The following is a 54,831-nucleotide window of genomic DNA, read 5'->3' as shown; positions in this document are numbered from 1 at the left end:
CAGGCCGGCGACGAGGTATCCGCGGGGCGGGTCGCGGTCGGTGACTTCACCGAGGAAAGCGGGCAGCGGGCGGCTGCCCGGCTGCTTGCCGACCACCCGGACATCGACGCCCTGTTCGCGGCCTCCGACCTGATGGCCATGGGCGCGCTGCGCACGCTGCGGGAGGCCGGCCGACGTGTCCCCGACGACGTCGCCGTGGTCGGCTTCGACGACGCGGCGTTCGCCGCCTATGCCGACCCGCCGCTCACCACCGTCCGCCAGCCGGTGGAGCTGATGGGCCAGGAGATGGTCCGGCTGTTGCTGGCGCGGATCACGGACCCGTTCACCGAGCCGACCGAGATCATCCTCCCCACCTCGCTGGTCACCCGCGACTCCGCCTGACCGGCGAACATCGAAGTGTGTCAACTCAGCCTGTCAATAGACAGGCTGAGTTGACACACTTCGCGGCACTGCCATCAATGTGTGTTGGATGAGCAAGCCTATAGGCAGGCTGATCTGCCACGGTCCGCCCTTCGGTGGTCCTGGCGACGAGGCAGCACCACCGCGGCGGCGTGGCGGACCCATGTCCGACTACCGGGGAGCCGTTTTTCGGGCCTCAGCGGCCCGTACAGCCGTGTGCGCTTGACCACGTATCGTATCCAATTCCTCCAGGGTCCTGCCGCCCGGCGAGAACGGGCGTGTGCGGCATGGGAGTATTACGCTCCGGATCGTGCAGCCAGTGACAATCGCGGCCGAACCGGGTGCGGGGTTGACCGTTGAACACTCCCCGTGTCCGTATCGGGCCAGGGCGTGGTGGGGGGACCGGCTGGTCGCCGAATCGGTGGCGGCGGTGCGGGTCCGCGAGCCGGGGCAGGGGCCGACGCTGTACTTCCCCCGCGCGGACGTGCGGCTCGACCTTTTCCAGAACGAGGGCCGCCGGGTGACCTGCCCGGTCAAGGGCTCCGGCGAGCTGTGGACCCTCGACGGCAAGGCCGCGGCCCCGGTCGCCGAGTGGCATGCCCCGGAGGAAGGCACGGACGACGGCCTGGTCGACGGTCGCGACGTGCTGTGGAGCTTCACCGAGCCTGCTTCGGGACTCGACTGGCTAGCGGATCTCGCGGCATTCGACCATGACCGGGTGCGTGTCGAGCTGGTCGACATGGTGGCCGGCGAGGACCCCCGGAACGCCACCATCAAGCGGTTCCCCACCTGGGGCGACGCCGCCGATCTGATCGACATCATGGACGTGCGGGCAGCCGGCGAAGGCCGCTATGTCAGTGTCATCCGGCCCAACCATGGGCGCGCCGTCGTCGAGGCCAGCCAGATCCTTGGCCAGGCGGTCGTCGCCGCGATGCGGCACACCGGCGGGCGGCGCGTCGTGTCGGCGCATCTGGTCGTCTACCGAGTAGCCGACGCCAACCTCCCGCTGGAGTTCGAGCTCGAGGAGCTCAGCTCAGGACGGACGTTCAGCACGCTGGGCGTCCAGGTGAGCCAGGACGGAAAGCGCCGGGCCAGCGGCACGCTGTTCCTCGACGTCACCGCGCCTGACATCGTTCGGCACGAGGCCCCGGCACCACCCTGCGCCGGCCCGTACGACAGCGAGCCCTACGACATGTCGGTCACCGGGCGGGACCTGCGCATGGTCGGCGCGGCGTACAACAACGACTCAGCCGCCCCGGTCGGACCGCCGGTCATCGACACCTGGGTCCGCTTCCGTGAGGTTCCGGCGGACCCGGCGCTGCACGCCGGCCTGCTGGCGCAGTTTGCCGGGCACATCTCCATCGCCGCCGCGCTACGTCCGCATGCCGGGATCGGCCAGGACCAGGCGCATCGCACCCTGTCCATGGGCATCAACGCGATCGGCCTCTCGCTGCACGCCGAGATCCGGGCGGACCGGTGGATGCGTTACCACCACCACTCGACGTTCGCCGGTGATGGCATGACCCATTCGGAGTGCCGGGTGTACGCCGAGGACGGTGCGCTGGTCGCGTCGTTCTCGGTCGATGCCACGGCCCGCGGCATTGCCGCCGGACGGCGACTGGACGACCGAACAGCGATCTGAGCCGTTCGCGGGGCTGAGAGCCTGGCTGGGTGACGGTCTCGGACCGGCGAAACGTTCTCGAAGAGGTGGCAGTGGCATACGCGCGGGTCAACGGGCTGCGGATCGCCTACGAGCTCGTCGGTGACGGTGACGGCGACGGCGACGGCGAGGGCGTCGGCGACCGCGAGGACGAGGGCCGGCTGTGGGTGATTACTACCGGCGGCCGCTTCACCAAGGAGACCCCGGGGGTGCGGGAGCTCGCCGAGGCGCTGGCGGTCCATAACGACCGGGTGCTGATCTGGGACCGGCCCAACTGCGGCGAGTCGGACGTCTGCTTCGAGGGGCCGAGCGAGCCCGAGATGCACGCCGATACCCTGGCCGCGCTGCTCACCCATCTCGACCTCGGCCCGGCGGTGCTCATCGGAGCGACGGTCGGCACCCGCGTCTCGCTGCTCACCGCGGCGCGTCATCCCGAGGTGGCCGCCGGCCTCGCGCTCTGGTGGATCAGCGGCGGCCCGATGGGCCTGATGATTCTCGGCAACGTCTACTACACCGCCAGCATCACCACCGCCTGGACGCGGGACATGGCCGCCGTCGCCGACCTGCCCGACTGGGCCGGCACCATCGCCGCCAACCCGGACAACCGCCAGCGGATCCTCGACGCGGACCGTGACCGGTTCGTCGCCACCCTGCAGCGCTGGATGTTGGCATACTGCCCCCGGCCCGACGAGCGGATCCCTGGCCTGTCCGACGACGCAGCTCGCGCGATCAAGGCCCCAGCGCTGGTCTTCCGTGGCGGCGCGAGCGACCCGTTCCATCCCCGCGCCACGTCCGAGGCGGTGGCCGGCCTGCTGCCGGGCGCGCGCCTCGTCGAGCCGCCGTGGGGTGACCGCGAGTACCTCGAGCGCCAGGCCGAGATGGCGACCGCCGGCAGCCTGTTCATCCGCTGGCCCCTCCTCGCCCCCACCCTCAGCGCCTGGGCCGCCGAAACCCTGACGTGACACACGCCCGCATCCGACCGGGACACTCAGGGGTTTCGGCGTCGAGCCGCGCGGCAGGTATGACTTCGTGCTGGCGAGCAATGCGCGAAACCCAACCACAGATGGTGACCGCGCCTCAGCGCTGGCGCCAACGCAACCACCTCGTCAGCCCGGAACCAGCCCAGCCGCCGTCATATACCTGGACCTGGAACCACGCGGGAAGGGCGCTCCGCGCCCGACCAGGCGGCGCCCGGTCGGGGTCCCTGCCGGATCGCGAAGCGATCAGGGAGGTCTGGGGCGCGGAGCGTCCGACACGGGACCGCACTAGTCGGTGCGTTCCTGGGGGGAGGAGTGCTCCCAGTCGGCGAGGATCGTTCGGATGCCGGTGACCAGCAGCAGCGGCTGGTCGAGCATGACGTGGTGGCCGGCGAGCGGGATCTCGATCACCGGCGCGACCCGGCCCAGCAGGTTGTACATCTCACCGCCGATGTCGTGCGTGACCAGGCCGTTCTCGGCCCGGAACAGGGCAACCCGGCAGTGCACCTTGTGCAGTACCTCGGGCGCCGGTGTCCGGTTGCCGAACACGTTCGGGTCGAACTTCCAGGTCCAGCCACCCTCGACCGAGCCGATCGAGTTCCGGGCGATGTGCTCGATCACATACGGCAGGGTGTGCGTCTGCTGCGGGACGGTCCGGAACCGGGCCAGCGCCTCCGACACGGTCGCGTAGACCCGCAGCGGGCCGAACGCGGTCCGGTCGCGGGCCGCCCGTTCCTCCGGGGTGTACTCGCTGACGGGGGAGTCGATCAGCACGATGCCGGCGACCCGGTCGGGATGCTCCGCGGCGGTCGTGATCGAGACCCAGCCGCCCATGCTGTGCCCGATGACGATCGGCGGCGAGGCGATGCCGGCGTCGTCGATCACGCCGACCACCTCGGCGGCCCACGTGGACAGCGTGTAGTCGTCGCGACGATCGCTGTCACCGTGCCCGGAGAGGTCCAGCGCGACCACCCGGTACTCGTCCGGGATCAGCGGAGCGATGTGGTCCCACCAGCCGGCGTGCGCGGCACCACCGTGCACGAGCACGATTGCCGGCAGGTCCGGCACGCCCCAGCACCGGTAACTGATCCGCGCGCCTTCGACCTCGACCTCGAAGTGCTCCGGCCGGTCGTCCAGCGCATGGTCGAACCAGAACGGTGCTTCCTCGTCCATCTCCCGCTGTCCGCCATTCGGCTCGTCGGCTGCCCGCTTGGTGTGGTCCAAGCGCGGTGGTCGGTGCTCCACAGTGCCCGCGGAATCGTCGCCGTCCCGCGACCACGCGATCATGGTGAAGCCTCGCGCGGCCGCGGGACGACCAGCCGATATCGCCCGCGGTTCCGTGGCCTGTGGCCCGTGGTCCTGGTGTAGTCGGACCGACCTATCCTGCCTGGCCAGCGTAACGCCGACAAGACATGGTCAACCCGACCGAGAAGCTGATCAGGACTGTCGTTCTTCTGCCCGCCGGCTGCCGGGCTGGTCAGCCCGGCAGCCGGCGGCCCCTACGCCCGGGCCGGTGCCGTTCGGCCGGGGCACGGCGGGGAACCCTCCGTCATCACATCAGCCCGAGGTAGAGATTCACGTGGGCGGCCGCAGCCTGATCCCAGCTGTGCCGCGCCGCGAGCATCGCGCCGGCGGCGCGGCCGGCCCGGTCTGGCGCCGCGAGGGCGGCGCCGAGCTCGGCGGCCAGGTCCGCCGGGGTCGCGGCGAAGCGGACGGCGCCGGCGAACACCTCGCGCAGCACCGGGAGGTCCCTGGTCACCACGGGAACCCCGGCGGCGAGCGCCTCCATCGCCGCGAGACCGAAGCCCTCCTTGACGGACGGGAAGGCGAAGGCGTCGGCCGCGGCGACCAGCGGGGGCAGATCGGCGTGCGGCACGGACCCGAGCAGCACCGGCTCCACGCCCAGCTCCGCCGCCCGCGCCAGCACCTCGGCCCGGTAGGCGCGGTAGTCGAACAGAGTCTCCCCACCCGCGATCACCAGGGCCGGTGTGGCGACCGGGCGCAGGAGCGCCATCGCCTCGACAAGGTCGCGGGTGCCCTTGCGAGGTTCTATGCCGCCGACCGCGAGCACGTACCGGCCGAGCCGGTCGCGCCACGCGGCGCGGGCCGCCCGCGCGGTCGGGTCTTCCCCCGCCGCGGCGGCGAACCGGCCGGCCTCGACACCGTTTGGGATCACCGTCGCGGTGATGCCCCAGCCCTCGGCGAGCTCCGCCGCGACCGCCGCCGACACGCAGACGTGCGCGTACGGCCGGCGCAGCGCCCGCTCGTGGCAGGCGACCAGTTCGGGCGTGGTGAAGCTGTCGAGGTGATGGACGGTGCGTACGCAGTCGGGGACGGCGTTGGCGCTGATGCAGTCCTGCGCGTGCACGACGTCGTACCCCTCGGCGCTCGCGTGGCCTTCCGAGCCCAAGCCCGGGCCGGGGGCCGTGCCGGCGTAGGCCGGGAAGGCCGCGCCGAGCACGTCGATCGAGCGCAGCACCCGCTCCCCGACGGTCTCGCCCGCCCGGTCGGGGAACGGCACCGCGCGCACCCGGACCGCGGGGTCGACGGGGCGGAAGAAGCCCGCGTCGCCGCCGCGAGCGAGCGTCCACACATCCACCCGGTGGCCGGCGCGGGCGAGCGCTTCCGCGAGGCACAGCGTCGCGACCACCCCGCCGCGCGCCTTGGTCGAGTACGTCAGCAGCGCGATCCGAAGCAGGCGAGACCGGCTGGCGCTGGTCACGGCGTCGGCTCTCCTCCCCGATCGGCGACTGGGTCCCTGGCAGGTCGGCGGAGCCCGGGTTCCTTCCCGGGTCGGCCAAGCCGATCCGGGAGGTCTGGTGGCGGGCCGGCGGCGCTGGAGGTCCCGGCCCCGCCGTCGTCACCGGACCGGGCCAGCGCCGCCTGGGCGGTCGCCACCAGCTCGTCGTGGCTCGGTCCCGCCACCTGCGGTGGGTGCCAGCCGGACGCCTGGACGGCGCGGACTCGCGCGACGAAGTCCGGGTGGGCGAGCAGGTCCGCCGGCATCGCGAGCAGGTTCTGCAGCCGGGCGAACGCGTGCCAGATGACCGGGTCGCGCCCGGCGGCGAGGAAAGCCTCGCTGTTCGTCACGGCCTCCGGCTCGTCCGGCCGCCTCTGCGCCGGTGGAGTCGGCCGAGCCGGTGAGGTCGGCTGAGCCGGCTGCGGGGGCTGCCGCCAGCGGGCCAGGCGGGCGGCGTCCTGCGCGCAGGAGTCGTGGTACCAGGGCAGACCCTCCGCGCGCAGCGCGGCATCCAGCCGCAGTGCGCGCTCGCCTGGGTCACGCGTCGCGGTGACGGCGTCCACCAGCCAGGAGGCGCTGAGCGCGGCGAGCGTCGTCCCGCGGGTGTGCGCCGGGTTCGTGATCAGCGCCGCGTCTCCGATGGCCAGCACGCCGAGCGCCGCCGGCCGCCCGTCGGCGACCAACGGCCGGAACCGGTTGTGCAGCCCAGCCATCGCGGCGACCGGCCCCAGTGGCACCACCGTGCCTACGGGGGTCCGGTCCGGGGCGCGACCGGCGGGGCCCGAGTGTCCCGTGCCGTCGGCGTCGGCGTCGGCGGCCCAGGGCCCCTGCCGGATCGGCGGCCGGGTTCCTGCCCGATCGGCGGCAGGGTTCCTGCCGGATCCGGGGTCCCTGCCCGATTCGGGGTTCCTGCCGGATTGGCGGAGCCTGCGGAGCCGATCTGGGAGGTCCGGAAGCCGATCTGGGAGGTCAGCGATCTGGGAGGTCGGCGATCCGGTAGGTCGACTGCCCTCCAGCCAGGGCGCGACCAGGCCGATCGCCCGGACCGCCGCGTCGAAGGCGGCGTCGTGGCGCAGCACCCGCATCTCGGTGTCCTCGGGCAGGACCCCGAAGGTCACCGAGAACGTGTCGTTGTCGGCCGGGAAGACCAGACAGGAGTAGCGGTCGAAGGAGGCGCCGACGGTATGGCCCCGGTTGAGCTCGGTGGCGAACGAGTGGTCGCCGCCGCGCGCGTAGAAGCGGGAGTAGTAGGTGATCCCGCAGGGGACGGCGAGCTCGGGCGGCGGCGGCGCGCCGGCCGCCGTGAGCAGCTCGTGCACCGGCGAGAGCCGCCCGCCGGCGTCGACCACCAGGTCGGCCTCGACTGTGGCGCCGTCGTCGAACCGCACCCCGCGTACCCACGGCACACCGCCGTGGCCGCCCGGCGCGGACGGGCCGGCGGGTGTGGTCACCAGTCCGGCGACGCGCCGGCCGCCCTGGATCGTCACACCCGGCTCGGTCAGCGCCGCTGCCCGCAGCGTCGCGTCGAGCAGCGCTCGCCTGCAGCCGAGAACGATCAGTTCGTCGGGGTTCCCGGCGAGCCAGGCAGGGACCTCGCCGCCGACCACGCCGGACCGGCCGGCCGGATCCGCCGGGCCGGAGGGGGCGGCGAGGTCCGCGAGGGCGGCGAGAGCCGTGGGGCCGGCGGCGAGAGCGGCGCGGATCTCCGGCGGGGCGGTCTCGGTGATCCGGATCTCGCGCGCGCCGACGGCGAGCAGCGCGTCCAGCAGATCGGGCGTCCGCGTCGCGAGCAGCGCGCGGAACCGGGCGAGAAAGGCGTGCGAGTGCCGCGCCTGCGGCACGCCCGCCCGCGGGAGGACGGCCCTCGGGTCCGCCCGGACCTCGGCGGCGCCTGGCGCGGCCGGGCCGGGCCAGCCGGCCGCCGCGGGGTCGCGGTCGACGACCAGCACCTGGCGGCCCGCGCGGGCGAGCAGCACGGCGGCCAGCAGGCCGGCCGCGCCGGCGCCGACGATGACGACGCGCTCGGTGGCCGCTGGGGACATGGCGGTCTCGCTCCTTGGTAGCTGCGGCGGCCGTGGGCCGTCTAGGGGTCCCGGACCGGCGCCCCGTCGCGTCGCGCGCGGGTCAGCCGGTGCGAGCCGGTGGGACGCGAGCGAAGGGCTGGCGCATCGTCGGCTCGCCGGCGAGCAGGCACTGGATGTCGTAGGCCTCCGGGCGCCGGTCGCGCAGGTGGTTCATGCTTCGGCGGGCGACGTGCAGAGCTTCCTCGACGTCCACGTGAGCCATGGCCATCCCTGGGTCGTCGCCGGTCGCCGCGAGCACGGTACCGTTCGCGTGCACGATCTTGGAGTTTCCGACGAAGGTCAACGACCCGAACTGCCCGACCTGGTTCGCCGACACCCAGACGACCTGGTTCTCCAGCGCGCGCACCTCGTCGTAGACGTCGAAGCGGTAGCGCCACCGGTCCAGGGCCAGGTCGTCGGATGGGTGTGTACGTGACATCGGCCAGGCCGACAGGCATACGATGATCTCCGCTCCGGCGAGCGCGAGGCTGCGCGCCGACTCGGGAAACGCCTTGTCGTAGCAGACGAGCATCCCGATCCGGCCGATCGGGGTGTCGAAGGCGCGGAACTGGTCGCCAGCTTCGTAGGACGCCACCTCGCCCAGCGGCAGATGCACCTTGCGATGCCGGCCGAGCACCGCGCCGCCGCCGACGCAGACCGCGCTGTTGTAACGGTGGTGGCCGGCTCGCTCGGAGTAGCCGATGCAGACGACCATGTCGCCAGCCAGATCGACGAGGCGAGCGATCTCCGGGCCGTCCGGGTCGAGCAGCGGCGCGCTGCCGACGGGCCCCGGGTCGGCGTCTGACGTGAGCTCCAGCAGGTACCCGCCGAGCGCCGCCTCGGGCAGCACCAGTAACTGGGCGCCGCGGGCCCTGGCCGTCTCGATGTGCTGGGCGACCGTACGCATGCACTCGTCCAGGTCTCGCCCGAACGAGTCTGACACGACGGCGATGGTGACGACGGCCATGACTATCCCTCGAGCTCTCCACTATTCAGTTTGCTCATGCCGGGCCCATTCCGGTCACGTGGCCGCTGAGGACGGGAGTGCACAGCCCGTCCGGCCACCGCAGCGAGACGCCGCTGCCGGACAGCAGCCGACCGCAACGGGCCGAGACCGCCGGCGAGCTCGTGGGCATCTGCCGGCCCTCGACATCCGCCGTGACCATCGCGAAGCCCGGGAAGCAGGTCAGCCAGTCTCCGGCCGCCACTCCGGCCGGCCGTGGCACCGCGGCCACATCCAGCTCGGCCGCGCAGCCGCTGGACTCGGCGAGCATGCCCAGCGTGCCGACGACGCCGGCCATGCTCACGTCCTTGGCGGCCACCGGCCGGTGACGCCCCGTCAGCGAGAGCATCGCGCGCAGCTCGGCGGTGCGCCGGCCCGACGTCGAGTCCCACTGGCGGCCGGTGTAGCCCGGCCGCCATCGCCCGGCGAGGTCGGCCGTCACGGTGACGGCATGGCCGGGCAGGCCGGCGCCCGAGCGGATCGGCGCGTCGGTGTGCCCGATCGCGGTGACCGCGAGCGCCGAGGGCATCCCGAGCTGGGTGTGGCCGCCGAGGATCGGCACGCCGAAGCCGTCGGCGGCGGCGCGCAGGCCGGCGAGTACCCGGCTCACCCGCGATACCGTCGGCCCGGCCACCGCGTCCAGCATGCCGAGCGGTTTGGCCCCCATCGCCGCGAGGTCGTTGAGGTTGACCAGCACCCCGCACCAGCCGGCCCAGAACGGGTCCCGGTCCACCATCGTCGGCAGGATCGCGTCGCAGGCCGCGACCAGGCCGGTACCGGGCACGGGTGCGCCGTCGTCGCCGACGAAGCCGGCTCCGCCGGGGCGCAGGGCACCGAGCAGCGCGCCCAGCGGCGCCTTGGTGGTCGCGGCGAGCATCGCGACCCGGTCGATCGGCCAGCGCATCAGCACGTGCGGCGCGCCGCGCACCGTGGTCGGGCCGACCGTCATCCACCCGAGCCGGCCGAAGAACCGCTCCCGGCTCGGCTGGACCGTCGCGTCGAAGCGCAGCGCGCCGGCCGCCTCGGCGTGGGCGCACGCCGCTCGGACCAGCGCGCCACCGACGCCGGCGTAGCGCTCGCGGGCATGGGCGGCCACAGCCAGCCGCCCACCGTGCCACCAGCCGATGTCGTCGCCGCTCCAGGCAGGTGCCGGGCCAAGCCGCACCCCGCCGATCACCTCGCCCACCTCGCCGTCGCCCGGTCTGTCCAGGCTGCGGGCCACCAGCACGACGGTGCGCGGGTCCTCGTCGGCCTCGTCGAGATCCCCCACCGGCCCGTCGTCGAACATGCCCTGCTCGTCGACGAAGACCGCCCGGCGCAGGCGCCGGTACGCGGCGATCGTGGCTGGATCCCGCGCCTGTTCGACCAGGTACCGAGGGCGGCGCAGCAGCGTGCCGGGATCGCCCCAGACCGCGAGCGTGTCCACCGGACGCGGCGGCCGGATCGGGTATGGGTTCGCCGTGAGCAGCGCCGGCCCGGCCCCACCGGTCCGCTCGGGCGGTTGACGGGCCGCCTCCAGTCGCGGGAGGGCCGCGTTGCCCTGGTCGGGGGCATCCCCGGGCGCCTTGCCGGCGGTCTCGGGCGGGTGCCGGGCGGGCTCGACATCGGTGTGGCTGAGGCTCGTCGACGCCACCGCGGCGGTGGAGCCGCGGCCGCGCGCGCCGTTCACCGGTCCGATCGTCAGCGTCCGGGGCTCCGGCCGGGCCGGAGCCGCCGAGCCGGGAGGCCTGGTCTGCGGTTCGCGGCGCCCGCCCATGGTCTTCGTGAACGCCTCGCACCCGCAGCCACAACCGGTCGCGGAGTCACCTGCCATGGGTCAGCCTCCTGCCTCGGGCAGTGCCGAACAGGCACCGCAGGCGGCGCAGCCAGCGCCCTGGTCGGCGCCGCGCATCCCGGCGGCGCGCAGCGCCGCCGCGACCCGGCGCGTCACGTCGGCCACGACGCCCGCATCCGGCGCGCGAGCGCCGTCGCGGGCGGCCAGCGTCCCGCCCAGCGGGCGGAACGGGACGACGAACGGGTAGACACCCATGCCGATCAGTCGCTCGGCGCCGACGACCAGCTCGTCCGGGTCCTCACCGAGGCCGACGAGCAGGTATGTCGACACCCGGTTGCGCCCGAAGACGCGGACCGCCTCGGCCCACGCCGCCTCATAGGCGGCCAGCGGGACGGTCGCCTTACCCGGCGTCCAGCGGGCGCGGACGGCGTCGTCCAGCGACTCGATGTGGATCCCGATCGCGCTCGCCCCCGCGGCCCGGAGCTCGGAAAGCACGGCGAGGTCGCCCGGCGGCTCGCACTGGACCTGAACGGGCAGGCCGGGCACGGCCGCGAGCACGGCCCTGGTCGCCTCGGCGAGCAGCCGGGCGCCGCGGTCGGGCGCGGCGGTGCTGCCCGTCGTCATCACCATCTGGCGCACCCCGTCGAGCTGGACAGCGGCCCTGGCGACCTCGGCAAGCTGCGCCGGCGTCTTCAGCCGGGTCGTAGCCCCGGACCGCAACGACTCCTCGATGGCGCAGAACCGGCATCGGTCCGGCTCCTGGTAGCGCACGCAGGTCTGCAGCACGGTGGTCGCGAGTACGTCGGCGCCGTGCAGCCGGGCGATCTGCTCGTACGGGACGCCGTCCGCGGTGACCAGGTCGTAGAACCGCGGCCGGCGCACCGGCTCGACGGGCACGCCGAGGTCCGTGCCGTCGTAGAGCAGCCGTCCGGCGTTCACCTCGTACCGGCTGGTCGCGACGATCGGCAGTGCCGCGCCCCGGCCCCCAAGCACCACGTGGCCGTCGTCGCTCGGCCCGGCGCCGGCGGTGCGGCGCACCGGCGCTGTGAGCCGGACGCCTTGCACGGCCAGGCCGATCCTCGTCTCCAGGCTCGCGCCGGGCCTCGCGGCCTGGCTCAGGTCGAGGCGCGGGCCCTGGCCCTGGACCTTGCCGCCGCCGGTCGCGGTGGTGCCGGACCCGGGGGCGCTCGTGCCGGTCGCCTCGGCGGGGGCGGGCGGCGGCGTCATCAGAACATGTAGGTCGAGTTGATGATCGCGCCCTTGCGTGCGTAATGGATCACGCAGTCCTGGATGTCGAGCGGGTGCGCCGGGATCGCGCCGTCGATCAGGTCCTCTTCGCGCAGGCCGTGCAGCGAGAGGCCGAACCGGCAGACGTAGACCTTCCCGCCCTCCTTGATGAAGGTCTCCAGCTGGTTGTTGATGTTGTGCTCGCCAGCGAAGGCCGAGTCGCCGGTGCGCGGGAAGCCGCGGGTGGCCATCGCGTTCATCGCGCCGGGGCCATAGAAGTAGATGACCGATTCGAAGCCCTTCCTCAGCGCGCGGGTCGCCTGCAGGATCGCCACGAAGCTGACCGACGACTCGTGCGCGATGCCGTGGATCAGAGTCAGGTAGCACTCGCCGTTCTCGGCCTGGTAATCCGGGAAGATCTTCGTCGAGCCGTAGAGGTTGCTGCCGGGCGGCAGCGACGGGTGGGGGACCTCGGTCAGACTCTGCTGCTCCAGCTCGGTCAGCTCCATCGGGGCGGCGACTCCTCTCTGCGCATCCGCGCGTTGCCTGGCTTCCGGGTCCTTCTGGTGCTGGTCATGACGTCTCTGGCGGCGGGCGGATCTCTGCCGCCGTGGCCGTCGCCTCGGTGTTGACGACCTCCCAGCTCGCTTACCTCCCAGCTCGCTTACCTCCCAGATCGGCTCCCAGACCTCCCCGATCGGCTTCGCCAATCGGGCAGGGACCCCGGATCCGGCAGGGACCCTGCCGCCGATCCGGCAGGAACCCCGGGCGAGAGGCCGTGGCATGGTCGGGTTCTCGGTGGTCTGAACGGGTCTGGTCCGGCTGGCACGGTTCCACTGTGGGCGGGCGGCGCCCGTCGGTCTGTGGCCCCGCTGTGGGCCTAATCTCCGGGTCGCCCGGCGTTTTTCGCTGTGGCGCCGGCGGGTTGGCCGCCTGGGGCATCCGTCGGGCGCGGCCGGGCCGGCCGCGCGATGGCGGCGGGCCGCCGGTCAGGTCACGCCCGATCCGTACAGGGACGCGAAGTTGTCCATGAAGACGTGGCGGGCCAGCTCGCCGTCGCCGACCGCCGCCGCGAGTCGGGCGAGCTCACCGGGGTGGTCGCCCCACGGCTCGTCGCTGGCGAACAGGAGCCGGTCGTGGCCGACGCCACGGCGTTCGATCTCGGCGGCAAGCCAGCGGGGCGCGAAACCCACCGCCCAGCTGGTGTCGGTGTAGACCCGCTTGCCGCTCGCGATCCAGTCGAAGAACCGGCCGCCGATCAGCTTGATGTGCCCGCTCACCCCACCACCGAGGTGGACAAGGTGGATGCGGACGTTGTCGGCGTACCGGTCGACCAGGAGCCCGACCAGGTCGATGTCGGACGCCGCGCCCGGCGACGTATGGACATGCACCACCAGGTCGTGGGCCGCGGCCGTCGCGAAGATGGCGTCGAGCTGGGGCGCGCACTCGGCGGCGTCGGCTCGTCCGCCGAGCAGAAAGCTCAGCTTCAGGGCGACGACGCCCGGCTCGCCAGCGAGCGACAGCGCCTTCTCGGTCAACTCCGCGTCCGCCGGCCGAGGTGAGACCCACAGGCCCGCGCGGATCCGGTCGTCGGCCTGAGCGGCCTCGAGGCACAGCTCGTTGAAGCCGAATGTGACGCCGACGTCGGGAACGCCGTAGTTCGGGATCACGAGGGTTCTGGCGGTGCCCTCCCGGTCCAGGTCGGCCCTGAGCTCGGCGATGGTCGCTCGCGCGCCGAGGTCCGGCGTTACCGGCGGTCCCCCATAGAAGCCAAAGGCGGGCAGGACGCCGAGATGACGGTGCGCGTCGTGTACTTCTCGCAGCGGCACGGCCACAGTGAAGCATCCGGTCGTTTCCGCCGTGCAACAGATCCGACACAGTCACACACGGTCTTGTCGGGCGTGGGTGGCTCCGGGCGGTTCCGTGCGGCCGGCTTCCAGGCAGTGAGCTCGGGTTTTGGAATGAGTGACGCCTGAGAGTCACGTTAAATGTTCGGAGCGTAGACGACGCGCGGCGAGCTAGAGGTCAAAGCCGGGACTTTGGTCCCCTCCCAACCGAACAAGCGGGGGACGTAGGCTCATGTCACACCCCGACGGTCGCACCTCCTGCGTTCCCCCCGTACGCCAGGAGTAACGGACGCCGGGGTGTCCACATTTGCATGGACTGCCTGCCCGGGACCGCGCTTTCGCCGATCCTTGAGGTCGACTTTCTCGCCGCGTCATGGTTCCGCGCCGTCCGCGTTGTTCATGGATCTGATCCGCATCGGCGGTGCCCGTCCGCGCCACGGGTAGACCGATCCGCTGGATACGTTGCCTGTAGGCACGCCGACTCCTGGACGTCCGTTTGCGGCGCGCCGCGTTCCCCGGCCCCGCGTTCCCCGCACCTCACGGATCGGCCCCACGGGACACGCCGGCCGTGCTCGCTTCTCTCGCCGTCTTCACAGCCCGCTACCGGCCCCAATGCGGACTACCCAGGTCAAGCCCGCCGGATGGGTGGTTCGCCGGACTTCTGGGGCCGCGGCGGGGGTGGGCGGAATCGGGGTGTGCTCGCCGGTGGTGGGGTGGGCTGGGCGGGGATGGGGGGCAGCCGATTGGGGAGAAGGCGGGAACACACGGTGCTGATGGGTGGCGGGACGGGAAGTATTCGGATCTCGTTCTCCGGATACGGCAGGCCGGATTGGCCGAGAGCGGTTAACGTTCTGCTGACGGTGGTGGTGTCGACGACATCAGGGCGCGGACGACGGCGGTCGCTGACCCGACTGTTCGAGTGCTTCCGGTCCCCGGTGCCCGCTGGCACGCCCGCCGAGTGGTTTCGGCCGACGACGCGCCGCCGACTGGCCTCGGCGGCCGTCCTTTCGCCGTGGCTTTTGTCGTGTCTTACGGAGCCCCTGATGGCGCCGCGCCGCGGGAGTGCCGCGCCTGCTCACCGCGGGTGTGGGCCTGGAAAGGCCTGGAAGGCCATGAGCATCCGAGCTTCGGGTGACGCCATCGGGAAGACAGGGGGAATGGGTGCGGGTTCCAGCGGCGAGAATCGTCTTCTCCGAGGCTGACCGGGCGCAGATCACGGCGGCGGCGACGGAGATCCTGGCCAGCGGGCAGCTCACGCTCGGGGCATATACCCGGGAGTTCGAGGACGCCTTCGCGCGCGCGCACGGTGCGCCCTTCGCCGTCGCGGTGAACAGCGGGACCGCCGCGCTGGAGATCATTCTCCGGGCCGTCGGCGTCGCCGGCGCGGACGTCGTGCTGCCGACCAACACCTTCGCGGCCACCGCCTTCGCCGTGCTGCGCGCGGGCGGGCGCCCGGTGTTCGCGGATGTCGGCCCCGACACGCTCGCGCTTTCGGCGACCACCGTCGAGGCCGCGCTGACGAAGGACACCAAGGCCGTCGTCATCGTGCACATCGGTGGCCTCATCCCGGAGGACATCGGCGACGTCGAGGCATTGTGCGCCGAGCGTGGACTGATACTCGTCGAGGACGCGGCCCACGCCCACGGGTCGACCCGGGCGGGCCGGCACGCCGGGTCGTTCGGCGCCGCCGCGGCGTTCTCGTTCTACCCGACGAAGGTCATCACCAGCGGTGAGGGTGGAATGATCCTCACCGCCGACGAACGGGTACGGGACGAGGCGCTCCTTTACCGTGACCAGGGGAAGGCCGGTTTTCTCGGCAACGTGCACATCCGGGAGGGGTATGCGTGGCGGATGAGCGAGCTGCACGCCGTCACCGGCCTCGTACACCTTCGCCGGTTGCCGGAGTTCCTGTCTAACCGTGCACGGATTGCTGCCAGGTATGACGCGGCCATCGATGATCTCGCTGGTGTGCGGCGCATCCAGGTCCCGCTGGGAGACGTCACGAACTATTACAAGTACGTCGTGATTCCCTGGCCCGGTGTCGACCGTTCCTCGCTGCGCAAGGAGCTCAAGGAGAGGCACGGCGTCGGACTGGCCGGCGAGGTCTATGAGGCGCCGCTGCACCAGCAGCCGGTCTTCGGGGAGCACGCCGGAGGAACGCTGCCCGTCGCCGAGGACATCTGTGCGCGACACATCTGCCTGCCCGTTCATTCGGACATGACCGACCAGGAGGCGGACCACGTTCTGGCGGCCCTCTCGGCGGCCTTGCGGACCCTGACCCTGGCCGGCTGACGAGCCCGGCCCGGCGGGCCGGGACCGCCGTGCGGCCGCCGGCATCGGCGTGCGGCGGCCCCGGGCGGTTAGTCCTCATCGTCCGTCTCGTCCGCCCCGCGGACCGTCCAGGCGGCGTGGGCCCGGCCGGTCTCCTCGTCGTGGCGGCCCTCCTCTTTGGAGCACAGACATGCGAGTTGCGGTTACTGGCGGTTCCGGATTCATCGGCGCACACGTCGTCGACCGACTGCTCGACGCGGGCCACGAGGTTCGCGCGCTCGACCTCGACGTGAGCAACGCCGACCCGCGCGCCGATGGCCAGGCGGTCGACGTCCTCGACCTGGACGCGGTGGTCGCCGCCCTCGACGGATGCGACGCGGTGTTCCACATCGCCGGCATGTCGAACGTCGACATCGCCTTTGCCGACCCCGTGGGCACCGTGCGGCTCAACGTCGAGGGCACCGGCAACGTCTGCGAGGCGGCCCGCCGGTGCGGCCTGCGCCGAGTGCTGTTCGCCAGCACGGTCTGGGTCTACGGCGCGGTTCCCGAGACGCCCGGCGACGCTCCGGACGGCCGCGCCGGAGCCGACACCGGCGCCGACCGCGGCCAGGGCCGCGGACTGACGGAGGATGCGTTCATCGAGCTGGACCGGGCCGGGCACGTCTACACGTCGACCAAGCTCGCGGCGGAGCTGCTGCTGCACAGCTACCGGGAGACCTACGGTCTACCGTTCACGATCCTGCGTTATGGCATTCCTTATGGGCCAGGGATGCGCGACGAGTTGGTTCTCGCCCGGTTCGTGGCCCGCGCGCTGGCCGGCGAGCCGCTGACAGTCGCGGGCGACGGGCAGCAGTTCCGCCGTTACGTGTACGTCCGCGACCTCGCTGACGCGCATGTCCGCGCGTTGACGACGCCAGCGGCCGAGAACGCGACGATCGCGCTGGAGGGCGCCGAGCGGGTAAGCGTGCTCGACATGGCCGAGGCTGTCCGAGCTCACTTCCCCGACATCAAGATTGAACACGTTCCCGCGAGGCCCGGCGACTATCGGGGCAGGGAGGTGTCGGCCGAACTGGCCGCGCGACTGCTCGACTGGCGGCCGACCACCGTGTTCCGGGACGGCGTCCGCCAGTACATCGAGTGGTACCGAGGCAACCGGGAGGACGGCGTCGCGCCGGCGTCCGCGGCCCGGCCTCCGGCCAGTCGGCCGCGGCCCTCGGCGACCGTCCCGGCCGCGGCGAGTGGCAAGCCCGCGGCCGAGCAGGGCGGTAAGGAGGCCGCGCCGTCCGCCCGGTCGACCGGCGTCCCCGCGGCGTCGGGGGAGCGGTGATGGCCACCGAGCCGGGCCGGCGGCCCGGTCTGGCTCGCGCCCCCGGCGACCCGGCCCAGATCCCGACCGTTCCGTTTCGTCCCCAGGACGTGCCCACGGCGCCCGATCCCCAGGTCCGTGCCGCGCGCGCCGCCGGCACCGGCACCGGCACTGGGCCCTGGGCTGGGGCTGGCGGACTCCCGGTCCCGACGACTCGGCCTCGGCCGAGCGGCGGCGCGCTGCTTCTCACCGGTTCGCTCGGGATGGGCCACCATGTCATGGCGCAGGCGTGCGCCGTGTCGTTGGAGGCCCGGCAGATGCGGGTGCGCACGTTGGACAGCCTGCGGATGCTCGGTGGCCCGGGTGGCCGGATCGGTGAGGCCGTGTTCCGTGGGATGGTCGGTGTTCCTGGCCTGTACGACGCGTTCCACTTCAACCAGCTGCGTACCGGCGGACGGATCGCCACCGGTATCGATGCCGTCTCCAGCCGTTTCCTGGTGCCGCGGATGCGGGACGAGCTGACTACAGAGCCAGTAAGCCTCGTGATCTCCATTTTCGCCACCGGCGCCGCGGCAACGAGCCGGATCAAGCCCGACTTCCCCGGCCTCGTCACCGTCGTGTTCTGTACCGACGTCTGCCCGCACCGGTTGTGGGTGCACCAGAACACCGACCTCTACCTGGTGACCTCAAAGACAGCGGTGCGCTACGTGCGCCGGTTCCACCCGTCCGCCGAGGTCGCCGTCGTGCCGGCTCCGGTGCGCGCGCCGTTCTACGAGGCACCAACCCAGCGTGATGCCCGGCTGGCCTTCGGTATTCCGCTGGAAAGCCGATGCGTGCTGTTGATGTCCGGATCCTGGGGGCTCGGCCCACTGGTCGAAGCGGCGGAGGCGCTGGCAGCCACCGGCGTCTGGGTGTTCGCCGTGGCCGGCCATAACGCGAAGCTGGCGCGCAAGCTCGCGGCGCTCGCCGAGCGTGAGCACCGGGTCATCCCGTTTGGCTTCACCGACCGCATCCCCGCGCTCATGGCCGCCGCCGACCTGGTGGTGACCTCGTCCGGCGACACCTGCAGCGAGGCCCGCGTGATCGGCCGCGATCTGCTGCTGCTCGACGTGGTGCCGGGCCACGGCCGCGACAACCTGCAGGGTGAGCTGGAGAAGGGCGGCGCCGAGATCGCCGGGCGCGACCCTCGCGCGCTCGCCCGCTCGGCGCTGGCGGCGCTCGACCGGGTGAAGCCACCGATACGACGGATCGCGCGCGGCCCGGAGGACTGGGAACGTGCCTTCGGTATAGCCCTGGCCCAGGTCGGCCTCACGCCTGGCCGGTGAGGACGGGCACTGGCACGGTGGCGGTACCTGGCCGTGGCCGTGGCGCGGCTGGGAGCGGCCGGTGAGTACCGCCATCGCCTACGGGCTGCCCGCGGCGGTCGGCTCGGCGGCGCTGTACGGGGTCGCGCCGCTCATGCAGGCGGTGGCGGCACGCCGCGAACAGGCTGGCAGCGGGCTGGGCCTGGGCCTGCTGGCCCGGCTCGTGCGCCGGCCGCTGTGGCTGCTCGGTCTCACCGTCGAGATGGCGGCCTTCGTGCTCGAGGTGTACGCGCTGTCCGTTGCCCCGGTCGCCATGATCGGCCCGGTGATGGCGCTCGACATGATCGTGTTCACACTGCTCGCCGGCTGTGCGCTGCGCGAGCACCTCAGCCGCGTCGGTGTGGTGGCGATCTGTGTGATGGTCGCCGGCGTCGGCCTGCTCGCCTACGCGTTCGAGCAGCACGGCCAGGTCGGCTCGCTGGCCAGCAACCGGGTGCTGCTGCTGTTCCTGTCGTTCGGGCTGGTGTTCTCGCTGCTCGCCGCCCTCGGCGCGAACAGGGCGGCGGCCAGGCAGCGGGTCGCCACCGCCGCGCTCGGGTTCGGCGTCGCCGCCGGGACCGCATACGCGATCGCCACGCTCGCCACCCGGCAGTTCGGGCTCGCGCTCGACGAGCGCCGCGCCGGCGGCTTCCTGGGCGCCTACCTGTTCGAGCTGCTCCGGACCCCGGCGCCTTACCTGCTCATCATCTTCTCGGTGCTCGCGGTGAGCCTCGAGCAGCGTGGCCTGCAGGGCCAGGCGGCCGTGGTCGCCTTCCCGGTGACCAGCGGGGTGTCCGCCTTCCTGCCGGTGGTGCTGGGCCTGACCATGTTCGACGAGCCAGCACCCGCCGAGGGGCACTTCATCGCGTTCGTTCTCGCGCTGGTGCTCATCGCCGCCGGCATCGCGGGTCTCGCGCGCGACCGCGCCGCCGCCGTGGAGGCGAGTGAGGCCGGTTCCGCCAGCCCCGCGGGGGCCCACCAGGGGCTGGCGACGGAACTGGCCGAGGCACGGACGCCTGGCGGCCCGGTTCCGGGCTCCACGTCATGTGGCTGGTCGCGCCCGCCCCCACCCGGCACCGCGTCCGTGAGGCGGACCGCGCCGACGTCCCCGCAGCGCTCCGCGCCGACGCCTCCCGAGCACGGGCAAGGCCCACCGGAGTAGCCAGCGGACCAGGGGCCTGACGGTGCGCCGGCCAGACGCTCGCCGGCCGGCCGCCGGGCCGTGCGGACATTCCCACACGTATGCCGTAGCAGTGGGATGCCGGTTGCGCAGGTGGCAAGTCGGCGGGCGAAGCGTGACCGCTCGTGCGCTGACTGTTATTAGTAGGACAGGCCGGCCGCCCGGGTTCACCCCCCGATCGCCCGGGCGCCCGGCCGTCCACCTCTTTCAGGTCCGAACTTCCCCCATGCTCGGGCCCGCGCCCGGCGCCGTTCCGTGAGCGGGCCGGGCGGGACTCGGGCAGCGGAGCAGGAACCGCCGGCAAGAACCCAGGCCTCGCGTCCGGCAGGGGCCCGGGAACCCCGGATCCTCGCCACCTCCGACGGCCGGCGCGGCCCGGCTCGGTCAGCTGTGGAAGCGCTCGATGGCCTTGCGGACGCGAGAGTTGGCCTGCGCGAAGGTGATCTTTCCATCAACGTAGGCCGACAGCGCGGCCCGTCGGACACGCTCGGCCCGTGGGTCCTCGAGCGGCGTGTTGAGCAGGTTTGTCGTGGCGGTGGCCACGGCGATCACCTCCCGGTACCGGGGACAAATTAAGGAAGCGGAGGAGCTGAGATGCGGTGAGAACGCCGCCGCGACGCTGCGGGCGGAGCGGCTGTGTTGCCGCCGAGGGGTTGTGCTGTACCTGGTGCCGGCCCGCGGGCGCCGCTATGAGGGGGGCGCGGCCAGCGGACCGATGATCGGTGCGGCACACCGCGCCTGGCCGGGCGCCGCGAATGCGCGGGAGCGGGCGGGCGCCTGCCGGTTGGCCGACGCGGCCGGGGCTCGGTGGGCCGAGGGGGCCGGCGGCGTGAGTACGCCGCGGCCGCATGCCGGAGCCGGCCACGGCGCGGTCGCCGCGCGGGTCCAGCTCTTCGCGATCACGGCTGTGCTCCTGTCGTGACTGCCGGCGGTACGCCCGTACCTGCGTCGGTCGGGCGGGCCGCTTGGACGAGATGCCGAACCGGTGTCGCGGGCCGTGTCGTCGCCGCGTTATCACGCTGCTCGACACAACCCAGACGAACGTCATATCAACGCAGCCCGACCGAACCTCTACAAGAGTGCGCGACGGTCGGCGCGCACGCAAGAGCCAAAACGGCCGTGTTGGGACGTTCGGCGCCGCGACTTCGTTCCCGCCTCTACGACGCCGTTCCGACAACGGGTCTTCCCTGGCCAGGAGGCCGTCGTCGCCCGGCCAGGTGCGAGGCGCTCACGGGCCGGTGCCCGCGGTTCAGGCAACAGGGCGAGCCTAAGACGCTCCCGCGCCACGGCGTGTGGTGCGCATCCGGTGTGTGCAGCTGCCGGTGCATCCGACGAATGTGTCTGGTTGGTCCGTCGGCGCGCGGCAGCCGTCCGGTTCCTGAACCTGTCCGGATGCGTGCTGGACCTGGCGACAACCGGGTCCGATGAGCGGCGATGGTCTTCGAACCGCCCGGTCGAGGCCCAGGTGACCTAGGCCTTCGTGGGAGGGGGCGGCCATGCCGAGCCCGCCCAGCGGCAGAGGCGCGGCTGGGCGGGCCCGGCAGCCGGACCCGCCCAGCCGCGCCGATCGGCTACCTCCGGGGCGTGTGCGCATCCGTTAGCCAAGACGGGTACGGCGATGTCCCTCCCCTGCCTGCCCTCGCCTCGTCTCCCGGCCGAGGCAGGGCGGCGTCGCCTCAGCGGGCTGACAGGCGCAGGTTGAACTCGCCGTCGCGCGCGCCCGAGAGGAAGGCATCCCACTCGGCGGCGGAGAACGCCAGCACCGGGCCGGCCGGGTTCTTCGAGTCCCGCACCGCCACGCCGTGGCCGAGCGGCGCCACCTCGACGCACATTCCGCCGGCGCCGTTGCTGTAGCTGCTGGTGCGCCAGCGGAGCTGGGCCACGTCGACGTCGGTGAGCGACGGCTTCGCGTATTTGTTCACTTCATATCCTCCGCTATGGACGAAATCATCTGCATCGACTCCTCCGGACTCAGCGCAGAGGCCATCAGGTAGTCGAGCTTCAGTCTATAGCGCCGAATTTCCGAAGGCCGCTCGAGGTAGAGGCTTCCGGCTGCCTCTTCGATATAGACCACATCGTGGTCGCTGGAGTTCGGAAATCCCAAGATAGAGAATGTGCTACCTAGTCCGGCATGTGCGCCGACTGAGAACGGAAGCGCCTGGATCGTGACATTGGGAAGTTCTGACTGTTTGCGCAGCCATTGCAGCTGGCCGCGCATGACCGCCGGGCCGCCGATGGTGCGGCGCAGCACGGCCTCGTCGAGGATGACCCACAGCCGCGGCGGGTTGTCGGCGGTCAGCCGGCGCTGTCGGTTCAGGCGCAGCGCGACCATGCGGTCGACCTCGTCGTCCGGGCTTTCCGGCGCCTCGGCCCGGATGACGTGTCTGGCATAGTCGGCGGTCTGCAGGAGGCCGTGCACCAGCTGCGACTCGTAGACGCTGATCGAGGCGGCGTCGCCCTCCAGGCCGATGTAGATCTCGAACCAGGCCGGCACCACGTCGTGGTAGTCGTGCCACCAGCCGTGACGGCGGGACTCCCTGGCGAGCGCCAGCAGCGCCTCGCGGTGCTTGTCGTCGTGTATCCCATACAGGGTCAGCAGATCCTGCACGTCGCGGGTGCGGACGGGGACCCGCCCGTTCTCCAGCCGGCTGACCTTCGAGACGGAGCAGCGCAGCAGGTCGCAGACCTCCTCGACGGAGACACCGGCCGCCTCGCGCAGCCGCCGCAGCTCAGCGCCCAGGCGCCTGCGCCGTACCGTCGGGCCGCCGCTTGTCGCCATCGTCGTCTTCCCTCCGGTCAGTGCCGTCCCGTCGGCGCCCTCGACCTCGACCTCGACCTCGATCTCGGCCTCGGCCTCGGCTTCAGGCTCGGGCTCGGCAGAGGCCGGAGCCGCCGGTGGCGTGGCTGGCCCGGTGGCCGGCCTCGTCGACGCGGCCGTTCCCGACGTCTCCGGCGCCCTTGTCTCCGGCGCCGAGGCTCGCGGCGGCGTCGACGTCTCCGACATGACGGGCGACGCGCCGGTCGCGCGTGGCCGGCCCAGTTTCGCCGGCCGTATCGGCTTTGACGGCATCGTGGCTGCCTGTACCCCTTCCGCTGCCGCCGGCTCGCCGGTCGCGCCAGGTCCACTCGTGGTCTCTGGCTCTCCGGTGGCGGTCGCGGCACTGGGCCAGCTGGGCGTCGTCGGCCGGGGCGCTGACCCGGTCTGGCCGGGGCTCGCCGTGGGCGCCTGCCGCGCCGACGCAGGTCCCGGGTTCGTCCGTACTGGATCGATCAGTCCTGACCCATCGCTGCATCTAGCCACCGGTCCGCCACCGTCCTCGCGCGCTACCGAGCATCCCGTAGCAAAACCCTTACAGAAGCTCTTGCATATGCGTGTGGCGGGCGCCATGCTTCCGGTCTGTCCTCACTTTGAGTGGCAAGAAAGCGCCTCAGCGTGAGAAGTTGGCGACGGATGGATGCGTGGGGGGAGCGTGGCGGTGAGCGCAACCGCGAGCCGGCTAGCCGGCCAGGTCAGCGGCCTCGCGCGCCACGCGGAGAAACACCGCCCCCCCGTCCGCCCAGGAGATCCCCCGCGACCCCGAGGTCCGCGTCGCCATGCGCGGCGCGTAGCGGCCACATCGACGGCGCTGACTGACGGCGACGCGCACGCCCGGCGTGCGCCGCGGTCGTGCTACCCACGGGTGGCCAGCCACTCCTTCTCGCTCGCGCGGCCAGACGTCTGCCCCTCCCTGCCCAGCGCAGGGTTTCCCCTTCCCAGTACCGCTCTTGCCCGGACACGACCGAGCCCGGTCGTCCGGGCCGCGGCGGCCGATGTCTCTTGGAGGACCGATGACCTCGCGCCTTCGTGTCAGGACCTGCGGCGCCCTCACTCCTCGGATCCGGCGCGGGCCGGTGGAGCGGCCCGTTCCCGTGACCAGCGACCAGGTGCCGCTGACGGAGGCGGCCGTCGGCGAGGGCTCGCCCGACCGCTTCGGAGTGATCGTCTTCGAGGGTGGGCCGTGGCAGGCGCGTCGTGTCGTTCTCGCGTTCGACACCGCGCTGCAGGCGGCCGCGTTCGCGGCCGAGCACCGGTTGTCGGACTACCTGGTCGCGCCGCTGTCATTCCTCACCCCGACCGGCGTGCCGCGAGCCTGACGTCGCCCGGCCCCCACCGCCGGGGATTCCCGGGCGGCGTGAAGCCGGCCCGCGCACGTGGCGCACGTGGCTTGCGTGACGCACGTGGCATGCGCGGTCGGCGGCACGCCGCCGGGAGATTCACTACCCGCCAGCTCGGCCCCTTCCCGGCGTCGAAGCCGCGGCCTGGTCGTCGACCAGGCGGGTCGATGGGGGAGGACGCCCTCGAAGCGCGGCCGCCGGCCGCGTCCGTTTCCGGTGTTGGTTTCCTCGTCCGAGTGCTGACCGCAACGTGGCGGTCGGCGGGTTGCCCGTATTCGGAGTCCTGGGTTCCTCGCGTTCTTCGGGGTTCGCCTGCTCCGGCGACGGCGGCCGCACCCGGGTGACGCGTGACCGGCACCGCTCTCCAGAAAGGCGTGACAACGATGACCCGCCCCTACCTGGTGTTCGATGGAGACGGCGAGCTGGTCGGCAGCTTTCCGGACTGGGAAGCCGCGCACATCTGGGCTCACCGGCGCTCGACCGAGCCGCTGACCTCTCAGCCGGTGCAGATCGAGGACCGCGCCGGCCGGCGCACCTGGACGGTCGAGGGCGGCAGCTGCCGGCTCACCGTCTGGCGCCGCCGGGTCGAGTACGGCTACTGCATTGAGGAGCGCCACCCCCGGGTCGTCCCCCTGCGCACCCACGCCTGGGCGTCCTGACCGGTTCTCCGCCCGGGGACCTGCCTGGCGCGAGAGCTGCCCGGTCCGGGTCCGGGACGTGCCCGGACAGCCGGCGGACATGGAGTTGGTCACGGCCGTTCGCCCTCCCCGCGGTTCGTACTCGCTCGCCGCGGCGGTAGTCACCGCTAGCCTCGGGCGGCGTTCACCCGGTCCGTTCACCCGGTCCGTTCACCCGGTCCGGTCGCCCGGCGCGATGAGGCCGGTCTCGTAGGCCGCGATGACGAGCTGGGCCCTGTCCCGGGCCGCGAGCTTCACCAGCAGGTGGCTGATGTGGGTCTTCACCGTGGACACGCCCACGTCGAGCGCCTGGGCGATCTCCGCGTTCGAGTACCCGTTCGCGACGTGGGTGAGCACTGCGCGCTCCCGTTCGGTGAGCGTCGACAGAAGCCCGGCGGCGTCGGGCCCGCGCCCTGTCGCCGGGTGGGGCCGGCGGGCAAACTCGGCGATGAGCCGCCGGGTGATCCCGGGCGCGAGGAGCGAGTCTCCGGCCGCGACCGTCCTGATCGCGGTCACCAGGAGCTCGGGTTGGGTGTCCTTCAAGATGAACCCGGCGGCGCCCGCCCGTAGCGCCCCGAAAACGTACTCATCGTCGTCAAACGTCGTCACGACGAGGATCCGTGGCTTTGCCACGTCCTGAGCACCGCCGGTATCCCGTGACTCGGGCCTGGCCGTGGCCGTGGACGCGGCGTCCAACGCCGGAACCTGGGCTGTCGTCGTATCGGCGGCGATCACTCGGGTCGCCTCGAGCCCGTCCATGACCGGCATCCGGATGTCCATCAGCACCACGTCCAGCCGCAGCCGGCGGCACTCGCGGACCGCCGCGATGCCCTCTCGGACGGCCCGTCGGCCAGCAGGAGCCGGGCCACGCCGGCTCGAATCGTGATCATGCTCAGCGTGTGCGAGACGATGTCGTGCACGTCGCGGGACAGCCTGAGCCGTTCCTCGGCCCTGATGCGCTGTTCCTGTTCCACTCGCTGCCGTAGGAGCGCGAGTTCGAGGCCCTGGCGGTACTCGCGGCGGGTGCGTAGCGCGTCTCCGACCAGCCAGCCGACCGCGACGAGCGCGAGCTGCACCGCGTCCTGGTCCTGCTCCGGATGCAGTGGTAGTGCCAGGAGCCCGGCGGCGCTGGTCGCGACGGCGGCCGGGGTCGCCATGGGGGGCGTGATCTACCTGCGGCGATCGCCGGTCCGGGACCTCGAACAGCCCGGCACCGCCGCGTGGTGGCCGCATCTCGCGCTGTTCCTCGTGGCCATCGGACTGCTGGCGATGGCCCGGATCCGGTTACGACATCGTCAGCACCATCGGTACCGTCGTCAGTTCCATGTGGCCGGCGGGGCGCCGTCGGATGGTCAGGACCAGCCCGTCGAGCTGCTCCTGTTGGCTCCACTTGGCAGGCCGGCCGGCCGGCGGATCTGGCGGACGCTGCGGGCCGCGCGGCGCTCGCCCGGTGGCCTCGCGCGGCTGGTCGCGGCGGCTGTCCTGGCGACACCGCTGGCCTACAGCCTGTTCCGCGCCGGTATCCAGGTCCTCGGGGACCTCGACCCGAACTTCACCACCAACGCCTCAGGAGAAAGGCATCGACGTCGCGCTGGCCGTGGATTTCGTGCGGTTGGCATGCACCGACGCCTACGACGTAGGGATCCTCTTCAGCCGAGACAGCGACTTGATCCCCGCTTTGGAGGCCGTTCGCGACCTTGAAGGCGGCAAGACGCATGTTGAAGTGGCAACCTGGAAGGGCTCCAGCCGACTGCGCTTTCCGGACTCGCAGTTGCCGTGGTGTCACTATCTGAGTGCGGAGGACTACGAGGCCTGTCGCGACGACACCGACTACACGGCCCCATGATTTTTGCCGGCTGGTCCGCGTGAAGGCCCACGAGTCCTCGTGAGACAGCGAGGTGAGTGACGCGGACGATTTTACGGGTGTGGGTCTCGGGCCGTCGATGGCCATTGATGTGGCTACCGCGAGCCCACGTGATCGGAGGTTTGCTGATGATCCGCCAGGGCCTCGCGTAGGCGCCGGCGGGCGCGATGTAGGCGTTGTCGGACGGCGGATGGAGTGAGCTGCAGGGCCCCGGCGATCTCGTCGGTCGTCAGGCCGTCCCAGGCAGAGAGGGTGAGAACCGCCCGGTCGGTCTCGCTGAGCTGGCCCACCGCCGCGCGAATCTCGACGCTGATCGGCGTTCTCCCGCCCGTCGGCGGTCCGGTGGGGACGGCCGACGGACGGGTGCGTCGAGCCCGGCCGGATCAAGGGCGGTCGCGGTGGAAGCGGACCGTGTCGCCCTCGGTGTGGTGGTGACGGAAGCCGGACTTGGCCAGGACGCGGATCGAGGCGGGGTTTGGTCGTTCGACGTTGGCAAGCACGGTCCGCACGGCGGGAAGTGCGAAGGCGAATTCTGTCAGGGCGATGACCGCCTCGGTGGCGTAACCACGGCCTTGGCGGGACGGCACGATGCCGTAGCCGATCTCGACCCGACCGTCGGTCGGCGGCCAGAAGAGCCCGATTCCGCCGATGATCAAACCACTGTCCCGTTCGACGACCTGACGGTGACCGAAGGGACCCATCCAGGCGGGGTACCGCCCGAGCCCGTCGGCAATGACCTGGTCGCCCTCATCCGGGAAGTCGTCGGCCCAGTGCGCTGGCCGGCGCACCGGGAGGCCGTCACCGTTGCTCGCAGCGGTGACGGCGAGCACGGCCGTCCTTTCCTCGGCGCTCCAGAGACGCAGAACCAGGCGTTCGGTGATGAGGTCCGTAGTCGTCGTCATGCGTCGGATCGCCCCAGTGCTCGGCGGACCGCGATCTCAACCGCGGAATAGGCCCCGTCGGGGCGGTCAAGATTGAGGAGCCCTGTCGGAGGCAGCGGCGGTTGGGCGAGGAAACGCGGGATCGTGCCACAGTGGGGCTGGGCCGCGTGGATGAGGAACGGGTGGCACAGGTAGACGTCGCCGGCCTCGCCGGTGGCCAGGGCCAGCGGCCGGTCCGATGGGTCGAGCTTCCCGGCGGCGCCCATCTCTTCGCACAGCTCAAAGATGCCGCGGCCGGCGTCCCCGGCTGGCTCCAGGAACGGCGGCACGTCGAGGTGCGAACCGGCCTTGATCCGGGTGGGTGCGTCGTCAGGACCGACATCGGAAAACAGGAACAGCATCAACAACGCCCGATCGCGTGACCGCAGATTCAGCCAGAACGAGGACTCGCCGTCGGGCAGGTAGCTGCCATCGATGTGCCAGCCCGCATCGCCGGGGTCGTCCGGGTGGGGGAATCGGATCGGGAAGGTGCCTAGCCCGTCGCGGGGCAGCCACCGTCCGGGGCCGACGAGCTGGTCCCATGCGCCGCGCAGCCGGGCTGTGGTGACGGCCTGCCGGAACGGTTCCGCCGCGGAACCCGGGATACGCACGACAGGCCGGGTCCAGGTCGCCGGGTCGGTGGGATCGAGACCGGTCATCCGCCAGAGGATCTCACGGCCCTCATCCGCCACCGGCCGCGGGAACGCCCCGGCCATGCCGCGGAAACGAACGAGGTCCGGCGCCTTTCCCGGCGTCACCGCCGCCCTTCGGCGCTCTACCGCGAGACCCACTCCTCATAGCGGCCGACGGTGACGAAACCCAGAGACTCGTAGAGGCTCTGGGCCATCTGCGTGGACTGCAAGGTCGCGGTCCGTGCACCGTTCCGTTCGGCGGTGGCGAGCACGTGCCGCAGCAATGCCGTCGCCAGGCCGCGCCGTCGCCAGGCCGGCACCGTGCCGACGGCGTAGATACCGCAGTCGTCGCCGTGCCGGAAGGTCCAGGCGCTGGCGATGGCGAAGCCCTCTCGCACCAGTACCCAGGCCGCCAGGCCCGGGATGGCCTCCGGCTCGCCTAGATCGGCCACCGGGACCGGCTCGTCACCGGCCCGCGTGGCGGCGGCGATCGAGGCCCGCATGACTCCGTCGTGCCGGGCCGGCCCCGGCCGCAGATCCGTCCGCATGACGAGCGTCGTCGTGTCGCGGGTGAATCCATCGAGCGCGCGCAGGTCGTCGGACGCGTTCAGGTCCGTCGCCCGGCTGGGTATCCACAACGCCCAGGTGCCGACGCCCGCCTCCACGTAGACGTCACGGAGCGTGGAAATGACAGCAGGCTCCGGGGCGTGGGGGCTGGCGGTCGAGACGATCGCGTTGTTCAGTGGCGCCCATGCGGGGAACACCGCGGCGGCCGCTTCGGGCGACCGGATCAGCCGGGCCCCGGAGGACGCCAGCGCCAGGGCCGCCCAGCTCGCGAGCAGGGTCTCCTGCCCCGGTAGCCCCGTGCTTACGCTCGACACCTGCCTGACCTCCCTTGGCCCCACGTGTGGCGGGTCCGTCCCGAGACGTCGAGGCGTCATCGGCCGCTGGTATCGACTATGCCCGGGCCGGGACCGTCCGGCCGATTCGCCGGGACCGTTCCGCGGACCGTAACGATTGCCGGCGACCGGATATGGCCTGGCCGTCGCAGGATGGTGTCATGAGCGGGAACGAACCCGAGATCCGGCGATACGAAGGCGATCGGGATGCGCTGCGCCCGCTGTTCGGCGAGGCCGACGACTCCGAGCAGGAGATCGACGTGTACCTGCCTCTTGGAGAGGTGCTCGTCGCGACGGACGACGACCGGCTGGTCGGCCACCTGCAACTGATCGACCTTCCTGGCAACGATCTAGAGCTCAAGAGCATGGCCGTCGTCGAGGAATGGCGCGGCACCGGGGTGGGGCGGGCACTCGTCACGGAGGCGGTGCGACACGGCCGGAAACGGGAGCGGTCCCGGATGCTGGTCGCGACGGCCACGGCCGACATCGGCAACCTGCGTTTCTACCAGCGTCTCGGCTTTCGCATGCTGCGCATCGAGCGGAACGCCTTCGGGCCGAGCACCGGCTATCCGGACGGCATCGTCATCGACGGTATTCCACTGCTCGACCGCGTCTGGCTCGACCGCGATCTGTGACCGGCGCGGACTCAGCTCGTCCCGGGTATCGCGGGCAGCGGCACGGCCACACCTGAGCGCGCCGACCGGCTCTGCACGCGGTAGCGCCCGGGAGGGACGGCACGGTCGCGCGAGAAGGCACGGGAGAACGCGTACTCGGAGGTGTACCCGACGGCGTGGGCGATGACGTCGATCGGGTCGTCGGTGTCGCGCAGTCGGCGAGCGGCCAGGTCCATGCGCCAACGGGTGAGGTAGGCGGCTGGGGTTTCGCCTACCTGGGCCGGAAAGCGCCGCGCGAGGGTGGCTCGGGAGACGGCGACGTGGTCGGCGAGCGAGTCCAGCGTCCAGGGCCGGCCGGGATCGGCGTGCAGGGCGCCCAGCGCCGCGCTGACCGTGGGATCGTTCAGCGCGCGCAGCCAGGAGGCCGACGGCGCGACAGGCTCGGCCCGCAGCCAGGCCCGCAGTACCTGGATGAGCAGGACATCGACGAGCCGGTCGAGCAGCGTGGTGCTGGCTGGCCCGGGCTCGGCGAGTTCCCCGGACAACAGCCGGATGGTGTCGGCGAGCGGGCCGGCCCCGGGCGTCCCGGCGGGCACGTGGACCACCTCGGGCAGCACGGTGAACAGCGGCGTGGTGACGGCGGGATCGTGCCGGTAGGAGGCGCACAGGATCCTGGTCCGCGCCGGTCGGGGCCCGACATCGAGCCGGCCGCCGGTGGCGAGCGCCGCCTTCGAGACGGCGTGGTCGAACGGTTCCAGCGGGCCGTCCGGATCTCCGGCCAGTCCGTGTTCGGACCCGGTGGGCAGGAGGACGACGTCACCGGGCATGAGCCGCACCGGGGGCTGGCCGGGCAGGCGTAGCCAGGCGGTGCCGGCGGTGACGGCGTGGAAGGCCGCCGCTGAGATCCGGAACAGCCGTAGCCCCCACGGATCGCCGGCGTGGACCGTCGCCGCGACGGTTCCCCGTACTCCCGCGACGCTCAGTACGTCGGCGAGCAGGTCCATTGCCGCAGCCTACCGATAGGCGTCCGGCATACCGATACATGAGACGAACGGACAATAATTTGAGACTTGACGGCATCGATTGTCTACCTTGTGCGTCATACGGTTGATCCGTTCAACACGTCAACCGGAAGGTGACCCATGAACGTCAAAGGCAGCATCGCTCTGGTGACCGGCGCGAACCGGGGCCTTGGCGCCCGCCTGGTCGGCCGGCTCCTCGACGCCGGCGCCAGCAAGGTCTATGTCACGGCGCGGGATCCCCAGGGCGTCGCCCCGACCGTGAGCGCGCACCCGCGGGTGAGCGTCCTAGGCCTGGACGTCACCGACCAGGCGAGCGTGGACGCCGCGGCCAAGATCGCGACCGATGTCACCTTGCTGGTCAACAATGCCGGGGTGCTCGGGTTCGGCAGCGCCCTTGAGGGTGATCTGGACCTGTTCCAGCGTGACATGCTGACCAACCAGATCGGCCTGCTGCGGGTGAGCCGGGCCTTCGTCCCAATCCTGACGGCGAACGCACCGGGCGCGATCGTCAACGTGCTGACCTTGATAGCGCTGGCGCCGGTGGCGGGAATGGCGGGGTACTGCGCGTCGAAGGCCGCGGCGCATTCGATCACTCAGTCCTTGCGGGTGGAGCTGCGCGACAAGGGCATCGAGGTCGTTGGGGCCTACCCCGGTGGCATCGACACCGACATGCTTGCCGGGGTCGACGCCGACAAGGCCGCCCCGGAGGTCGTCGCCGGACGGATCGTCGCCGGTGTCGCCGCCGGACAGACGGTCATCTGGCCTGACGACGCCTCCGCCGGCGCGGGCTCGGTCTACCTCAGTGACCCGGTGGGCCTGGAGCGGATGCTCGCGGGCTGACCGACGCCGGCCGATGACGCCGGCGGGGTGCGCGTTGGCATCGATGCTCGGCCTCGCGCCGGCAATCCGCGGACAGCAGGACCGACGCGCTCGGCGGGATCTTCCGGAAGATCCCGCCGAGCGCGTCGGTCGCCCGCCGACCGCCGGTCGCCGTCGAGCCCGTTGCCCGGTGCTGCCGTGGCTTACCGCGAGGCCGGCGCCCAGGGGCCGACGCCGCCGATGCGCTGGACGGAGTAGCGCACGATGTAGCCAGGTCCCTTCGGCGCCGGGAACTCGGCGTCGGGGGATACATAGACCTTCGCCAGGCGGTTGAGCAGATTCCAGGCGTCGTCGCTCGGCTGAACGGTGGCCCGCACATGCAACACGGCATACTGGTTCATGAGGACGCCGGGTGCCCGTGGCGCGTCGAAGGACAGCACGGCCCGCGGATCCCGCTCGATGTTGCGCAGCTTCGTGTACCACGACAGATGACCGCTAACCAGATCGTCACCGTCCAGCCCGATCCAGATGACGGTCACCTGCGGGCTTCCGTCCGCGTTGATGGTGCTGAGGTGAGCCATGGGGCCGGATTTGATCAGGTCTCTCAATTCAGGTGGCACGCTAACCACTGCTGGATCCTCTCTGCCGTGCCGCTGTCGGTTGAACCACTGACGGCCGGTCAGCTGACGACGAGAACCAGCTTGCCGGTCGTTCGGCCGGTGTCGCCCAGTTCGTGGGCCTTCGCGGCCTGCTCCCACGGGAAGTTGGCCTCGATGATCGGCCGAAGCTGACCGGCCCGCGCCAGGTCGGCCACCGCGAGCATCCCGCCTTGGCCGGCCTCGACCAACATCAGCCGGTGCTGGACGCCGAGTCTTGCGGCCTCCTCCGGCATGGGTAGTGTGCTCGGCTTCCAGTTGGTCGGATTCGGGCCCGTGGCATGGACCAGTACCAGAACCTCGGACGGTCCGGGGGCAGGGCGCTCGATGTCCACCATTCGATGAGCTTGCCGTTCTTGAGTACCGCGCCGGCGCGGACCAGCGCGACGGGGTGGGGTGCGTTGACGGCCCGCCACCGGGTCTGTGCTGATTCGATGAGCTTGAACGCCATCGCGACACCGGCGGCGCGGGAGCCGGGGCCCTTGGTGACTCGCTGGCAAAGCCTGACGGTGGTGAGGAAGTTCCACGACAACGCCGTGAGGTCCCTCCCGGAGGAGCGCGCGGCCGAGCTCGCGGCGCGAACGCTCGCCTTTCCTGACGCTCAGAGCGTCGAGGATCTCACCGCGCTGCTGACCTCGGCGGGGGAGCGCTGAGGTCGAGACAGTTACCGCTCCCGGACTGCGTAGGTCAGGTGGGTCACCCGCTGCGTCGGCTCCGCGCGGACCGGCTCCAGGGCCACGCGGCCCGCGTCCACGCCCTCGAACAGGCGGATTCCGGAGCCGAACAGCACGGGTGAGAGCGCGATCGAGAACTCGTCGATCAGGCCGGCGTTCACGTACTCCAGGATCGTTGCGCCGCCTCCCGCGATGCGGACGTCCCGGTCGCCGGCGGCCTCGCGGGCCTGGTCGAGCGCGGTCTCGATGCCGTCGTTGACGAAGTGGAAGGTGGTCCCGCCCGGCCGCTCCCAGGGGTCACGCTTCTCGTGCGTCACGACGAGGACCGGCGTGTGGAACGGCGCCTCCTCCGGCCACGCCTGCTCGCCGGCGTCGAACATGCGCTTGCCCATCACGCTCGCGCCGGTGCGCTCGAACGTCTCCCGCACGATATCGTTGTCGCGCCCTTCCTCGCCGCCCTCGCCGAGGTTCAGGTTCTCCCGGAAGAACCGCTGCGGGAATACCCACTGCTGCAGTTCCATCCACTGCTGCCCCATCAAGTCCTCGAGGGACTCGGGCGCGATGAACCCGTCCAGCGACATCGACACGCTGAAGAACACCTTCCCGGCCATCAGCCCTCCACTCCCTTCCGAACGATCTCGGTGACGTAGGCAGCCAGGTTGCTCAGGGTCTGCTGGCCACCCTCGATCGCGTGGTACTTTTCGACCGCCTCGTCGCGCAACTCCTTGGTGGGGAACACCGTGCGCATCTCGATCCGGGTCGCCGCGCCGTCGGGCGCGAACATGAGGACCGACTCGAAGGCGTTCGGGTCGCCGCGGGACTCACCGTGCAGCAGCGCGATCCGCTCCGGCGGGGCGATCTCGGTCCAGGAGATCCACTCCTGGTAGTCCGTCCCGTCCGGTCCGTGCATCACGAAGTCCCACTCCCCGCCGACGCGGAACTCGAACGCCCGCGTGGTGGTGGTGAACCCCTCCGGTCCCCACCACCGCGACAGGTGCCGCACCTCGGTGAACGCCTCGAACACCAGCTCCCGTGGGGCGTCGATGACCCGGGAGATCACGATCTCGCGGTCGGCCGTCGCGGACTGCGCCGGCGCTCCTCGTCCCGTCGCGCTCATCAGCTACTCCTCCTGCCTTGCCTGCTTGAGGTCCTGCACGTACTCGTCCAGTCGGTCGAAGCTCTCGTTCCAGAACCGCTCGAACCCGCCGGTCCACTCGTGAATCGGTCGCAGCCCGCGGGCGTCAAGGCCGTACAGGCGTTGCTTGCCTGCCTTGCGGTCCCGCACCAGCCCGACCTCCCGGAGCACCCGCAGGTGTTTGGACGCCCCCGGCTGGGTCATCCCCAGCTCCTGGGCCAACTCCGTCACCGGCCGCTCACCCGCCCGCAGCAGCACCAGGATCTCCCGGCGCTGCGGCTCGGCGATCGCGTTGAAGACGTCCGACGTCGTCGCTGCACGTGCCATGGCGCCATCATATTCCGATATCGGCATACGTCAAGCCGCCCCTCCTCCTACGTGCGATGTGACGACCGTCCGGCGGACGTGGTCGGCCGGCTACGGTGTTCTCGTGGGGCTTCACCTGAGTCAGGTCGCCGCGGCGGACGAGCTGCTGACGAACGACCCGTTGGCCCTGCTTATCGGCATGGTGCTGGACCAGCCTGTGCCGGAAAGATCGAATGGTGGCGCCGAGCTGCTTCCCTACCAGCGATCACGATGGAGCACCTGACTGCGAGGAACCCGCGGCGCGGGCTGGAAATCCGTGCCCAGGGTGAAAGCGAGCGGGATGAACGCAGCCAACATCACCTCTTCGTACGGGACTCCCAGGACCTGCGCCATCTCCCGTTCCAACGGCCCCTGCGCGGTGGTCCAGACCGTCCCCAGCCCTCGGGCCCGCGCGGCGAGCATGAAGCTCCACACCGCCGGAAGGATGGATCCCCACGTCATCGACTGAGCCAGGACGGAGGCACCGTCCGTGCGGCCCTCGACGCACGGCACCACGATGGCGGGCATGCGGTGAATATTGTCGTACAGGTGTTGGAAGCCGCTCACCGGAAGGAATGGCATCTCGGCGAGGTCGAAACAGCGGCACCCGTGGGTCCGTTCCGCGCCGACAGCCCGACGGCGGCGCTCACAGTGACGGCGCGATCGACAGCCGAGGCACGCCGCGCGGCTCCGCAAGTCGTCAGCACCGCGGCGGCGCTCAGCAGCCATCTCGAAGCCGTGGCAGGGACGGCCGTCTGAGGCGTGAGCGCCACTCGCGGACACCTCGGCGGGTTCGACTACAGGGCGATCCGCCCCGGGGCGGATCGCCGCGACCTGCCTAGGCGCATTCAGGATCTGGGACGATCCTGGTATTCGCGGAGGGCAGGTACCCGTCCTCGTCCGCGAAGTGCGTCGTGGTGTAGCCGCGCAGACCGTGGCCGACGCACTTGGTCGCCAGGTTGCCGAAATTGTCAGGGAAGTTGTAGACCTCGGCCGGTGTGTCTTCGCCGTGCCGGTTCAACACGGGCGCGTCGCCCATTCCCTTCGAGTCGTCGTCGCCGCAGCCGGCGAGGAGCAGCGCAAGTGCCACGCAGGTGACGATTCCGCGCGCATCTGGGCTGGTGGACGATCCGCTTGCACTATGGCTGGGTGAGGTCAATCTTCACAGGGAACGGAGCCACAGCTTCGACGACACCCGTGTAGACATCGCCAACTCGGTAGGTTCCTGCGGCCGGGTCGAGCACGTACGTGTAGACGAGAGGGACACCGGCCGCGGACTGCTCGATCCGCCAGTAGAACTGGATGCCTGCCCGGGCGTACTGCTCCGGCTTGAAGACACGGTCCGTGGTTTCAGAGCCCGGTGAGACCACCTCGGCGACGAGGAGGATGTTCTCCGGACGCATCGGTGTGACGCCTACCGCGCTTGCCCCGTATACGACGATGTCGGGCCGACGGACCGTCAGCGGCACATCCTGGAGCCGGACGTCGAAGTCAAGATCGGCGAACCACCCCGGGGCCCCCGCCAGCTCCATCGCGTTGGCGACCTTCCTCGCCAGCCGGTTATGTAGCAGGGAGGCGCTGGGGACCATGACGACCATCCCGTCCACGATCTCGATGTCCCTGCACTGTTCTTCGGACAGCGAGTTGTACAGGTCCGCCGTGATCTGCTGGTGCATCCAGGCGGGAGCGACCATCTCCGCGGTCACGGCGCACCTCCCTGAGTCGGCGGCAGACCTGATGCCTCACGGCAAGCGTAGCGTGCTGGTCGTGTCTGCCGGCACTGTCCGATGATCGGGCACGCGGGTGGGGCGAGCCCACGAGCGGCGCGGTGGCGCGTGTCGCGCAATGGCGCGGTCCCTGGCTGGGTGGGGCCGGGGTTGCGCCGAGGGTGTCGCAAGCTTGACCAGCCGGTCGAAATCCATGGCGCAGCAGCGTTTCCGGCAGGGTCGCGGGTGCGGAGGCGCCGGTAGAGCGTGCCGAGACCGACCCCCGCCCGGCGGGCGACGTCCCCGGGGGACGCCTTAACTCCCTGCTCCGCTTTCGCTTCACCGAGGACCTCAGCTGGCCTGCCCGGTCGGCATGATGGTGACCTGCTGCAGGTTGACCCGAGGCGGGAGCGCCGCGAGGAAGAGGACGGTCCGCGCGACGTCGCCGGGCAGGAGCCATTCGGTGGACTCCCGCGAACCGGCCAGCCAGTCGAGGGCGCCCTGGTCGGTGACGTGGCACTTGAGCCAGATCGCCGAGGCGGACGAGCTGCTGACGAACGTTCCGCTGGCGCTGTTGATCAGGATGGTGCTGGACCAGCACATCGCGGAAAGGCAGAGCGGTGGCGCCGCCTTTCCGCGGCTGGCGCAGTCTCCGACGTGGTTACCAGGCCACCGGGCCGTTGGCGTCAATGAATGTGCCTGACTCCGCGTCGGCGGGCAGCGTCGCGGCCGTGACCACGATCTGCGCCGCTTCGTCGGCGGTCAACGGCGCCTGCTGTCTGCTGATCGGTGTCAGATCCGTCTGAACGAAGCCGGGACACACTGACGTGACCTTGATCGGGGTGTCCTTCAGGCTCTTCGCCAACTCGACGGCGATGCTGTTCAGCGCGGCCTTCGAGCTTCGGTATGCCGGCAGGAGCATCGAGTAGTACGGCGAAAGAGGGTTGTTCTGATCGGTGAGCGAGCCCATGGTCGACGAGACGTTGACGATCCGACCGGCGGCGCTCTTGTGTAGCAGCGGCAGAAAAGTCTCCGTCACGGTGACCGGCCCAAACGTATTTGTCTCGAACGTTTGGCGAAAGATGTTCGTGTCGGCGAACTCGTGCTCCACGATGTCCGTCGCCTCGGGCAGGATGCCCGCGTTGTTTACCAGCACGTCGAGTCGACAGTAACGTTCCCGGATGATCTCGGCGGCAGCTCGCACACTCGCTGGGCTGGTGACATCAAGTTCGACCCAGTCCGCGGTGAGCCCCTCCTCTTCCAGCATATCGACGGCCTTGCGTGCGGCGGCTTCACCGCGTGCGCCGATAATAATGATGGCACCGGAGCGAGCCAGGGCCTTGGCCGCCGAAAATCCCAGGCCGCGGTTTCCGCCGGTGATGAGAGCAATTTTCGACATTCTTTTCCGAGCTCCTGTCTATATGGTTCCCCTGAAGTATGGCCGCTGTGACAGTGGAATTCTGGCGAGATTCCGACGTCACGTTCGCGGCGCATCTGGTCGCCGAGGCGCTGGGGTTACCGATCGCCCGCGCCGGTATGATCAAGAAACGTCGTTCGAGGCTGCACGGCGCCCGGACGTGTGGAGGCTGAGACACTCGCCAGCCCCCGCCGGTGGTGCTGTCTCGTCGGACGGACCAAGCGCCGCTACCTTGGTGGTTGTGCGGCAGGGAGTCGCGGGGGATCAAGACGGTCATCCCGTCCACGCAATGATCTGTGCGGGTGAGCATTTCGTCCTGAGCCTCGTCTACGAAGTCGAGCGCGCGGCCGGGACTGTGTGGCCAGGGCCAGCGTGCGTCGATCCCCGCAACCCCTGTCGACAGGCCGATCATCGGGCCTGTCGCCTGTCGCCTATGCCGCTGGCGTCCAGTTCGGCCTCCGCGGCTTGTCAACTTGACGCGATCACATGACAAGCCTTGCCAAGGGACGCGAGGCTCTGAGCAGCCGACAGGTTCCAGGCGCGGCCGATCCTCTTCGCCACCGGTGTGAGGTCTACGGTGGTGGAGTGGGACTGCACCTGAGCCAGATCGCCGAGGCGGACGAGCTGCTGACGAACGATCCGCTGGCGCTGTTGATCGGGATGGTGCTGGACCATTAGATGTCGGAAACAAGGAACGACTCACGCCGGCGCTCCTTGCGTCAACGGTCGTTCGGTGTTCCCGTCGGGGAGCGCCTGGGCACGGTCGCGAGCGTTTGATGGCCGACTATGACGTATTCGTGGCGGACTGCCCCGCCCGCTCAGCGCTGGACGTCATAGCCGACACCTGGTCGGTCGTGGTCGTGTATGCCCTCGGCGAGGGCCCGCGGCGCTACAGCGATCTTCGTGAGCGGATCGGTGGGATCAGCAAGAAGATGCTGACTCAGACTCTCCGCAAGCTGGAGCGGCGAGGTGTGGTCGAGCGACGGAGCCTGGCCACGGCGCCCAAGGGCGTCGAGTATCGGCTGACTAACCTCGGCCGGAGCCTCCTGGAGCCGGTCTCTGTGCTCGCGCGGTGGGCCGAGGAGCATGCCGAGGAGCTCGCGGGCGATCCACCCGACTGACGGCTGGGGCACCGGATGGTTCCCCACGGCTGCCTAGCGTCGCCCGCATGCGAATCGGAATACTCGGCGCCGGTGTGATGGCCGACGCGCTCGGCACTCGGTGGGCGGCAGCCGGCCACGAGCTCATGGTCGCGGGACGGACGGCGGAGAAGGCGCATGCGCTGGCACAGAAATGGGGTGGCCATGCCGGCGACTTCCGGGAAGCGGCCGCGTTCGGCGACGTCGTGCTGATCGCGGTTCTGTACCAGGGCATGTCGGCCACGTTGGCGGAGATCGGCGACGCCTTGCGCGGCAAACCGGTCATCGACTGCAACAATCCAGTTGAAGTGGATCGCTTTACCCTGGTCACCGCCCCTGGGCGGGCCATGGCGCGGGACATACAGGATGCGACCGGCGGGCAGGTGGTGAAGGCGTTCAACCTCTGCCACGCGCGGGTGTGGGAGATGGCCCCGCCGCTGTTCGACGGCCGTCGCCTGGCCGTGCCGTATTGCACCGACCATCCAGCCGCGGCTGCCGTCGCGCGCCAGCTCATCGGTGACGTCGGAGGTGAGCCCGTGCCGGTTGGCGATCTTCGCCATGCTCACAATCTCGAGGCGATGGCCGCGATCGTGATTTCGCTGTTGTTCGGCGGACGTGACCCGAGCACAGTGTTCAACCTGGTCGACGCCCACCCGCCCACATAGGCACGGTGGCTGGAGTGGCATGGTCCCGGAACATGGGCACACCGTCGGTCTCACATCCGGAGAAGCCGTTCCGGCAAGACCGGCCGGGGAGGGGTGATCCGCGTCCAGTCGGTAGCGGATCATCACGTCAGCGGGGTGTCGGGCGCGGTCACGGCGCATCGCCGGCGAGGATGCCGGCGAGTTTGGTGACGGCGTCGGCCCAGCCGGACTCGACCTTCGCGGCGACATGGGGCAGCGCGGCGGCCAGAACGTCGAGGCGCTCCCGGACCAAGGTGAGCGTGGTCCCGCCGGATGGGGCCTCGCGCAGCGCGATGGTCATCTGGGAGTCGTAGATCGGCTCGTTCTCGCGGTCGGGTCCGGCGAAGCCCTAGGCGTCGACCGGCGGGGTGCGGGAGGTGCTCTCGCGCCAGCTCTTTCCGATACCTCGCAGCAGCGGTGGGTAGACGATCAGCAGGCGAAACGGTGCGATCGCCGCCATGTAGACCCGCCCGAACAGGCCGTTCGGCTTCACCAGCACAGTCATTTGGCCTCGGTAGCCACCTGGCTGTCGGTCGGCGGGGTCGTTCGGGACCCAGCTGATGTGCATCACCGTGTGGACAGTGCGGTTGGCCATCTCCGCGGCCCACTCGTTGTCCGTCAGGTAGACCGACCGGAACGGAAGAGTGTCGAACGCCGGCCCGGCCGGGGCGTCACGCAGGTCGGCTGGCAGGCGGTCACGCAGTGTCGGCACCCGGGTGCCGACGCCCGAAGCGGGATCGTCCCAGCCGAGCCGGGCCCCAAGGCGCCAGCGGATGGTGAAGAGGAGCCGGGCGAGGCGTGACGGGTTGTTCGCGGTGTCGCCGCCGGCGAATCGCCGCACCAGTTTCGGGAAGTCCTCCGCGGCGCCCGGTGTGGGCAGCGCCCAGACATCCTCGACGTGGAAGTCAGGCGCCACTTCGTGAATTCGCCAGGGCCGTGACGTGTGTTCGGTGTTCGGGAGCTTCATTTTCATCCTCACCCTGCAGGGCTTTCGAAGCGGGAATTCCGAGCACGCCCGCGACGGCACGGGCTGCGAGAAGCTCGTCGTACTGCGCCTGGCCGGCGACCGCGATCACGGTTCCCTCGAGCGCGCCGATGACGGCCTGAGCCAGAACTTCTGGCCGCGGACCGGCAGGAATCGATCCGGTGCTGCGCGCGGCCTCGATCAGGTCGGCGCAGCGGCCTACGAGCAGCTGGTACTTTTCCTCCACCTCGCGCCCGACGGGATGGTCCTTGCCGGAGAACTCCATCCGGAGCGCAATGGCCATGCGGGCGACGTCTCGCCGGCAGAAGACGGCGTGGCCGCGCGCGAGAGCGAGAAGCGCCGCGACGGGCCCGGCCTCGCCGGCGACGGAGGGGCCGACCTCACGCACCCAGGTGGCGTGGGCCCACTCGATCACGGCCATCGCCAGGTCCTGTTTGTCCTTGAAGTGGTGGTAGAGCGCACCTCTTGTGTAGCCGGCGTCCGCCGCCACCCGCTCGAGGGCGAGGTTGCCGTAGCCGTGTTGGGACAGGTTGCGCGCGGCGGACTCGAGCAGCGCGGCGCGAGACCGCGCACTGCGCTCGGCTTGCGTCATGATCTCACTACAACATACATACATGTCTGTACGCAACTGCTGACCGACTACGTGCCAGGACGACCGACCCAAGGCCGGGTTCCCTACCACGCTCTGCCGAGCCACGCGATGACCTCTCGCGAGGCAGGCTGGGCGCACACCAGGTACACGGCGATCTGACCACATCACGCCGGCCGCCGCGATGTGGTCGGCTACGGTGATGTCGTGGGCCTGCGCCTGAGCCAGATCGACGAAGCGGACGAGCTTCTGACGAATGATCCGCTGGCGCTGCTGATCGGGATGGTGCTGGACCAGCGGGTTTCGGAAGAACGAGTCGGATGGGACGGCGTGTCCGTCTGGCTGCTTAGTGTCAGGTTCGGGCCTCGTCGGTGCGGCTCGACATCAGACGGTCTTCAAGACACCGCCGTCGGCGATGTAGTCGGCACCGGTGAGATTTCCGGCCTGCGGCGAGGCCAGAAAGGCGACCAGCGCGGCTGTCTCCTCCGGCTCCGTGAGCCGCCCCGTCGTGATGCCCATCCGTCCCGGCACCTCGGCGAGAAACTCGTCCAGCGTCACTCCGTTGGCCCTGGCCAGTTGGCCCGCATACCCATCTTCATCCGCCCAGTTGCGGGTTCGGGTCGGGCCTGGGCTGACCGTCAGCGCTCGGAGCCCCCGCGCACCGAACTCTTCGGCGAGCGCCTTGCTCAGGTTCGTCAACGCCGCCTTGGCCGTGCCGTAGTCGACTGGCTGGAACGCGGCTCGGGCGCCGATCGATGAGATGGTGATGACGACTCCCCGTCGTTCCAGGAGACCCGGCAGGAGCGCCCGGGTGACCCGGACGGCGCTGAAAAGGTTGAGCTCGAAGGTCTGCTGCCAGGACTCGTCCGGTATCGCGAGGAAACCCTGGGCGCGCATGCTGTCGTCGGTCACGCCCCCGAGGTTGTTGACGAGAATGTCTGTCGCGCCGGCTTGGGTGGCGAGGAGGCCGGCCCCGGCTGGCGTGGTGAGATCTACGGCTACCTGGGTCACGGCGTCACCGAGCGCGGCGAGCCGCGGGGTGACCTTGCGCGCGGCCGCGGTCACCCGTACCCCCTCGGCCGCCAGCGCGCGTACGACGGCCAACCCGATGCCCTTGCTCGCGCCGGTGACAACCGCGGTCCTGCCAGCAAGACCAAGATCCATGATAGTCCTTTCTTGACCCATAGGTACAAAAATAGCGCGGCTGAGGGCTGGGCGAGCTTCCTTGCCGACTACCGGCTACAGGGAGCGAAGGAGGGTGTCGGCGAGCCCAGCGAGCCGCTGCGGATTCGGATCAGCCTTGCCCAGAACCCGGATGCCGTTGATCGTGGCGAGAAAGAGGGCGGCCAGCGCCCCGGCGTCGGCTGCTCGATCAATGTCGCCGGACCGCTGGCCTTCCTCGATAGCGCTGCGGAACGCTGCCTCCTGCCGGTCGAAGGTCCGGCGTACCAGGTGGTTTATCGGCTCGTCCCCGTCGCCGAACTCGACCGCCGTGTTCGCCATCATGCAGCCGCGCCGTTTATCGTCCGACAGGGCGGCGGTCACCACCAGGTCGAGCGCGGCCCGCAGGCGTTCCCGAGGCGGACCCGACCCGTCCAGGACCCGGATGATCTGCACGGCCTCGCGTTCGTGGTAGCGACGCAGCGCCCGCTCGAAGAGCGCGCGCTTGCTGGTGAAAGCGTTGTAGAGACTGCCTCGGCCGATCCCGAGCGCGTCGACCAGTTGCTGCGGCGTGGTGTGGGCGTACCCGTTGGCCCAGAAGACCTCCATCGCCTTGTCGACTGCCGTGTCTGGATCGAACGCCTTGCCGCGGGCCACGTCCGTCACGATAGGGCGAAATGGAACTGCAGGTCAAGAAAAGAGGTCCGTGGCGAAGACACTGCGCGCCAGGACAGCGCCGCGGCCACCGGGGCGCTCGGCCACCTCGGATGTCCCTGAGAGCGTTGTTCCGGCCGTGACCGATCTCCGCGAGCACCTCCCGCTCCCGCGGGGCGAGCCGTTCGCGGAGGCAGTCGCTGTCGGAGGTCGGGAGCACCGACGCGCCAGGCTTCTCCGAAATGGCCATGTACGTCCTCGTCCTGCGCGATGGCGGCTGGTGGCTCGCCGGTGGCCAGAAAACGCTCATCGCGGACCGGCCATGACACCGAGGTCGGTGAACGAACGGCGTCGGACGGACTGCCCGTGGCCGGACTCCGGCCGCCGACGTCTCAGCCGGTAAGACCCCGCCTGACGGCGAGTTCGACGGGCGAGTAGTGACTGACGGGTGGGAGGGCCTTGGTGGTCGGAGCTGAGCTGATCTTCCTGCCTCAGGAGTCCGGTAGGTCGAAGGCGGCGGCGTCGAAGGCGAGGACGATGGCGGCCGCGCGGTCACGGACCTCGAGCTTGCCGAAGATGCTGCCGACGTGGGCTTTCACGGTGCGTTCGCTCACGTGCAGGTCGGTGGCGATCTCTCGGTTGCTCGCGCCGCGGGCCATCGCGCGCAGCACCTGGCGTTCGCGGTCGGACAGGCGGGCGAGGCGCCGACGCACGCTCGGGTCGGCCGACGGCGCCCGCCGCACGGCGCCGAGCAGGCGCTCGCTCGCCGACGGGTCGATCCACGAGCCGCCCGCGGATACGAGCTGGATCGCCCGCACGATGTCGTCGGCCGGGCGGTCCTTGAGGATGAAGCCCTTGGCCCCGGCAGCCATCGCGCCCCACATGACCTCGTCGTCGGTGAACGTGGTCAGCACCAGCACAGGAGGATGGTCGCCGAGACCGGCGAGGGCACGTATCGCGTCGGTCCCGTCCATCCGGTTCATCCGGATGTCGAGCAGAATGAGGTCAGGGCTCAGGTCCTGGACGGCCTCGACCACCTGGTCGCCGTCAGAGCGCTCGCCTACGATCTCGATGCCCTCCTCCCCGCTGAGCACCAGCGCGATCCCGGCGCGGATCAGCTCCTGGTCGTCGACGAGCAGCACCCTGATCGGTCTCGACGGTGCTGGCGCCCCGCCGGCGGCGTATCCGGATGAGCCGTCAGCCATGTCTCGGCTCCGCTGCCAAACCCGGTGCCCCAGCTCGGACGGCACGTCGAGCGTGACCGAGCGGGATGGTCGCCGCCAGCCGCCAACGGCCATCGACCGCGCCCGCCGAGAACTCGCCGCCGAGCGCCTGGACCCGCTCCGCGATACCGCTCAGGCCGAATCCGGCGGCGCCGTGCCGCCATCCGGCCGGCAGGCCATTGCGGACCACCACGACGACAGCGTCGGCGTCGATGCCGACCTCCACCTGGGCTGGGACTCCGTGACTGTGCCGGGAGACGTTCGCCAGCGCCTCCCGCACGGTCCGGAACAGCACCGACCCGGCGACCTGGTCGACGTCGTCGAGTTCACCGTCCACCCGGAGTTCCACGACCAGCCCGCCACGCCGGTAGCCCTCGACGAGGGCGTCGAGATCGTGGGCGTAGGGCAGCGGCCCCGATCCGCCGACGGACGGTACGTCCGCGTCGCGGAGCAGCCCGACGACCTGCCGGACGCCCTCGATGCTCTCCCGGCCGACCGCTTCGGCCCGCGCGAGCGCCTCGTCGGCGAGCTGTTGGTCGCGGCTCATCGCCCGGCGCGCTCCGGTGATGTTCAGCAACACGACGGCGAGGGAGTGCGCGACCAGGTCATGGACGTCCTGGGCGATGCGGCGGCGCTCGTCCGCGGCGGCCACCGTGGCGAGCTTGTTCTGCGCGGCGGTGAGCTGGAGCGCGAGCGCATTCGTCCGTCTCAGCGCGTAGCCGGCCGCGGCCGCGTAGAGAGCCGCCGCAGCCCAGACCATCGTGCTGGCATAGACGAATCCGCCGTCGGCCCCCTCCGGGTGACGCTGCTGCACGAGGACCGACAGACCCAGTACACCCGCCATGACCAGGGCGTTCAGTGACAGCGAAGGGCTGCGCAGCGCGGTCCAGCTGGCGACGGCGATCGGGATCATCATTGCCAGCTTCCCTCCGCCCAGGCCAATCACCCCGCCGACGCAGGCAAGGGCCACCGTGACCGCCAGCACCGGCGGCACGCGTATCCCCGCGGCGTCGAACGCGAACGGCGCGCCCGCGAGGGCGACGAGACCGAGCAGGACGACGTCGGGTACGACGGAGAGCGCGCTGAACGCCGTCCCGACCCCGATGATCCCGTAGACGATCAGGTCAGCGACCCGGACCATGCGGACAACCGCCGCGGCGCCGGAAACCGGCTCCGGGGCCAGTGCTGGGCCGACCTGGGGATTCGAGGGCGCGTGGCTCGCCGGCTTTTTCGCTACCCAGCCCATCGTCCGCCCCTGTCGCGTCCGTCAACCCTCACGATACGTGGCCGAGGCTTAGCGACGCCTCGGCCCGCGGTCCGGTCCTTGCCCCACCCCGGGAACACCGGCCACCTGGACGAGAATCGGCCGCCAGACCGGTTGGCCGCGCGCCGACCGGTCTGGGCCCGGTGTCATAGGCCGGCGAGCATGCCTCCGTCCACCAGCACCGACGTCCCGGTCAGGAAGCTCATGTCCGGGGAGGCCAGGGCCAGTGCGGCGGTGGCCATCTCCTCGGGCCGGGCCATCCGGCGCAGCGCGTCCACGTTGGCCGCGCCATACTGTGCCTTCAGGGCAGCCCACTGCTCGTCGTTGACGTTCGGTGGGCGCCGCGCGTCGACCAGCCCGGTGTCGGTGGTGCCCGGCGAGACAGCGGCCACCCGGATTCGGTCCGGGCCGTAGTCGAGCGCGGCTGTCCGCACGAGTCCGGTGACACCGCCCTTGCTCGCCGAGTAGGCCCCCAGGCCGGGACGGCTGGCGAACTCGTTCGCTGACCCCGTCACGAGGATGACGCCGCCGCCGGACCGTTTCATGTGCGGAACCTCGTACTTGATGGCGAGGAAGACACCCCGGGTGTTCGTGTGCGCCGTGTCGTCCCATTCGGCGACGGTCATCTCGTGCAGCGGCTTGACCAGCTGGACTCCGGCGTTGTTCAGCGCGACGTGCAGGCCGCCGTACAGCTGGGCGACCCGGTCCACGAACGACTGGACCTGCGCGGGCACCCGCACGTCCGACCGGATGTACGTCGCGGTTCCGCCCGCGGCGCGGATCTCGCGCTCGACCTGTAGCCCGAGGCTCTCGCGGCGGCCGCAGAAACCGACCTTCGCCCCTTCCCGGGCGAAGGCGATCGCCGCCGCCCTCCCGATGCCGGACGTCGCGCCGGTGATGACGACGACCTTGTTCTCGTAGCGCCGGAGCTGTGCCGGCGGTGGTGCTGACCCCGCGGACGCGGACGCGGGAGAAAGGGACGTCCTGGCGAGTTCAGCAGTCAAGCCAGCCGTCGCGCCGGCGAGCAGGAGGCGGCGACCAATCCTCGGTGCCGTGCCGTCATCGTCGCTCATGTCGCCCTTTCGGGTTGTTCGGCAGGTGAACGGACGACGCCAGTAGCTCACGAATATCCGGAGCGTCGCATCCGGCCGGAGTTCATTCGGTCATGTCATCTGGTCCGCCTCGCCGCCGTCCCACGGGCCACTCCGAACCTGGCCGAGCGACCCATGACGCGTGTACCGGGGGCCGGGGCCCACGACGACCGCCCTGAGGCGCTGCCGGTGGATCATCGGACGTGGCGGCCAACCCGGCGCCTGGGCACGCGGTGACATACCGAGAACCGCTCACACCGACCCCCACGGGGCCCTACGGATGAGAACTCCAATATCAACATGGTCGTCGCTGGCGTTCATTCGGCCTCAGCGAGGGCGTGGGCTGGCCGTAGCCAGGTTGTGTGTCACGCGGCGAGCGTGGCGGCCAGCAGCACCACGGTGATCGCGAGCAGCGTCGCGGCCATGCGGGCCGCCGGGCCGGTGCGTGCGTTCGGCAGCTCGGATCTGCCGCCAGCAGAGTGGAGTCCCGTTGCATTGGCGGCGCCATAGGCTCGTCCCCATGCCAGCGAATGACAACGCCACGATCACGGGTTGGGCGGCCGGCGTCCCGTTTACGGCGCTGCGTCCGGCGGGTGACCTCGACAAACCGGCTCCGCTGGTGGTGACCTGGCACATGATGGACGCGCCTCGTTCGGACGCGGCGTTCGCCGCGGCACTTCCGTTGGCCGCGGTACCTGCCTGGCGGGTGCATCTCGGGATGCCGCTGGTCGGCCGGCGTCCGGTGGAGGGGGCGTACGAGGCCGCGTTGGCCGACCCGGTGCTGGGATATATCGACCCGGTGGTTCGGCAGGCCACCGAGGAGTTTCCGGCGGCGCTCGACGCGTTGCGGGAACAGTTCTCGCTGCGCGACGAGCCGATTGGCATCGTGGGCGCTTCGCTCGGCGGCACCGTCGCGCTGAACGTGTTGGCGCGCGTGCCGGTCCAGGTCTCGGCAGTGGCGCTGGTGAACCCGGCCATCCGGGCTCGGACGGTGGTCGAGATATTCACCGCGACGGCCGGTACGTCCTACCCGTGGAGCGAGCAGGCGCGGGCCGCGGCCAGGCGCCTGGACTTCGTCGCTCACGCGGGCCTGATCAGCGGTCGGAATCCGCCGCCAGCGGTGCTCGTGGTCAGTGGCGACCTCGACTACCCGACCAGCCGCGCCGACGCCCACGAACTGGTGCCGGCGCTCCAGGCCGGGTACCCGGATACCGGCCGGGTCAGGCTCAGCACGATCGCCGGCCTGGAGCACCCGCTCGCCGAACCCCCGGGCCTGGAGCCGGCGCCGCCGACCCCGCTCGCCAGGGCTGTGGACCGAGTGGTCAGCGAATGGTTCCAGGCAAACCTGAGCACGGCGGCCGTGCGCCCGTCCGCCGGATGACCGCCTCGGACCGACCACCACCTGGCCCGGACGCTCGGGGCTCTGATGACGGACTACGACGTTTTCATCGAGGACTGTCCTGCGCGCTCCGCGCTTGAGCTCGTTGCCGATACGTGGTCGGTCGTGGTGGCGTACGCGCTCGGCAACGGCCCGCGCCGCTATGGCGATCTTCGTGGACGCACTCCCACGTACGTCGGACACGCTGTCAGCCATCCCCGTCATGCGCCGCCCGAGGCCTCGCCGGGTCTGCGAAGTTCGCCCACCATGGACGGGCGCCGTCACACCGGCGGCGTCCGGCGTCCGGTTGCTGTTCTTCGCAGGCTGAGTCCTGACCGTGAACCATGGGAAAGGAACCGCGCGTCCGTCCGGATCGGTTCCTCCCGCGGGCAGCCGCGTTCAGGGGTGCCGGTACGGCTGAGCACACGGCCGTCTGGCGGACGGTGTCACGAGTCCCCGCGGCACGGCCGGCTACGGTGTTCTCGTGGGACTGCACCTGAGCCAGATCGCCGAGGCGGACGAGCTGCTAACGAACGATCCGCTGGCGCTGTTGATCGGGATGGTGCTGGACCAGCCAATCCCGGAACCATGGAGTGAGAACGTCCGGAGATCTTCGCCCTGACGCGCTGTGGCCATCTATGGCTCGGCGGGCTTTCTGAGTTCTAGAAGCGCGGCCAGCGGAACCGTGGAGTCGGGTTTCCGGTTCGAGGGAGCGCTCGATTCCGTGGAACTGGCAAACCATATCGGATGGCGAGCTCGCGCAGGACCGGATTGGCCGGATGGGATTCCAAGGCGCAGGTGAGCAGGCGCCTGTAGGGGTCCTCCACGGCGCCGTTCTCCAAATCCTTGAAAATCTCGCGCCAGGCGGTCTCTGGCCGGTGGTAATCGATATTAGGCCGCCGCTCCGGCGGGTATTCGGCGCCGGTCAGCACTGGGTCGGCGCTCGCGGCAGTCGTGTAGATACGGCTCATGGCCCGTCGCAACACGTCCACATCTTCCGGTTGGAATTTACCGGAACGTTGTCGGAATGGCTGCTCGTCGAGCCTTGTGGCTGTGTCGTCGTCGCACTCGGGCGACACCCCGAGCCCATGCTTGTGTACCTCATCGGATCTAGGCGCTCCGCCTACCCGAGGCAGGTCCCCGAGGCGCTGCTCGGCGAGTGCGACGAGGCTCCGCCAGACCTCGGGAGCCAGCGAGAAGATATCCTCCATCGAGCCGTAGAGGGCTACCTCCTGGTAGGCGGTCATTGTTCGCGCGATTTCGGTCGCCCGCTGCCGGGCGTTGCCACGTGCCTCGGGCCCCAAGAAAGGGCGACGCCGTCCGATGTAGCGCCGTAGGTATGTGGCGACCACCCCAAACTCCGCGATGAGGTCCTGGCGGGCCTGATCGACGTCGACGGGGCCGCCGCTGCCGTCTGGCGTGCCCTGTCGCAACGTCGATATCAGCTCCAGGGAACGCAGTAGGTGATGTTCCGCGAAGAACCTCGGATGCTGATTCCGAATCGACTTCTGAACTCCACCCGAGATGCCGATGAAAAGTAAATAGACGGCCACTAGACCGAACCATCTTGCTGCCACTTCGAGTGGAATGGTGTCGCGCGAAGTCGCAGATTCGCGAAGGATCAACCCGAACGACGTCGTAATAAAGCCGAGCGACATGAGAACGAACTGAAACACGACCAGCAGGAGTGTGCGAGTGACGATCTGGCCGCGTCTGGCGACATCAGTGGCGATCTGGAAAGCCGGCGCGGGAGCCGGCGTGATGCTCAGGGCTGCCGTGGCCGCCGCGATTCTGTCCAGGGCACCCTTTTGACGCCGTGGCCGTTGGCCGCGGGGGCGCGTGGACGCGAGCGGTACGAATATGAAGCTCACGCCGAGGAGAGTCCAGGCCAGTCCCATTACTGAGACACCTAGCGGAATCAGGGCAGCCCCAGTGTCCTCCGCATGGAATCCCGCGAGAAGCGTGACGATCGTCTCCTCCGTTGGCGAGCTCCTGGAGAATTATTGTAGGGGGCGAGTCGCGTCGGGACGAGACTGGTTTCGAAGAACATCGCCCACAGTCCAGGTCCTTCCGGTGAGTCGATGTTCACCCACTCTCCGATGTCGATCCTCGGTGAGCTTCGTGCTTGCCGTCGACGATGGGCGGGAAATAGGAGCGGCCGGCGCGTCGCTGGCCGAGCTGCGGCGGGCTGTGCCAAGGCCGTCGCCTTCTGGCCGATGGCGCCTGGGCGGCTGGCACGGCCGAGGCCGGTTGACCTGCCCTGGCGGTGTGGCGTCTGCCCGGCCTGGAGCCCGGGCTCCGACCGGCCGCCCGGCCGCTACTGTGATCGGGTGGGACTGCACCTGAGCCAGATCGACGAAGCGGACGAACTGCTGACGAACGACCCATTGGCGCTGCTGATCGGCATGGTGCTGGACCAGCGGGTCTCGGAAGGATGGAGTGGGACGGGGCGTTCCGTGCTCGTCCGACTGTGGAGTGTCAGCCCCGACTCGGTTGTCGATCAAGAAGTCGCAGGCGGTGACCTCCCTGGCGTTTGACGGGCCATGGCTCGCGCTAGTAGCGTCTGAGGAACTTCCTCCCCGCCGTCCTCCGGGACTGGCGGGGCTTTTTTCTAGATCGGCTACGTCATGACCCCGCGAGTTGCCGTCTTCATCGACTGCCAGAACGTTCACCTTTCGGCGCGCAGCAGGTTCCTGCCCTCCGGCACACCTGGCCAACGTGGACACGTGGATCCCGTGCGCGTGGCGCAGCGGATCGTCGACGGGCGACGACTGGGCGGTGAGCTTGCGGCCGTCCGTGTCTACCGCGGCCGTCCCAGCCCCGATCACCAGCCGGAGGCCGCGAGGGCCAGCGACCGGCAGGCCGACCGCTGGGCCCGTGATCCTCGGGTGGTCGTCGTGCGCCGGCAGCTTCGCTACCCGAAGGCATGGCCCGCAGAGCCCGCGCAGGAGAAGGGTATCGACGTCGCTCTCGCGGTCGATTTTGTGCGTCTTGCCTGTGAGGGTGCGTACGACGTGGGCGTCCTGTTCAGCTGACGAACGACCCGTTGGCGCTGCTTATCGGCATGGTCCTGGACCAGCGGGTATCGGAAGGATGGAGTCGGACGAGGCAATCCGCACTTGCCTGACCATGAAGCGTCAGATTCCGATCTGCGGTTCCGCTGATGCCGAAGTGAAGGACCACGGCGGGCGACCGTGTCAGCGTTTGACGGGCCGGGGCATGAATCGGTATAGCGGTCAAGAAATGGCGTGGAGATCATACCGGTTGACTCGTGGGGCGATACGCGGCATTAGGGTCGCTATAGGACGCGGTTGTTCGGACGACCAGTCCCTCGCCGATCAGCTTGGTCAGCTCATAACTAACCTGCCGATCACCCAAGGATAGGCGAGTAGCTATCTTCGCGCGGGTCAGAGGAGCCTCAGCGGTCAGGAGGTCCAGAACACGTTGCTTCCGTGTGATGGGCTCGCGAGTATTATTTTTGCGGACGACTCCCGCGGGTTGGTGCCGCGCCTCGTGTTCAAGGAGATCCGAGAAAAGTGTCGGGTGGGGATCCTCGGCCGCGTCGTCAAGGACGTACCTCGCCCATCGGCGCTGGTTGACCATTCTGACCAGACCTCGTTGGACAAGATCACCCAGCTCGCGACGGGCGACCTTACTGTCCACCGCGAGTTCGACGCGGTATTCGTCGCTCGTCAGCGCCCGGCCAGTCCGAAGTACTGCGAGGGCCATCTCCTGCGTCCCGGAGATGTCGTGCTGACCCAACGAGAAAAGCCAGGTCCGGGTGTCCTCGTCGAGCAGCGCCCTGTTTGGCATGACGACTCGAAACTCGCTTATGTTGTCCTTGAACCTGGGAGGTACGAGCCCGGCCTGACGCAGGCTGTTTAGGACGGTGGGGATACCGGTCGCCCGCCCTTCGCACAGGGCTCTTCGATCTCGGTGAAAACGCACGTTCTCGAGGATGTCGACGAGTACCCGGTTGCGAGCGGACGCTATGCTCTCGTCTCCCAGTCCCAGTCGGTCGATACTGACGGGCCCGAAGAGCCCACCCGGTGAGATTACCTCAAGGCGATCCGGGTACATCTCAACATGGATGCGCGTCCCCCTGGCCATTGGACTGTAGTCCCGGTGCGCCACCGCATTGACAAGGACTTCTCGTAGTGCCTCGAGTGGATACTCCCAACGGTCCTCTCTGCCAATTCCCGCGACTATTCCGCGCCGGCTCATGCGCGCGAACAGGATGTCGATAACTTCGGCGAGAAGAAGTGGCGCTGGGCCTTCAAGTATCTTGTCGTCCAGGAATCGCTGGCCGTCTGGACCGGGCTCGCCCTTGCGTGGTGTAGGGTATACGGTCACGGCGATCGAACATCCACGCAGTGAGTCGAAACCCTGCGGATCCCGGCCGAGCGAGAGCAGCCCGCCCAGTGACGGTACGAGGTGCTGACTGTCGAGCGAGCTTCTTACCAATATTCCGGACCGGCTAAGTAGATCATCGTCGTCCCGGCGGGCCAAGGCTGGTCGGGAGAGGCGAAGGTCCCGCAGATAGTCCGCGACGAGTTCGTCGTGCAGATCGACTCTGCGCGCATCTTCAACGGGTTCCAAGTCGAAAATCGGCTGGCCTCGATTGAGGAGCAGCTGGCTCACTTCGTATGACGTGAGTCGATGGTCTCCGTCCGAGATACGAATGTACGAGCCATTGGGCTGGCCTTTGCCCCGAAGAAAACATGGCTTGTCTGCAGGGTCGAGCTCCGGTACTTCGGCGACCACCAAGGTTCTGCCCTCGAACTCCGGCGTGCTGATCAGAGGCATGAGCGGCGGAACGAGGCCGTCCCGACACACTCCTGCGATGTCAACTGCGAGCTTCGCGGCCTGCTCGCATCCAGTCGCCTCGAACCCGCGGGCCTCGTCGAGCCCCAGGATCAGGACGCCGCCGCCTGGAGTGTTCGCGAATGCGCATAGCGTCTGTATGGTCTCACCGGGCAGCTTGTCGGTTGACGCCCGCTTGACCTCCAGACCTGCGTCGTCCCGGCCGATCCGGCGAAGCGAGGCAACGATCTCGGCCAGTCCGTCTGCATCCACGCCGCAGCCTCCCAGAGAGCCTGACGCAAGCCTAGCACGATGTTGTAAGGTAACGGAATCTTGTTAGGCTGCGTTAGGCTTGCTGTGTCACCTGTCGGCGCTGGGAGTTGGCGCAGCACCGTTCGCCGAGGCGGGGCCTCCGGACAGGCCGCGCCGCCGGTGGAGGCGTGGCCACCGGAGCACCCGGTACCCCGTGTCTCCTCGTGGCCTGTCCGCCGCGACCGCTACGCGGCTGATTCACCCACTCTGGTAGATCTCTGGGTCATGGCCGGACATGACGAGGTGACAGGGCTTGACGAGGTGCTCGGCGTCGGTGTCGACCGTCTTCTTCGCTCGGCCGAGGCCCGGGGCCAGGCCCTGCCGGCCGGGCCGGCCGTCACGACGGTCGCGGTCGTCTTGCTTCACAGGGACTCGCGGGTGCGGGCCGGGCTGCCGGAGATTACCGCGGCGCTGGCCCGGGAGATCCTGACCGGGATCCTGCCGACGCTCGCGGCGCCGGCCCGGGACGACCTGGGAGTCTGCGCTCGCGTGCTGAAGGCTCTGGCGGACGAGCAGCACGCGGCTCGCCTGCTGAGCGCGAAGAAGCTGGCGAAGCTCCACGCGGCCGTCGACGAGTCCACTGCGGACTACGAGGAGGCGCTCGTCGCGCCGGAACGGACGACCTGGGAGCGTTTCTACGCCCGCCTCATGCGTGACGAAGGCGTTGAGGTCACCGACGAGTCCGCCGTACGCGTCTGGCTCGCGCGTTACCGCGAGCGTCCCCTGGCGGACCGGAAAGCCGCCTTTCTCGCCGCGACGACCGCTCCCGACGAGATCGAGCCGACGGGGGCGGCGTCCGCGCGGCACGCGCGCGCGGCAGTCGTCGGCCAGCTCTCCGAAGCCGTGCGTTCCGGCGTGGAGCTTGGCGTCAGAGCCTTCTACCTGCCATACCTCTATCAGGAGGACGGCAGAGACGAGTCCGCGTTCGCGCGGATCGAGGCCTGGGTGGACCGAGTGATCGATGGTGTCACGGCGGCGGGGCTCAGCAAGGCCCTGCGGGAGGAGTTCCGCGATCTCGCGCCGTCGGAGGACATCTTGGTCGGCCCAATTGTGGCGGAGCTGAGCGACCGTCGGGAAGACTACGGCGGGTGCCTACCGCCTGTCCTCGACCTGGCGCCACTCGCGCCACGCGTGCCTGTTCCAGGCGTCAACGGTGGAGACACCGCGGATACAGCGGCGCTCGTCCGCTCGGCTCCGCTGCTCTCGGCCGCGGCGGGCCTCGCCCGCTGGGTGGACGAGCGGGGCGGTGCCGGCGAGGCGGAGCTTGGCCGGCACCTCGGGGACACGGCGGCCCACCTGGGTGTGCCGGAGCCGGTGATGGAGCGCGTCGCGCGGTTCGCCCGAGCCGTCTCGATGCTTCGCGTCCAGGACGGCCGGGTGGCCGCGGGCGAGGCGTGGTCCATATGGCGGGAGGGCGACGCCGACGACCTGTTGAACCTCGCGGTGACGAGCTACGCGGCTGTGCGCACGATGGTGGCCGGCCTGACCGGGGACGGGGACGGGCACGGGCAGGCCTGCGACCAGGGTGTCGGCCAGCCGGCCGAAGGCGCCGAGCGGGGCGAGCGTGAGCCGGACACGCCTGGGCTGGGCGAGGACGACGACCCGTTCCTCGCGTCGGACGAGGATGACGATCTGTTCCTTGAGCCCGACGAGTTCACGTCGGACGAGGACGACGAGCGGGTCGTCGACGGCGACGTCCCGGTCCTGTTCGAGCTGTTCGGCCAGCAGGGGACGGCCTCCGTCGCGCGTCTGGCGGCTATCGGCCTGGACTGGGTCATCCAGCGTGCGCGGGAGCCGGTCCTTCCGGTACCGCCCGCGGGCCCGGAGGACCCGGGCGCGTCACTGGCCATGAGCATGCGGGCGTGGGACCCGCTTGACCCGGGCGCGTACGCGCTGCCGGACGACGACGAGCTGGAGCGCCTGATCGGCTTGGACGAGCCGCTCGACGCCGACGAGCGCGCCGAGCTCGCACGGCAGGCGCGGCTGACGGCGCTTGTCGCCGACCGGATGGCGGGGCTGGGCCTCGTCTGCCGGGCCGGGGACACAGTCATGCTGTCCAGTCTCGGCGAGCGGGTGATGGGCAGTCTCGCGAGCCAGGCCGGCTGGAACGTTCCGACGCTGAGCGAGGTGGCCGCCGCCGAGCCGGCGGTGATGGCGCGATGGCTCGGGTCCTGGCCGGCCTGGGCACGGGTGGCGGGCCTACTGCTGTGGGCCGGTGCGGGGG

The 54,831-nt window shown here is 70.4% G+C and carries 59 protein-coding genes and 2 pseudogenes (1 of these 61 only partly in view); 22 read left to right on the top strand and 39 right to left on the bottom strand.

The window, feature by feature from the left end; genetic code table 11:
- The 3 genes from BCD48_RS36905 to BCD48_RS36895 form a co-directional block, all read left to right on the top strand.
- Positions 1-381: the end of a LacI family DNA-binding transcriptional regulator gene (locus BCD48_RS36905; protein ID WP_116271791.1), read on the top strand. The gene continues 741 nt to the left of window position 1, outside the view; 381 of the gene's 1,122 nt are visible here — the last part of the coding sequence; the start codon falls outside the window, past its left edge; the stop codon is at positions 379-381.
- 367 nt (positions 382-748) lie between these two features.
- Complete coding sequence (locus tag BCD48_RS36900) at positions 749-2,041, top strand: DUF427 domain-containing protein (RefSeq protein ID WP_083419772.1); 1,293 nt, start codon at positions 749-751, stop codon at positions 2,039-2,041.
- A gap of 71 nt (positions 2,042-2,112) precedes the next feature.
- Entirely contained in the window at positions 2,113-3,021 is a 909-nt protein-coding gene (locus BCD48_RS36895) for an alpha/beta fold hydrolase (protein WP_071053031.1), read from the top strand.
- Between the two features lie 303 nt (positions 3,022-3,324).
- Here the strand turns inward: BCD48_RS36895 and BCD48_RS36890 are convergent, their stop codons facing one another.
- From BCD48_RS36890 to BCD48_RS36855, 8 genes are all read right to left on the bottom strand, one after another.
- Positions 3,325-4,209, bottom strand: a complete 885-nt coding sequence (locus BCD48_RS36890) for an alpha/beta fold hydrolase (RefSeq protein WP_071053057.1) — start codon at positions 4,207-4,209, stop codon at positions 3,325-3,327.
- Positions 4,210-4,588: 379 nt separating this feature from the next.
- Positions 4,589-5,758 (bottom strand): MSMEG_0565 family glycosyltransferase, encoded by a 1,170-nt coding sequence (locus BCD48_RS36885; protein ID WP_116271790.1) that lies wholly within the window; start codon positions 5,756-5,758, stop codon positions 4,589-4,591.
- A complete protein-coding gene (locus tag BCD48_RS36880; protein WP_071053030.1) occupies positions 5,755-7,818 on the bottom strand; it encodes an NAD(P)-binding protein in 2,064 nt (687 codons plus the stop codon). The genes BCD48_RS36885 and BCD48_RS36880 overlap by 4 nt, the downstream gene beginning before the upstream one ends.
- An 82-nt stretch (positions 7,819-7,900) precedes the next feature.
- Positions 7,901-8,806, bottom strand: coding sequence for a carbon-nitrogen hydrolase family protein (locus BCD48_RS36875; RefSeq protein ID WP_071053029.1), 906 nt, complete (start codon positions 8,804-8,806; stop codon positions 7,901-7,903).
- A 34-nt stretch (positions 8,807-8,840) separates the two neighbouring features.
- Positions 8,841-10,655 (bottom strand): MSMEG_0567/sll0787 family protein, encoded by a 1,815-nt coding sequence (locus tag BCD48_RS36870; RefSeq protein ID WP_241842291.1) that lies wholly within the window; start codon positions 10,653-10,655, stop codon positions 8,841-8,843.
- Positions 10,656-10,658: 3 nt separating this feature from the next.
- Positions 10,659-11,843: an MSMEG_0568 family radical SAM protein gene (locus tag BCD48_RS36865; RefSeq protein ID WP_241842290.1), complete on the bottom strand. Its 1,185-nt coding sequence runs from the start codon at positions 11,841-11,843 to the stop codon at positions 10,659-10,661.
- A complete protein-coding gene (locus BCD48_RS36860) occupies positions 11,843-12,352 on the bottom strand; it encodes an MSMEG_0572/Sll0783 family nitrogen starvation response protein (protein WP_071053028.1) in 510 nt (169 codons plus the stop codon). Before BCD48_RS36860 ends, BCD48_RS36865 begins: the two co-directional genes overlap by 1 nt.
- A gap of 480 nt (positions 12,353-12,832) precedes the next feature.
- The gene (locus tag BCD48_RS36855) at positions 12,833-13,672 is read right to left on the bottom strand and encodes an amidohydrolase family protein (protein WP_071053053.1); all 840 of its coding nucleotides are present in this window, start codon (positions 13,670-13,672) and stop codon (positions 12,833-12,835) included.
- 1,179 nt (positions 13,673-14,851) lie between these two features.
- Here BCD48_RS36855 and BCD48_RS36850 point away from each other — a divergent pair.
- The 4 genes from BCD48_RS36850 (at position 14,852) to BCD48_RS36835 (ending at position 19,772) form a co-directional block, all read left to right on the top strand.
- Positions 14,852-15,982: a DegT/DnrJ/EryC1/StrS family aminotransferase gene (locus BCD48_RS36850; protein WP_071053027.1), complete on the top strand. Its 1,131-nt coding sequence runs from the start codon at positions 14,852-14,854 to the stop codon at positions 15,980-15,982.
- A gap of 169 nt (positions 15,983-16,151) precedes the next feature.
- Positions 16,152-17,288 (top strand): NAD-dependent epimerase/dehydratase family protein, encoded by a 1,137-nt coding sequence (locus BCD48_RS36845; protein WP_071053026.1) that lies wholly within the window; start codon positions 16,152-16,154, stop codon positions 17,286-17,288.
- Positions 17,288-18,592 (top strand): glycosyltransferase family protein, encoded by a 1,305-nt coding sequence (locus BCD48_RS36840; protein ID WP_071053025.1) that lies wholly within the window; start codon positions 17,288-17,290, stop codon positions 18,590-18,592. The genes BCD48_RS36845 and BCD48_RS36840 overlap by 1 nt, the downstream gene beginning before the upstream one ends.
- Before the next feature lie 61 nt (positions 18,593-18,653).
- Positions 18,654-19,772 (top strand): hypothetical protein, encoded by a 1,119-nt coding sequence (locus tag BCD48_RS36835; RefSeq protein WP_241842289.1) that lies wholly within the window; start codon positions 18,654-18,656, stop codon positions 19,770-19,772.
- 402 nt (positions 19,773-20,174) lie between these two features.
- On the opposite strand, the gene BCD48_RS52690 is transcribed toward BCD48_RS36835, so the two are convergent.
- A complete protein-coding gene (locus BCD48_RS52690; protein WP_198543549.1) occupies positions 20,175-20,333 on the bottom strand; it encodes a hypothetical protein in 159 nt (52 codons plus the stop codon).
- On the opposite strand from BCD48_RS52690, the gene BCD48_RS36830 reads away from it, so the two are divergent.
- Complete coding sequence (locus tag BCD48_RS36830; protein WP_131804174.1) at positions 20,320-20,712, top strand: hypothetical protein; 393 nt, start codon at positions 20,320-20,322, stop codon at positions 20,710-20,712. The two genes, BCD48_RS52690 and BCD48_RS36830, sit on opposite strands and share 14 nt — an antisense overlap.
- A gap of 754 nt (positions 20,713-21,466) precedes the next feature.
- Here BCD48_RS36830 and BCD48_RS36825 read toward each other — a convergent pair.
- Entirely contained in the window at positions 21,467-21,712 is a 246-nt protein-coding gene (locus BCD48_RS36825; RefSeq protein WP_071053023.1) for a DUF397 domain-containing protein, read from the bottom strand.
- The gene (locus BCD48_RS36820) at positions 21,709-22,569 is read right to left on the bottom strand and encodes a helix-turn-helix domain-containing protein (protein ID WP_071053052.1); all 861 of its coding nucleotides are present in this window, start codon (positions 22,567-22,569) and stop codon (positions 21,709-21,711) included. Before BCD48_RS36820 ends, BCD48_RS36825 begins: the two co-directional genes overlap by 4 nt.
- A 1,049-nt stretch (positions 22,570-23,618) precedes the next feature.
- On the opposite strand from BCD48_RS36820, the gene BCD48_RS36815 reads away from it, so the two are divergent.
- Together BCD48_RS36815 and BCD48_RS36810 are read left to right on the top strand one after the other, a co-directional pair.
- The gene (locus BCD48_RS36815) at positions 23,619-23,924 is read left to right on the top strand and encodes a hypothetical protein (protein WP_083419760.1); all 306 of its coding nucleotides are present in this window, start codon (positions 23,619-23,621) and stop codon (positions 23,922-23,924) included.
- A 404-nt stretch (positions 23,925-24,328) separates the two neighbouring features.
- Positions 24,329-24,604, top strand: a complete 276-nt coding sequence (locus BCD48_RS36810) for a hypothetical protein (RefSeq protein ID WP_071053022.1) — start codon at positions 24,329-24,331, stop codon at positions 24,602-24,604.
- Between the two features lie 189 nt (positions 24,605-24,793).
- On the opposite strand, the gene BCD48_RS36805 is transcribed toward BCD48_RS36810, so the two are convergent.
- Both BCD48_RS36805 and BCD48_RS47780 read right to left on the bottom strand, forming a co-directional pair.
- Entirely contained in the window at positions 24,794-25,402 is a 609-nt protein-coding gene (locus tag BCD48_RS36805; protein ID WP_241842288.1) for a LuxR C-terminal-related transcriptional regulator, read from the bottom strand.
- Positions 25,402-25,779 carry a histidine kinase gene (locus tag BCD48_RS47780; protein WP_241842287.1) on the bottom strand — a complete coding sequence of 126 codons (378 nt, stop codon included), beginning with the start codon at positions 25,777-25,779 and terminating at the stop codon, positions 25,402-25,404. The genes BCD48_RS36805 and BCD48_RS47780 overlap by 1 nt, the downstream gene beginning before the upstream one ends.
- A gap of 167 nt (positions 25,780-25,946) precedes the next feature.
- On the opposite strand from BCD48_RS47780, the gene BCD48_RS56085 reads away from it, so the two are divergent.
- Complete coding sequence (locus BCD48_RS56085; RefSeq protein WP_349308076.1) at positions 25,947-26,468, top strand: NYN domain-containing protein; 522 nt, start codon at positions 25,947-25,949, stop codon at positions 26,466-26,468.
- Between the two features lie 113 nt (positions 26,469-26,581).
- Here the strand turns inward: BCD48_RS56085 and BCD48_RS36795 are convergent, their stop codons facing one another.
- The 4 genes from BCD48_RS36795 to BCD48_RS36780 all read right to left on the bottom strand — a co-directional run bounded on the left by BCD48_RS36795 (position 26,582) and on the right by BCD48_RS36780 (position 28,919).
- Positions 26,582-26,788 carry a sigma factor-like helix-turn-helix DNA-binding protein gene (locus tag BCD48_RS36795; RefSeq protein ID WP_274536624.1) on the bottom strand — a complete coding sequence of 69 codons (207 nt, stop codon included), beginning with the start codon at positions 26,786-26,788 and terminating at the stop codon, positions 26,582-26,584.
- An 81-nt stretch (positions 26,789-26,869) separates the two neighbouring features.
- Positions 26,870-27,388, bottom strand: coding sequence for a GNAT family N-acetyltransferase (locus BCD48_RS36790; protein WP_071053020.1), 519 nt, complete (start codon positions 27,386-27,388; stop codon positions 26,870-26,872).
- Entirely contained in the window at positions 27,385-28,164 is a 780-nt protein-coding gene (locus BCD48_RS36785; RefSeq protein ID WP_241842285.1) for a phytanoyl-CoA dioxygenase family protein, read from the bottom strand. The genes BCD48_RS36790 and BCD48_RS36785 overlap by 4 nt, the downstream gene beginning before the upstream one ends.
- A 17-nt stretch (positions 28,165-28,181) precedes the next feature.
- The gene (locus BCD48_RS36780; protein ID WP_241842284.1) at positions 28,182-28,919 is read right to left on the bottom strand and encodes a GNAT family N-acetyltransferase; all 738 of its coding nucleotides are present in this window, start codon (positions 28,917-28,919) and stop codon (positions 28,182-28,184) included.
- 179 nt (positions 28,920-29,098) lie between these two features.
- Here BCD48_RS36780 and BCD48_RS36775 point away from each other — a divergent pair, with 179 nt between their 5' ends.
- A complete protein-coding gene (locus BCD48_RS36775; protein ID WP_071053048.1) occupies positions 29,099-29,572 on the top strand; it encodes a GNAT family N-acetyltransferase in 474 nt (157 codons plus the stop codon).
- A gap of 11 nt (positions 29,573-29,583) precedes the next feature.
- Here BCD48_RS36775 and BCD48_RS36770 read toward each other — a convergent pair whose 3' ends face one another.
- A complete protein-coding gene (locus tag BCD48_RS36770) occupies positions 29,584-30,555 on the bottom strand; it encodes an AraC family transcriptional regulator (RefSeq protein WP_071053018.1) in 972 nt (323 codons plus the stop codon).
- 138 nt (positions 30,556-30,693) lie between these two features.
- Here BCD48_RS36770 and BCD48_RS36765 point away from each other — a divergent pair, with 138 nt between their 5' ends.
- Positions 30,694-31,413 carry an SDR family NAD(P)-dependent oxidoreductase gene (locus tag BCD48_RS36765; protein WP_071053017.1) on the top strand — a complete coding sequence of 240 codons (720 nt, stop codon included), beginning with the start codon at positions 30,694-30,696 and terminating at the stop codon, positions 31,411-31,413.
- A gap of 182 nt (positions 31,414-31,595) precedes the next feature.
- Here BCD48_RS36765 and BCD48_RS36760 read toward each other — a convergent pair whose 3' ends face one another.
- From BCD48_RS36760 to BCD48_RS50130, 3 genes and pseudogenes are all read right to left on the bottom strand, one after another.
- Positions 31,596-32,012 carry a PPOX class F420-dependent oxidoreductase gene (locus BCD48_RS36760; RefSeq protein WP_491677196.1) on the bottom strand — a complete coding sequence of 139 codons (417 nt, stop codon included), beginning with the start codon at positions 32,010-32,012 and terminating at the stop codon, positions 31,596-31,598.
- Between the two features lie 59 nt (positions 32,013-32,071).
- Positions 32,072-32,284, bottom strand: coding sequence for a zinc-binding dehydrogenase (locus BCD48_RS36755; RefSeq protein WP_241842283.1), 213 nt, complete (start codon positions 32,282-32,284; stop codon positions 32,072-32,074).
- Between the two features lie 101 nt (positions 32,285-32,385).
- Positions 32,386-32,559, bottom strand: a pseudogene (locus BCD48_RS50130) (IS256 family transposase); the annotation flags it as partial.
- Here BCD48_RS50130 and BCD48_RS52685 point away from each other — a divergent pair.
- Entirely contained in the window at positions 32,483-32,701 is a 219-nt protein-coding gene (locus tag BCD48_RS52685) for a hypothetical protein (RefSeq protein WP_198543554.1), read from the top strand. The pseudogene BCD48_RS50130 and the gene BCD48_RS52685 overlap by 77 nt on opposite strands.
- Before the next feature lie 11 nt (positions 32,702-32,712).
- Here BCD48_RS52685 and BCD48_RS36745 read toward each other — a convergent pair whose 3' ends face one another.
- The 3 genes from BCD48_RS36745 to BCD48_RS36735 are packed head-to-tail and all read right to left on the bottom strand — an operon-like array spanning position 32,713 to position 34,184.
- Positions 32,713-33,333, bottom strand: coding sequence for a dihydrofolate reductase family protein (locus BCD48_RS36745; protein WP_071053013.1), 621 nt, complete (start codon positions 33,331-33,333; stop codon positions 32,713-32,715).
- Positions 33,333-33,839, bottom strand: a complete 507-nt coding sequence (locus tag BCD48_RS36740) for an SRPBCC family protein (RefSeq protein WP_071053012.1) — start codon at positions 33,837-33,839, stop codon at positions 33,333-33,335. Before BCD48_RS36740 ends, BCD48_RS36745 begins: the two co-directional genes overlap by 1 nt.
- Positions 33,840-33,842: 3 nt before the next feature.
- On the bottom strand, positions 33,843-34,184 hold the full coding sequence (locus tag BCD48_RS36735; protein ID WP_071053047.1) for an ArsR/SmtB family transcription factor: 342 nt from the start codon (positions 34,182-34,184) through the stop codon (positions 33,843-33,845).
- Positions 34,185-34,287: 103 nt separating this feature from the next.
- Here BCD48_RS36735 and BCD48_RS52680 point away from each other — a divergent pair, with 103 nt between their 5' ends.
- A complete protein-coding gene (locus BCD48_RS52680; protein ID WP_198543548.1) occupies positions 34,288-34,446 on the top strand; it encodes a hypothetical protein in 159 nt (52 codons plus the stop codon).
- Here the strand turns inward: BCD48_RS52680 and BCD48_RS36730 are convergent.
- The 5 genes from BCD48_RS36730 to BCD48_RS36710 form a co-directional block, all read right to left on the bottom strand.
- On the bottom strand, positions 34,419-34,784 hold the full coding sequence (locus BCD48_RS36730) for a nitroreductase family protein (protein ID WP_274536623.1): 366 nt from the start codon (positions 34,782-34,784) through the stop codon (positions 34,419-34,421). The genes BCD48_RS52680 and BCD48_RS36730 overlap by 28 nt on opposite strands.
- Positions 34,785-35,040: 256 nt before the next feature.
- Positions 35,041-35,292: a hypothetical protein gene (locus tag BCD48_RS50125; RefSeq protein ID WP_241842281.1), complete on the bottom strand. Its 252-nt coding sequence runs from the start codon at positions 35,290-35,292 to the stop codon at positions 35,041-35,043.
- Positions 35,293-35,341: 49 nt separating this feature from the next.
- Complete coding sequence (locus BCD48_RS36720; protein ID WP_083419770.1) at positions 35,342-35,896, bottom strand: Uma2 family endonuclease; 555 nt, start codon at positions 35,894-35,896, stop codon at positions 35,342-35,344.
- A gap of 363 nt (positions 35,897-36,259) precedes the next feature.
- Positions 36,260-36,511, bottom strand: a complete 252-nt coding sequence (locus BCD48_RS36715) for a hypothetical protein (protein WP_071053009.1) — start codon at positions 36,509-36,511, stop codon at positions 36,260-36,262.
- A 58-nt stretch (positions 36,512-36,569) separates the two neighbouring features.
- The gene (locus BCD48_RS36710) at positions 36,570-37,307 is read right to left on the bottom strand and encodes an SDR family oxidoreductase (protein ID WP_071053008.1); all 738 of its coding nucleotides are present in this window, start codon (positions 37,305-37,307) and stop codon (positions 36,570-36,572) included.
- 794 nt (positions 37,308-38,101) lie between these two features.
- Here BCD48_RS36710 and BCD48_RS36705 point away from each other — a divergent pair.
- Positions 38,102-38,446, top strand: coding sequence for a winged helix-turn-helix transcriptional regulator (locus BCD48_RS36705; protein ID WP_071053007.1), 345 nt, complete (start codon positions 38,102-38,104; stop codon positions 38,444-38,446).
- The gene (locus BCD48_RS36700; RefSeq protein WP_274536622.1) at positions 38,398-39,129 is read left to right on the top strand and encodes an NADPH-dependent F420 reductase; all 732 of its coding nucleotides are present in this window, start codon (positions 38,398-38,400) and stop codon (positions 39,127-39,129) included. Before BCD48_RS36705 ends, BCD48_RS36700 begins: the two co-directional genes overlap by 49 nt.
- 148 nt (positions 39,130-39,277) lie before the next feature.
- Here the strand turns inward: BCD48_RS36700 and BCD48_RS51725 are convergent, their stop codons facing one another.
- The 8 genes from BCD48_RS51725 to BCD48_RS36665 all read right to left on the bottom strand — a co-directional run bounded on the left by BCD48_RS51725 (position 39,278) and on the right by BCD48_RS36665 (position 46,096).
- Entirely contained in the window at positions 39,278-39,448 is a 171-nt protein-coding gene (locus tag BCD48_RS51725; protein ID WP_157910606.1) for a hypothetical protein, read from the bottom strand.
- 48 nt (positions 39,449-39,496) lie between these two features.
- Positions 39,497-40,063 carry a DUF2867 domain-containing protein gene (locus BCD48_RS36695; protein ID WP_241842279.1) on the bottom strand — a complete coding sequence of 189 codons (567 nt, stop codon included), beginning with the start codon at positions 40,061-40,063 and terminating at the stop codon, positions 39,497-39,499.
- On the bottom strand, positions 40,053-40,724 hold the full coding sequence (locus BCD48_RS36690; RefSeq protein ID WP_071053004.1) for a TetR family transcriptional regulator: 672 nt from the start codon (positions 40,722-40,724) through the stop codon (positions 40,053-40,055). Before BCD48_RS36690 ends, BCD48_RS36695 begins: the two co-directional genes overlap by 11 nt.
- A gap of 381 nt (positions 40,725-41,105) precedes the next feature.
- Positions 41,106-41,885 (bottom strand): SDR family oxidoreductase, encoded by a 780-nt coding sequence (locus BCD48_RS36685; RefSeq protein WP_071053003.1) that lies wholly within the window; start codon positions 41,883-41,885, stop codon positions 41,106-41,108.
- 75 nt (positions 41,886-41,960) lie between these two features.
- The gene (locus tag BCD48_RS36680) at positions 41,961-42,539 is read right to left on the bottom strand and encodes a TetR/AcrR family transcriptional regulator (protein WP_071053002.1); all 579 of its coding nucleotides are present in this window, start codon (positions 42,537-42,539) and stop codon (positions 41,961-41,963) included.
- Positions 42,540-43,027: 488 nt separating this feature from the next.
- Positions 43,028-43,741 (bottom strand): response regulator, encoded by a 714-nt coding sequence (locus BCD48_RS36675; RefSeq protein WP_071053001.1) that lies wholly within the window; start codon positions 43,739-43,741, stop codon positions 43,028-43,030.
- Positions 43,734-44,900 (bottom strand): sensor histidine kinase, encoded by a 1,167-nt coding sequence (locus BCD48_RS36670; RefSeq protein WP_071053000.1) that lies wholly within the window; start codon positions 44,898-44,900, stop codon positions 43,734-43,736. Before BCD48_RS36670 ends, BCD48_RS36675 begins: the two co-directional genes overlap by 8 nt.
- A 269-nt stretch (positions 44,901-45,169) precedes the next feature.
- Positions 45,170-46,096 carry an SDR family NAD(P)-dependent oxidoreductase gene (locus tag BCD48_RS36665; RefSeq protein ID WP_071052999.1) on the bottom strand — a complete coding sequence of 309 codons (927 nt, stop codon included), beginning with the start codon at positions 46,094-46,096 and terminating at the stop codon, positions 45,170-45,172.
- Positions 46,097-46,634: 538 nt separating this feature from the next.
- Between BCD48_RS36665 and BCD48_RS36660 the strand changes: the two genes are divergently transcribed.
- Positions 46,635-47,495 (top strand): alpha/beta hydrolase family protein, encoded by an 861-nt coding sequence (locus BCD48_RS36660; protein ID WP_071052998.1) that lies wholly within the window; start codon positions 46,635-46,637, stop codon positions 47,493-47,495.
- A 481-nt stretch (positions 47,496-47,976) separates the two neighbouring features.
- Positions 47,977-48,075 (top strand): annotated as a pseudogene (locus tag BCD48_RS52675) (HhH-GPD-type base excision DNA repair protein); the annotation flags it as partial.
- Between the two features lie 79 nt (positions 48,076-48,154).
- Here the strand turns inward: BCD48_RS52675 and BCD48_RS36655 are convergent.
- The gene (locus tag BCD48_RS36655; protein ID WP_071052997.1) at positions 48,155-49,390 is read right to left on the bottom strand and encodes an effector-associated domain EAD1-containing protein; all 1,236 of its coding nucleotides are present in this window, start codon (positions 49,388-49,390) and stop codon (positions 48,155-48,157) included.
- A 432-nt stretch (positions 49,391-49,822) separates the two neighbouring features.
- Here BCD48_RS36655 and BCD48_RS56970 point away from each other — a divergent pair, with 432 nt between their 5' ends.
- The gene (locus BCD48_RS56970; protein ID WP_071052996.1) at positions 49,823-50,029 is read left to right on the top strand and encodes a hypothetical protein; all 207 of its coding nucleotides are present in this window, start codon (positions 49,823-49,825) and stop codon (positions 50,027-50,029) included.
- Positions 50,030-50,119: 90 nt separating this feature from the next.
- Complete coding sequence (locus tag BCD48_RS47750; protein ID WP_241842278.1) at positions 50,120-50,527, top strand: NYN domain-containing protein; 408 nt, start codon at positions 50,120-50,122, stop codon at positions 50,525-50,527.
- 220 nt (positions 50,528-50,747) lie between these two features.
- On the opposite strand, the gene BCD48_RS36640 is transcribed toward BCD48_RS47750, so the two are convergent.
- Positions 50,748-52,568 carry an ATP-binding protein gene (locus tag BCD48_RS36640; RefSeq protein WP_071052995.1) on the bottom strand — a complete coding sequence of 607 codons (1,821 nt, stop codon included), beginning with the start codon at positions 52,566-52,568 and terminating at the stop codon, positions 50,748-50,750.
- Between the two features lie 282 nt (positions 52,569-52,850).
- On the opposite strand from BCD48_RS36640, the gene BCD48_RS36635 reads away from it, so the two are divergent.
- Positions 52,851-54,831: hypothetical protein (locus tag BCD48_RS36635; RefSeq protein ID WP_131804173.1), on the top strand; the 1,981-nt coding region annotated here is incomplete at its 3' end.

The sequence above is a fragment of the Pseudofrankia coriaricola genome (assembly GCF_001854805.1).
Taxonomy (GTDB): Bacteria; Actinomycetota; Actinomycetes; order Frankiales; family Frankiaceae; genus Pseudofrankia.
The sequence above is the reverse complement of the archived record's forward strand: the minus strand, read 5'-3'. Positions and strand labels throughout refer to the sequence as shown.

Bases quoted from the DNA above. Each gene is read 5' to 3' on its own strand.
- BCD48_RS36890 (WP_071053057.1), bottom strand. From the start codon at position 4,209: ATGGACGAGGAAGCACCGTTCTGGTTCGACCATGCGCTGGACGACCGG.
- BCD48_RS36880 (WP_071053030.1), bottom strand. From the start codon at position 7,818: ATGTCCCCAGCGGCCACCGAGCGCGTCGTCATCGTCGGCGCCGGCGCG.
- BCD48_RS36875 (WP_071053029.1), bottom strand. From the start codon at position 8,806: ATGGCCGTCGTCACCATCGCCGTCGTGTCAGACTCGTTCGGGCGAGAC.
- BCD48_RS36870 (WP_241842291.1), bottom strand. From the start codon at position 10,655: ATGGCAGGTGACTCCGCGACCGGTTGTGGCTGCGGGTGCGAGGCGTTC.
- BCD48_RS36865 (WP_241842290.1), bottom strand. From the start codon at position 11,843: ATGACGCCGCCGCCCGCCCCCGCCGAGGCGACCGGCACGAGCGCCCCC.
- BCD48_RS36860 (WP_071053028.1), bottom strand. From the start codon at position 12,352: ATGGAGCTGACCGAGCTGGAGCAGCAGAGTCTGACCGAGGTCCCCCAC.
- BCD48_RS36845 (WP_071053026.1), top strand. From the start codon at position 16,152: ATGCGAGTTGCGGTTACTGGCGGTTCCGGATTCATCGGCGCACACGTC.
- BCD48_RS36840 (WP_071053025.1), top strand. From the start codon at position 17,288: ATGGCCACCGAGCCGGGCCGGCGGCCCGGTCTGGCTCGCGCCCCCGGC.
- BCD48_RS36820 (WP_071053052.1), bottom strand. From the start codon at position 22,569: ATGGCGACAAGCGGCGGCCCGACGGTACGGCGCAGGCGCCTGGGCGCT.
- BCD48_RS36815 (WP_083419760.1), top strand. From the start codon at position 23,619: ATGACCTCGCGCCTTCGTGTCAGGACCTGCGGCGCCCTCACTCCTCGG.
- BCD48_RS36810 (WP_071053022.1), top strand. From the start codon at position 24,329: ATGACCCGCCCCTACCTGGTGTTCGATGGAGACGGCGAGCTGGTCGGC.
- BCD48_RS36805 (WP_241842288.1), bottom strand. From the start codon at position 25,402: ATGGACATCCGGATGCCGGTCATGGACGGGCTCGAGGCGACCCGAGTG.
- BCD48_RS47780 (WP_241842287.1), bottom strand. From the start codon at position 25,779: ATGGCGACCCCGGCCGCCGTCGCGACCAGCGCCGCCGGGCTCCTGGCA.
- BCD48_RS56085 (WP_349308076.1), top strand. From the start codon at position 25,947: ATGTGGCCGGCGGGGCGCCGTCGGATGGTCAGGACCAGCCCGTCGAGC.
- BCD48_RS36790 (WP_071053020.1), bottom strand. From the start codon at position 27,388: ATGACGACGACTACGGACCTCATCACCGAACGCCTGGTTCTGCGTCTC.
- BCD48_RS36775 (WP_071053048.1), top strand. From the start codon at position 29,099: ATGAGCGGGAACGAACCCGAGATCCGGCGATACGAAGGCGATCGGGAT.
- BCD48_RS36770 (WP_071053018.1), bottom strand. From the start codon at position 30,555: ATGGACCTGCTCGCCGACGTACTGAGCGTCGCGGGAGTACGGGGAACC.
- BCD48_RS36765 (WP_071053017.1), top strand. From the start codon at position 30,694: ATGAACGTCAAAGGCAGCATCGCTCTGGTGACCGGCGCGAACCGGGGC.
- BCD48_RS36755 (WP_241842283.1), bottom strand. From the start codon at position 32,284: ATGCCGGAGGAGGCCGCAAGACTCGGCGTCCAGCACCGGCTGATGTTG.
- BCD48_RS52685 (WP_198543554.1), top strand. From the start codon at position 32,483: ATGAGCTTGAACGCCATCGCGACACCGGCGGCGCGGGAGCCGGGGCCC.
- BCD48_RS36745 (WP_071053013.1), bottom strand. From the start codon at position 33,333: ATGGCCGGGAAGGTGTTCTTCAGCGTGTCGATGTCGCTGGACGGGTTC.
- BCD48_RS36740 (WP_071053012.1), bottom strand. From the start codon at position 33,839: ATGAGCGCGACGGGACGAGGAGCGCCGGCGCAGTCCGCGACGGCCGAC.
- BCD48_RS36735 (WP_071053047.1), bottom strand. From the start codon at position 34,184: ATGGCACGTGCAGCGACGACGTCGGACGTCTTCAACGCGATCGCCGAG.
- BCD48_RS36730 (WP_274536623.1), bottom strand. From the start codon at position 34,784: ATGCCATTCCTTCCGGTGAGCGGCTTCCAACACCTGTACGACAATATT.
- BCD48_RS36720 (WP_083419770.1), bottom strand. From the start codon at position 35,896: ATGGTCGCTCCCGCCTGGATGCACCAGCAGATCACGGCGGACCTGTAC.
- BCD48_RS36715 (WP_071053009.1), bottom strand. From the start codon at position 36,511: ATGTGCTGGTCCAGCACCATCCTGATCAACAGCGCCAGCGGAACGTTC.
- BCD48_RS36710 (WP_071053008.1), bottom strand. From the start codon at position 37,307: ATGTCGAAAATTGCTCTCATCACCGGCGGAAACCGCGGCCTGGGATTT.
- BCD48_RS36705 (WP_071053007.1), top strand. From the start codon at position 38,102: ATGGCCGACTATGACGTATTCGTGGCGGACTGCCCCGCCCGCTCAGCG.
- BCD48_RS51725 (WP_157910606.1), bottom strand. From the start codon at position 39,448: ATGACCATCGCGCTGCGCGAGGCCCCATCCGGCGGGACCACGCTCACC.
- BCD48_RS36690 (WP_071053004.1), bottom strand. From the start codon at position 40,724: ATGACGCAAGCCGAGCGCAGTGCGCGGTCTCGCGCCGCGCTGCTCGAG.
- BCD48_RS36685 (WP_071053003.1), bottom strand. From the start codon at position 41,885: ATGGATCTTGGTCTTGCTGGCAGGACCGCGGTTGTCACCGGCGCGAGC.
- BCD48_RS36675 (WP_071053001.1), bottom strand. From the start codon at position 43,741: ATGGCTGACGGCTCATCCGGATACGCCGCCGGCGGGGCGCCAGCACCG.
- BCD48_RS36670 (WP_071053000.1), bottom strand. From the start codon at position 44,900: ATGGTCCGGGTCGCTGACCTGATCGTCTACGGGATCATCGGGGTCGGG.
- BCD48_RS36665 (WP_071052999.1), bottom strand. From the start codon at position 46,096: ATGAGCGACGATGACGGCACGGCACCGAGGATTGGTCGCCGCCTCCTG.
- BCD48_RS36660 (WP_071052998.1), top strand. From the start codon at position 46,635: ATGCCAGCGAATGACAACGCCACGATCACGGGTTGGGCGGCCGGCGTC.
- BCD48_RS36655 (WP_071052997.1), bottom strand. From the start codon at position 49,390: ATGGGACTGGCCTGGACTCTCCTCGGCGTGAGCTTCATATTCGTACCG.
- BCD48_RS47750 (WP_241842278.1), top strand. From the start codon at position 50,120: ATGACCCCGCGAGTTGCCGTCTTCATCGACTGCCAGAACGTTCACCTT.